Here is a 57,671-nt window from a genome sequence, read left to right as displayed (position 1 = left end):
AATAATGTTTCAAATTACATTTGAAATCATTATTCAACATAATAATTATATATTTCGTTTTAATTTTAAAACGAGTGCCTAAAATATGATTAATTATTTGTTTGTTTTAATTTTAACAAATTTAAAAATTTATTCTTGCTCTTCTTCTAAAATTTTATTGATGCATGCAACAATGTCTTTTTGTTGTTGATTATATTCACATTCAAAATCACTCATAGCACTTTTTGTATAATCAATAATTGTTTTAGCAATTATATTAGGATCATGTGTAAATGCAAATGGAAAATGATATGTAATATACATCATTAATAATTTATTTGCTAAATTTAGTAATGAAGGATTTTTAGCTAAATCATTATTTAAATAATTTTGAATTTGTACAACCATTAGATGATGCTCGCTAGGATTGGTAGGATTAATGCTTTTGGATTGCTTTAAGTATTTATTGTAAAAATCAAAATTTTGGTCAATATTATTGACTGCTAATAAATCTAAAATATCTAATTTTGTTGATCCATTAATGGTTTTATTTGATAATAAATTATTTAAAAATGCAATATCTAATTGATCGATTTCGTTAATAAAACGCATTAAAAAAGTTTCTAAATAAGCTAAGCTTACATAAGTTGTTTTTGGATCATGAATTTTATGATAAAACTCTGTTTTAGCTAATTTAGCTTCATTTTCATCAATAAAATCAAGTTCTGCACTTTTTTTAATTTCTAAAGCAAAATCTTCAAATTCTTGAAGAGTTTTTAAATCAATTAATGGATTATTAAATTCGTTTGAAATTAAATCATATGCATAACCATAATCACGTTTTTGTAAAACTTGTTTTGCTTGTTTTAAAATATCATCAAAATATTTTTTGATATGACCTTTATAATCATTATTCATTATCTTTACTACTTCCCTTTTTGTTTTTAAAATAATGTGAACTACTTTTTTTATTAAAATATTTTTTGGGATTATAATTGCGTTCATTAGTGTAATTATTAAAATTATTTTTAAAACCTTCTACTCGATCTAAAACATGAAGTTTAATTAATAATTGACGTGTTACAAGTTTGCGAAAATAACCCTCTTTAATATAGTTTTCAATTTTTGTTTCAACGCTTAAAATTTTTTGAATCAAAGTTTCTGAATAATGATATTTCTTAGCATTTTCAATAAATTCATTAATATCCACTTCTTTTCATTTATCATCAGATGAAATTTTAAAATCTAAATCAAAATCGTAGTATTTAATTGCTTGTTCTTCATAAATAAAAGGTGATGCTACATTAATATAAAATTTAATGCCATCGTTTTCAACAGTTGCAATAAGATTAAACCACTCGTTTTTAAAGAAAAATCAATAACTCATTTTATTTGTAAATGAAGGAAAATTACGAATCGATTTTTCTTCGCTTGTAATTACTAAGGTATTAGTCGAAGATAAAATTAATAATTGTTCATCGATATAGACAACTTTGGGATTATTTCAAGAACGATATAATCATCCATTAAGTTTATAAGCATGCACCATTAATTCATCGCCAATTTTTAATTGACTTAAATCTTGTAGGTTTTTATTTTTTTCTTGTGTTTTTTCATCCATAATTTGCTAATCTCCTTATTTAATTTGTTTAATAACTAAGTCAATTAAAATGTCAACATTTATATGATAATATTCTTGTAAAATTTGCATGCAATCAACAAGTGCTTTATTACGTAAACAAACAATGCTAAAATCACCAATTTCATAAGTTTTTGGAATTGTAATATTATGTCAGTAAAATATTAAAAATTTTAAATAAATTTGTTCTAATTGTTCATTTAATAAATGATTGCTAATGCTTAATTCTTGGATTAATTTTTTAATTTCTAAATATCAATAATCTAAATCAAATGTTTGTAAAGGGTTGTTTTTAGCATTTATTTCTAAAAAAATTTCATTAGCATAACTACTAAATTTTTTTCAATTATTTAATGATATTTCTCTAAAAATTGCCTTGGAACTAAAATAAATTGTTGCCATTAAAAATTCTCATTCATTTTTAAACATTGCTCAATTTTTAATAATGTTTTTGATTTCTTTTTCAATTAACTCATAACTAAAGCTAAATTCTTGTTTTATTTTTTTAATGTTCATTTGATGATCCTAAAATCTTTTCAACTTCAATTTTTAAAAAATCTAATAAAGCTTTGATTTTTGCATAATCCATTCTTGTTGGTCCTACAACTGTAATTTGACGATTAGTATTTGGTAAATTAATTTGAGCAGTAGCAATTGCTAAATGCTCATGACCAATTTCATTACCTAACATAATCTTTGCTAAGCCATCAGTTTTTTTATTTAAAGCAATTTGTTGTCAAATTGTACTATCTTCTAATAAATTTAGTAAATCATTTAGTTTTTGTTGATCTTCAAATTCAGAATGTTTAGTTAAATACTTAACACCATAAGTTTTAGAATTAACAGTAGGTTTGTGAGCATAGAAATCAAATACACGATGGACAATTTTACTAAAGTAATATTCTGCTTCTTCGATTTTAGCACGAACAATATCAACAATTAAGTCTAATTTAGAACTAATTAAACTTAATTTAGTATCAACTAAACGTTCATCTAAAACACTAAAGCAAGTTTGTAAATCATTAAAGTTGGTGTTTTTATCAAGTTTAATTGAATGGGTTAAAATGTTTTCACTTGAAGTTACAATTAATACTAATGCAGAATTATCATTTATTTTTACTAAATCAATGCGTTTTAGTAATTCTTCACTACTTGATTTTGTAACAACAGCTGGCAGTTGTGTAGTTTCATTAATAATGCTTACTGCAGCATTTAGAATTTCATCAATATTAGAATAACGTTTGCTTAAAATTTTGTGTAAACGCATTTTAAAATTATCAGAAACATCGTTATTTTTATTAATTAAATTTTTATTATAAAAATCATATCCTTTTAATGATGGAACACGTCCACCACTAATATGCTGTTTTTCAATAAAACCAAATTTTTCAAGTAACATCATTTCATTACGAATTGTCGCAGACGATTGGTCTTGAAATTCTTTTTGCACTAAAAGTTTTGATGAAACAGGTGTTGCTGTAATTGTGTATTCATCAATAATAGACTTTAATACTTTTTTTTGGCGATCACTTAGTTTTGGTTCTATTATTTGTTCTTGTAATATTTTATTGTTTTTCATGAACTAAAATCCACCTTTAATTAATAATTCTTCAAAGTCATTAATAATTGTTCCTAGTTTTGTTTCAATTTGAAAAGCAATTGATTCAACATTATTTTCAAAATAAAATTTAGAAAAACCTGCATTTCATTTTTGCAGTTCATAAATTTTTAAATCATAATTACCTTTTAAATCTCATTCTTTAGAACTAATTTTATTACTGTTATTATTTTTCATTAATTGCACTTGTGGCTGTGGTTGGAACGAGTAAATTAAACTATATTGAACATTACAATAATTAACATTAATAACTTGACTACTTTGTTTAAAATTTAAAAAACTCCCTGATAATAATCTAAATTCTTGGAAAAAAGTACTAATTTTTTTAATAAGTTGAGCAACATTAGCTTCATTAAAATGATGTTCAATATAATCATGCATTATTTTTTTATTTTGATTAGCAACAATGGAGTAAGGAATTAGTAAACATAAAAAAATAAAAATTCCTATAATAATGCAAACAATTGCTCCACTATTTAAATTTGCCCCATTACCTTTATTAACAAAAGCCCCACAAATTATAATTGCTACACCAATTACAAAACCAACAATTACACTAATTAATCCAACTAAACGATTTTTTAGTAATTTTTCTTTTAGTTGATCATCATTAAAATATTGTTGAACAAAATCTTGTGTTTTTAAACTGGAGCAATATTGAATAAATTCTTTTTTTAAATTAATTGTTTTCATTTTTATTTAATCTTTCTTTTTTGTTTAATGTTACTAACCATTTATACATAATTATAAAAAAATAAACGATTATAATAAATTATAATTTAAAGTTAATGAATATCAAAGCAAGGAGTTAGTATATGCCTTTTATTAAAACACCAAACAAAGATTTTGAGTTATTTGATAATCAAATTGTTTTATCTAATGATTATAAAAAACGTTATCAACGTTATTTTGCAAAGATTACAGGTAGTAGATTAGGCGCTATATTAAATGTTGGTGATTTTGCTAATCCAGTTAAAACTTGAGCAATGATGGTTAAAATTTATAATGAACCAATCGATCCAATTTATGCGCAAGCAGGTGTTATAATTGAACCAAAAATTAAAGATTATGTTGAATCTGTTTTAAAAATTAAATACAAACAATACGAACCTGCTCAAATTGGTTATGATGTGTTTAAAGATAATTTAATTTTTGGTGGAATTCCCGATGGTGAACCAGTTGATGAAAATGGCGAATTATTATATCCAAATCAACCAATGTTAGAAATTAAAACAACATCTATTGATAGTTTTGCATTTAAAACAATTGATTATGTTCTTGTATTGCAAAAAGATGAATTTAATCGACCAATTGTAAAAAAGAAAGGCGATAAACGTGCTAAATGATTTAATAGTGATGAAAGTCAAGTTATTATTTCAGAAGATTACAAATTACAATTAGGGCTATATTGTTATTTAAGAAAAATTACTAAAGGAATTTTTGCCATTGCTTTTTTAACAAGCGAAGATTATATTAATCCACAAAGTTTTGATATTAATAAAAACGAAATTATTTTAGTTAATTATGAAATTAATTTAAACGAATTTGAAAAAGTTATTTCAAAAGCAAAAACTTGGTATGAAGAATACATTATTAAAGGGATTAGCCCTAAATTAAGCAAAGATGATCTTGAATGATATAAGGTATGAGTTAATAAATATGAAACCAATAATTTATATTAAATATGGCGAATTAACACTAAAGGGTAAAAATCGTGCCCAATTTATTAAAGTTTTAGTACACAACATTAAACAAATGCTATTAGAATATCACGAATTAGTGTACCAAGTTGGTTATGATAATTTAAAAATTATTAACTTAGAAAAATATAACTTACAACAAGTTATTAATGATTTACAACAAGTTTATGGAATTGCTTTTATTTGCGTTGCTTATCAAGTCAATAAAGAAATTAATGAAATTCAATTAGCATGCAATAAACTTGTTAATAATACTGATCAAACTTTTAAAATTGAAGCTCGTCGAAATGATAAAAGTTTTATATATGATTCAATGCAAATCAAACAAATTTGTGCTACTTATTTATTACAAAACCAACCTACACTAAAAGTTGATGTTCATCATCCGCAATTGTTAATTAATATTGAAATTAAACATGATTGTGCTATTGTTTATGGTCATAAAATTCCCGGTGCTAAAGGTCTACCAGTTGGTATTAATGGTAAAGCCTTAGTACTATTATCAGGTGGTATTGACTCTCCTGTTGCTTCGCGATTAATTATGAAGCGAGGTATTAGTGTTGATTTTATTACTTTTATTACCCCACCACACACTTCACAAAAAGCTTTAGATAAAACAATTGCATTAGCAAAACAAATAACATTAAATAATCATTTAACTAAAGCGAATTTATATGTATGCAATTTCACTAAATTACAAGAAGAAATTGCTCATATTTCTAAAGAATCTTATCGAATTACGCTTATGCGTCGTTATTTTATGCGGATTGCTAAGCGTTTAGCAATAGATATTAAAGCAGGTGCTTTAGTAACGGGTGAAGCACTTGGGCAAGTAGCTTCACAAACTTTAAATAGTATGCAAACTATTAGTAGTGTTTTAAATGATTTTTTAGTTTTAAGACCTTTGATTACTTATGATAAACAAGAAATTATTAGCTTAGCTAAACAATTTAATACTTATGAATTATCAATTTTACCATATGATGATTCATGTAGTTTGTTTGCACCTAAAAATCCAACAACTAATCCAAATGTTCAAACAGCTATGAAACTAGAGCAAGAGTCGTTGGTTTTAGATGCGATTTATGAATTAGTTTTTACTAAAGAAATTACTAAAATTAATTTATCATCAAAATAGGAGAGTTATTATGCAAAAAGATTTGTTAAATAAGTTAATTGAACAAACATATGGTTTTAGTAAAATTAGTATTTTTGTTCATACAAATCCCGATTGTGATGCTTTAGGATCAGCTTTTGCATTAGCAAGAATTTTAAAATTAAATACTTTTGGCACAAGAGTTAAAATTGTTGGTATTAACACATTAAATCCAAATGATTTTAAAAATTTCTTTACGTTTGATAAAAATGAAGTTGAAGATGAATTTATTGAAGGTTCATTAGCTTTTATTGTTGATACAGCCAATCAAGAGCGAGTTTTATCACAAAAACATACACTAGCTAAAAAAACAATTTTAGTTGATCATCATGTAAAAACAGTATCTTACACTGATCTTACTTATATTAATGATCAATCAATTGCTACTTGTGAAATGCTAGCTTATTCACTAATGCACACTAATTTAAACTTTGATGTAAAAACATTAAATTATTTACTATTAGGTTTAACAACTGATTCAAATCGGCTAATGTATGATAAAGTAAGTGATATTACATATGAAATCATGGCTTGATTTTTTAAAAACAATGTGAAGCACTACCAAATTTATCAACAATTGTATGAACGTAATTTAGATGATATTTTATTTGATAATGAATTAATTAAAACCATTAAAACACATAAGCAAATTGCTTATTTAAATATTGATAAAAGCTGAAATCAAAAATATAATTTTACAAGATGAGGCGATAAAGTCTATTTATTAAGTAATATTAAAAACTATCCAATTTGATTTGTTGTTTATTTTGATGAAACTACGAACACTTATAAAGTCTCATTACGAAGTAATAAATACAAAGTGCGTTTAGTTGCTAATCAATTTAATGGAGGAGGTCATGATTTAGCTGCAGGTTGTAGTTTAGCTAATATTGATCAATTAAATGATTTATTAAAAGCTCTTGAGTTATTAATTAAAAATCAAGAGGTTGTTGATTAATCAAAAATAATATATTTACTAACTAATTTTATTTATAATATTAGATAGTAAACAAATGAAATTTTTATAAGGATGTGTAATAAATTATGAGTGATAAAAAAAGTGATTTTGAAAAGTTATTTGAACGTTCAAAAGTGCAAGAAACATCAATTTTTGATATTAATGATATTGATGAACAAAAACCTTATGAACAACATTCAATCGAAGAATTATCATACATTTTAGAGTATGAAAAAATTGATAAGAAAACACGTGAAAAAATTAAAAAGATTATTAAAGAAAAACAACGAAATTTATAATGTTTATTAATTTAAATGTGCACTCATATTATTCTTTACTTAATAGCGCTTTAAGTATTGATGATTTAATTCAACACGCATTAGATAATAATCAACCATATGTTTGTTTAACAGATTTAAATAACATGTATGGTTGTATTGAATTTTATGATAAAGCGAAAGCACATAATTTAATTCCCATCATTGGTTTAGAATTTGAATATCAAAACACAACTTTAGTAGCTTATGCTAAAAATTATAATGGCTATTTAAAATTAATTAAATGATCATCTTGAATTATGACAAATACAACATTTATAATTCAAGAAGATTTTGATGATTTAATTATTGTTTGTAAAAAAGGGGGTTTAGTTTTTGAAAACCCTAATTTTTATCAAGCCCAAAATCAAAACGCTTCTAATGCTATTGCATTACAAAGCGTTTTTTATGCACAAGAAAATGATAAAACAGTTTTTTTAGCCATGCTTGCTATTAAAAATGATTTAAAATTAGATGATTTTATAGATTGTCATGAATTTGATAAAAATTATTTTTTAAATGATCATGAAGCACAATCTTTATTTTCAACAATTGCTTTAGATAATTTAAATAAAGTTTTAAATGAATTACAAGTTGAAATTCATGATCTACCAATTAATATTCCTGTTTATGATAAAAACAATTTAACAGTTTCGAGTGAAATTTTAAAACAATTGTGTATTAGTGGATTAAAACAACGTTTAAACGCTCATGATGGGCAAGTTAAAAAAGCTTATGCTCAACGGTTAAAATATGAGTTAGATGTTATTAGTGAAAAACAATTTGATGATTATTTTTTAATTGTTTATGATTTTATAAATTATGCTAAAAGCAATGGAATTATTGTAGGACCTGGTCGAGGAAGTGCAGCTGGGTCATTAGTTGCGTATTGTTTGTATATTACTGATATTGATCCCATTAAACATAATTTAATCTTTGAACGATTTTTAAATCCAACAAGAAAAAGTATGCCAGATATTGATACTGACATTATGGATGAAAAACGTGATCAAGTCATTGAATATTTATTTGAAAAATATGGCAATGATCACGTTGCTTATATTGTAACTTTTCAACGATTAAAAGCAAAAATGGCCCTTCGTGATGTGGGGCGGATTTTGGGTATTGATTTAAAAGTCATTGATAAAATTTGCAAAAACATTAAAACTGATTATGATGAAGACATTGATTTAGCAATTAAAAAAAGTGCGACATTAAAAGAAATGTATGTTTTACATAAAGAATTATTTGAAATTTCTAAAAAATTAATTCATGCTCCACGTCAAATTGGAACACATGCTGCTGGAATAATTTTAAGCAATAGTTCAATTACAAATATTATTCCAATTCAATTAGGCATTAATGATCGTCCTTTATCACAATATTCAATGGAGTATTTAGAACGTTTTGGTTTAATTAAAATGGATTTATTAGGTTTAAAAAACCTAACAATTATTGATAATGTTTTAAAAATGATTTATAAAACACAAAATAAAAAAATCGATCTTTTTAATATTGATTACAATGATAAATTTGTTTTTCAAGATTTAGCAAAAGCTAAAACAAATGGTATTTTTCAATTAGAATCACCTGGAATGAAAAAGGTTTTATTAAAAGTTAAGCCACAAAATATTGAAGATATTTCCATTGTTTCAGCACTTTTTAGACCAGGTCCACAACAAAATATTAAAACATTTGTTGAACGACGATTCAAACGTGAAGAATTTAGTTATTGAAATGAACAAACAAAAAAAATTTTAGAACCAACATATGGAATAATTATTTATCAAGAACAAGTGATTGAATTAGTTAAAACAATTGCTAATTTTGATATTGCAACATCTGATAATTTCCGTCGAGCAATTTCAAAAAAAGATGAAAAAATTTTAATGCAACTAAAAGATGATTTTATTAATGGTGCTTTAGCTAATAATTATAAACAACCATTAGTAAACCAAATTTTTGAATATATTTTCTCATTTGCTCATTATGGATTTAACCATTCTCACTCACTAGCATATTCATACATTAGTTATTGATTAGCTTATTTAAAACATTATTATCCACTAGAATTTTTAAGTGTTTTACTATCACATACGAGTGCATCAAAAGAAAAACTATTATCTTATTTAGATGAAGCTAAAGATTTTAATATTAGTATTAAAGGACCTGATATTCAACATTTTAGTAATGATTTTGTCATTGATAATCACAAACAAATTATTCGTTTTGGTTTTAAAACAATTAAAGGTTTTGGTGATGAGTTACTTAAAAAAATTAAGTTAGCTTTAGAAAATGCAGAATTAAGTGATTATATTTCATATATTGATGCTTTAAAAAAAGGTAACATTAGTTTAAAAAATATTGAAATTTTAATTCGCATTGGAGCTTTTGATAGCTTTGAAATTAATCGTTTATTTTTATTAAATAATTTAGAAGAAATTTTTGAGAAAACAGGATTGAATGGTCATTTTTTTGATTTAAATTTAGTTGGTTTAGATTATGCAAATGATATGAGTATTAATGAACGTTTTCAAGAAGATGAAATTCAATATTTAGGAATTAATTTAAGTAGTTTAAATTACACAAATTATACTAATGAAATTGATTATAGCAATTTAAAATATGAAATTGAAAGTTTTAATGAAATCAATACAAATTATGAAGTAAATATTGTAGCTCAAGTTTTAAATATCGTGCAATCAAAAACTAAAAAAGGTAATGATATTTTTTATTTGGATGTACTAGTTGAAAACAAAAAAGAAAAATTAACAATTTTTCAAAATAGTAAGCATTTAGTTGATGAAATTGACATTAATGGAATTTATGTTTTTGGTGTTAAATTATTAAATCATTTTAATTTTATTGTAAGTGTTAAACAAAGGGTCTAGAATATGAAAAAAGCAATTGTAATCGATGGAAATTCATTAATTTATCGTGCTTTTCACGCAACTTATAAACAAGCTGAATGAGCTGTTGAAAACCAATTAATGCCCACTAATGCGATTAAATTAGTTGCTTCAATGATTTTTAAAATTTTAAATGAAGATCAATTTAGTTACGCTTTAATTGCACTAGATGCTTCTAAAAAAACTTTTCGTGCTCAAGAATATGCTGCTTATAAAGCAACACGCAAGCCAATGGATGAAAAATTAGTTGTTCAATTACCTTATATAAAAAAACTTTTTACTGCTATGGGCTTTCATATTATTTCACAACCTGGAATTGAAGCTGATGATTTTGTTGGTTCTTTTAGTAATTTAATGAGTAAATCAAATATTGATACCATCATTTATAGTACAGATCGTGATATGCTACAGTTAATTAATCCAAACACAAAACTTAAATTATTAAAAACAGGGACAAGTATTGTTCAAGAAATTAATTTAGCTAATTTTGCACTATTAAATAATGGTTTACTTCCAAAACAAATCATTGACTATAAAGGTTTAGTGGGTGATAGTAGTGATAATTTAGTTGGCGTTAAAGGAATTGGACCAAAAACTGCTATTAATTTAATTTTAAAATACACTAATCTTGAAAATATTTATGCTAATTTAGAAGAAATAACTCCTAGTGTTAAAAATAAGCTAATTGAACATGAAAAAATGGCTTTTTTATCAAAAAAAATAGCAACAATTCAAACTGATTTATTATTAGATGAAACATTAGAAAATTTTATTTTAAAGCCTTATAATATTCAAGAATTAGATACTTTATTTGAATCTTTAAAAATAAATAATATGCACAATTATTATAAATAGTGTATATTTAAAATGCTATTTAAGGAGGATTTTAAAATGCCAGAACTACCAGAAGTCCAAACCATTGTTGATTATTTAAATCTTAATGTTTTAAATTTATTAATTAAAAAAGTAATTGTCCATTTACCAAAAATTTTAAAAAATAAAACACCTGCTGAATTTGAGAATTTATTAGTTAATCATAAAATTACTAATATTAAACGCCTTGGCAAATACTTATTATTCTTTTTAGATAATAATTTAGTATTAAGTGTGCATTTGCGAATGGAAGGAAAATTTTATTACCAACCAAAAGATGAGTGATTTAATTTAGCGCATACTCATATTATTATTGAATTTGAGAATGGAATGCAACTACGTTATAATGACACACGTCAGTTTGGTACTTTTCATATTTATGAACAAGAATCTTTTTTAGATTCTAAAGAATTAAAAAAGATTGCTTTAGATCCTCTTGATGCTAATTTTACGCCCCAATACTTGTATGAAAAACTTAAAAAAAGTAATAAAGCTATTAAAACTGCTTTATTAGACCAATCTAATGTTTCTGGAATTGGTAATATTTATGCTGATGAAATTTTGTTTGCTACTAAGATTTTTCCCACTACTTTAGCTAAAGATCTTACAATAAAAGATTATGAAAATATTGCAAAAGAAGCTAAAAGAATTTTATTATTATCAATCCAAAATAAAGGAACAACAATTCATACTTATAAATTTGGCAATGATGAAACAGGGATGTTTCAAAAAATGTTATTAGTACACACTCACGCTAAAAAACCATGTCAAACTTGTGGCACAATTATTCAAAAAACAAAAGTTAATGGACGTGGAACTTATTATTGCTCAAATTGCCAAAATCAAAAATAATATTATTGTTAATTACTAATATTTTTAAACTCAAAATTGCTATAATAATTAGAGTTTAATTTGCTCAAGTGGCGAAATGGCAGACGCAGTTGACTCAAAATCAACCGAGAAATCATAAGGGTTCGAGTCCCTTCTTGAGCACCATTGTATTAGTTTAAAAAATGATATGAGAACATCAAATTCCATATCATTTTTTATTTACTATTTTTAATTAAATCTTCAACTTTATTTAGTTTTTCTCAACTCAAATCTAAATCATCACGACCAAAATGTCCATAAGTTGCTACAGGTAAATATTTTGTTGTTCATAGATTTAAATCATTAATGAAAGTTTTAATGTCAAAATTAAAACTTTTTTTAATTGCTTCAAAGATTTTAGTTTCATCAATTAAATTAGTATTAAATGTATTCACATACATGGCAACAGGTTGTGGTTGACCAATTGCAAATGCTAATTGAATTTCACATTGTTTAGCAAGTTTAGCTGCTACAACGTTTTTTGCAATTCAACGCGCAAAATAAGAAGCGCTTCGATCAACTTTAGTTGGATCTTTTCCACTAAAGGCCCCACCACCATGATGACCTACTCCACCATAAGTGTCAACAATAATTTTTCGTCCAGTTAAACCAGTATCGCCAATTGGACCACCAATTACAAATCTTCCTGAAGAGTTAATAATTTTTTTAAAGTTAGTGTTTAAATTATATTTTTTAGCAATTTGTTCCATAATAGCACTAACTTTTTTATTAAAATACTCAACATCATAATCTTCATCGTGTTGAATACTTACTAACATTGTTTCAATTAGTGGAGTTGAATTAGAATAGTCAATACTTACTTGTGATTTCATATCTGCTTGAATTTTAATAAATTCTTTACTACGACGTTGACGCTCAATTTCTTTTAATAATTCATGTGCTAACACTGATGTTAATGGCATGTATTGTGGTGTTTCATCACAAGCATAACCAAAAACGATTCCTTGATCCCCTGCTCCAATTAAATTCTTATTTGTTTTATCAACACTTTGAGCAATATCTACTGATTGTTTATTAACATTAGAAATAATCGTAAAATCATTCTCATCATAACCTAAAGGTTTGATGATTTCTCAAGCAGTTTTAACAACATCAACGTATGCATGTGTAGTAATTTCACCAGCAATAACAATTAAACGATTACATGCTAAAACTTCACATGCGACACGTGAGTTTTGATCTTGCGATAAACACTCATCTAAAATCGCATCACTAATTTGATCACATATTTTATCTGGATGACCAGCACCAACTGATTCACTCGTTATAATTTTTTTATATTGCATATTATTTTATTCTTCCTTACTTATTTTATTAATATTGATTTTTTATGATTTTTAATTAAAGCATAAGCATAAGCGCCAATCATAGCAGCATTGTCACCTGTATAAATCATTTGGGGGATATATGAAATAACGTTTAAATCACGAATTTTTTTACGTAACAAACTATTAGCTGACACGCCTCCACCAATCGCTAAACGTTTTAATTGATATAAATCTAAATAGTATTTAACTTTTTTAATTACTTCATTAATAGCAAATTTTTGAAAGCTTGAAGCAATCACAATCGGATCAAAATCTAGTTTTTTCTGCTTAGAGTTATGAACATAATTAATCACTGCTGTTTTTAGACCACTAAAACTAAAATTTTTTGCAGCAGGTTGGGATTTAATAAATTCTAAAGTTGCTAAATCTTCTTGATAGTTTTTATCAATAATTGGTCCACCAGGGTAGTTTCAACCAAGAATACGCGCTACTTTATCATAACATTCGCCAATTGCATCATCTTGTGTTTGATTTAAAATCTTAATTTGATCATAATCACTCACTAAATATAAACAACTCTCTCCACCTGAAACAACAAGACCTAAAAATGGAAAAACTAATTCTTGATCAATACTTGCACTAAATACATGTGCATGTAAATGATTTATAGGTACTAGTTCTGCATTAATTAATGAAGCTAATTGTTTTGCAAAAACTTTACCAACATGTAAACAACCTGGTAAACCCGGCATAGCAGTGTATGCAACATGAGTAATTGTTAAAGGATCAATTTTTGTTTCATTTAAAATATCTACAAATAAACGATTAATATTGTGTTCGTGATAACGACTTGCTAATTCTGGAACAACACCACCATGAAAAGCTTGTGCAGAGGCTGAACTACTAATTTTGTGGGCAATTAATTTATTGTTTTCAAATAATGCTAAACTTGTTTCATCACAACTTGATTCAATGCTTAAAATTAAATATTTTTCTTCCATATTTTATTTTATTTTATTTTATTAATCACTTTATAACAATTCATTGATAATTCATCATCATACATTTCATCATCTGCAAAATGATTTCAACAACGTAGGCATTTTTTAAAATTAGCATTAACAACACTTGTAGTATTTGTAAATTCAATTTTTGCAACACCAAACCATTTAGCTAGTAGTTTTGGATTATTTAATAAGTAATCATCTAAAATTAGATTTTTAGCAATTGTTACTAATGCTTCATTATTTTTCTTTAAAACATTATTTTTTCGTGCATTTTCAAGTTCGTTAAAAATTTCATCTTTAATACTAAAGAATGCTTTAACATGGGCAATACCTTTTTTAAATTGAAATTGTGATTGATCATAAAAGTCTTCTAAACGAATTGACTCTTTTTTATTAGCATCATTTAAAAATGAATAAGCTTCTTCTGTTGTGTGTGGAATAATTGGTGTTAAATCAATTAATGAGTTTTTTAAAATTCAATAAACTGTTGATTGGATTTGTTTCCGAATTGGATCATCAACCGCTAAACAATACATATCATCTTTAATATTTTCAAAATACCATGATGATAAATCTAAAATAAATTTATTAAATAATTTAACAATTGTTTGATAATCAAAACTTTCATATGCTTTAATAACTTTTAAATGTAATTCATTAAATTCGTTTAAAACAAACTGGTCTTCTTGACGAACATCAAAACTAAAATCAACGCTTGGTTCAAAATCATTTAGAATTGATAGTGAATATTTAAATAAAGTGTTTCTAATTCGACGATAAATTTCAGCATTTTGTTTTAGGATTTCTTCTGAAATTCTTGTATCATTTTGATAATCTGAATTAGCAATTCACAGTCTTAAAACATCTGCTCCATAAACTTTACATACATCTAAAGGATCAACAACATTTCCTTTTGATTTAGACATTTTATAACCTTCACCATCTAAAACCATTCCATGGGCTACTAAATATTTATAAGGCGCTTTATTATTTAAAATGGTTCCTGTAATTAATGAAGAATTAAATCAACCACGGTATTGATCATAACCTTCTAAATATACATCAGCTGGATAAGGTAAATTATAGTGTTGTAAAACATTGTATGAACTACCTGAATCAAATCATACATCCATAATGTCTTTTTCTTTATAGAAAGTTTTGTTTTTCATACTCAAATATTTAGGTGTTAAAAAAGCATTAACATCTAAATCAAATCATGCATTAACGCCTTTTTCATTTAAGACATTAATGATATTTTCAACTAAATCAGGATCCATAATTGCTTCATGATTTTCATCAAAAATCATGGGAATAGGAACACCTCATACACGTTGACGTGAAATGCATCATTCTTTACGATTAACAATCATTTCATGCATTCTTTCAATACCTCTAAAACTAGTTGATTTAACATCATTTTTTAGAGTTTGTAAGATATTAGGTAAGATTTTTTCAATTGAAACAAATCATTGTTTTGTTGCACGATACATTACTGGTTTTTTTGTTCTTCAATCATGTGCTACACTATGGGTAATTAATTCATGGTGAATTAATAGTTGATTACAAATTAAACGATCTAAGATAACTTGATTAGCATCTTCATAAAACATATTTTCTAATTCTGAATCATTAACTAATGCATTATATTTACCAAACTGATCAATAATAACTTCTGTTTCAATACCATATTTTTTACATGCATAATAATCTTCTAGACCAAATGCTGGCGCATTATGAACTAATCCAGTTCCATCATTAGCACTAACATACTCATCCATAATAATAAAAGCGTGTTTTTTAGTAATTGGTGAAATATATTTAATTTTTTCTAATGCACTAGCTTTAAAATCTTTAATTAATTTATAATCTTCAAAACCAACTTTTTTAGTAAAACTTTCAACGAGTGATTTAGCAATTACATAATTTTCGTTTTTATATTCGATTAAACTATAAGTTAATTCAGGATGAATTGCGATTGCTAAATTAGCTGGTAGTGTTCAAGGAGTTGTTGTTCAAATCACAAATGATGTTGGTTTATCATTAAATAATTCACTACTATCAACAACTTGCATTTTTACATAAATGGCTGGTGATTGACGATCGCCATATTCAATTTCTGATTCTGCTAATGCTGTTTGTGATGATCATGATCAAAAAACAGGTTTAAAATCTTGATAAATAAAACCTTTTTTTAACATATTAGCAAAAAGTTTTAGTTGATCAATCTCATAACTATGATCTAAAGTTAAATAACGTTGTTTAAAATCAGAAACCATTCCTAATCTTAAAAATTGTTGGATTTGATTATCAACTTGTTCTAAAGCATATTTCTTACATTGTTCACGACGTTCGTTAACACTTAAATTTGACAATTTAACTTTTTTAGATAAGGCTACTTCAATTGGCAAACCGTGTGTATCTCATCCTGGGATATAAGGCGAGTAGTAATTATTCATATTATGATATGAAACAACAAAATCTTTTAAGATTTTGTTTAAAGCATGCCCAATATGAATGTTCCCATTAGCATATGGTGGTCCATCATGTAAAACAAAAGGTTTTTTGTCTTTGTTTTTAGCTAATAATTTTTCATAAATTCCATGTTCAATTCAAAATTGTTGAATTTTTGGTTCTTTAATGTTTAAATTAGCACGCATTTCAAAAGCGGTGCTAGGCATATTAAGGGTGCTTTTATAATCTTTCATACTCTCTTTTTCCTTCTATATTTAGCTTATTCAATAAAACAACATTGCAAGAATCATAGCAATGTTGCAATATAATATATTAAAATTAAACATAAATTAATTCTAATTAATATCTAGAATTATACTAAAAAATAAGGGGAGCTTGTTATTTGTCAACGAATTATTTTTTAATTGCCATTACAATTTTGACTATTATTTGTATTGGTTTAGGTAATTTTTTTATTAAACCAGTTCAAACACAAAAAATTAATTGATGAACATGAAATCATTTTATCAACACAAAATGAATTATTAATATTTTAATTAGTATTAGTTTTTTAATTTATTTTTGTTGTTTACGATGAGCTCCAGGTGCTAAAGATTTTTTTAGTAATGAAATGGAAATAATTAAAACTTTAAATGACAAATATGCTAACTATATCAATTCATATGAAGCATCAATTACCTTTTCCCGTACATTTTTATTGGATTGATGTCCTTGTTTTTCAGTATTAATTTCTATTGTCGCTATTTTTGATAAAAAACAAATTATTGTTAATTATTTAGGTTTTTTATGTTTTTGCTTTGGATTATTAACAATTGTTGGTGGATTAGTTGGTGATGAAGCAATTGGGTGAGAGAATTTAATAAATTATGTTTTCATTGGTAAATCTCCTAATACCATTTATTTTGCTTTACACTTTTATTTGTGTGTTTTTGGTTTTTATTTATTTGTAAATACACGTAAAACAATTAAAATATATTGGATATACATCATTATCCATACTATTTTAATTGGCTATATTATTTACGTTAATGTCATGATTGTAATTTTTAATGTGAAAAATAACGCTAGTGGATTTAGTTTTGGTGATTGATATTCACCAGTGTACGCTCAATATAGTACAGTGGCACAAGTTTTGCAATTAGATTATCGTTTAAACGCTTTGGTTATGTGTTTGTTCATGTATGCTATTTTTGTGGTAGGGTATTTAATACGTTATTACTTGCAAAAAGTTTATATAAACAAATATAATATAAAGTATAGTCAAGAAGGGAGTTATTTCGCTTATGTCAAAAATCATCGATAATATTGATACTAAAGCATTAAGAATTGATCACTATGAAGAATGAGAGCAAAATCATATTATTAAGGTGATTAATGCTTATCGCCATCATGAATCAAAAAAAGAGAAATTTAAAATGATTCATGAATTAATCAAAAATCACCAAATGCATTTAACGAAATTAATTCCATTGTTTGATGTTTCAATTTCTGGATACTATAAATGATTAGAAGATTTAAAAATTGATCAAGTGTGTCCAATTAAAAAAAGAAATATGGATTTAATTGAAAAAATTTGTAAAAGCCATAAACACTATGTTGGATGTCGTAAAATTCAAAAAATTCTTGAAACTCAATATAATGTTAAGTTAAATTACAAAACAATTAATCTTTATATGAATAAAATGGATTTATGTAAACCTTGTCATCATGACTATGATGCACATCGCCATGAACATTGCGAAAATGAAGAATAGTTGATAACTATTCTTTTTTAATGTTGATTACAATTATTTTAGCAATCTCAATATCTGATTGCTAATTTTTAGCATTTTAGGTTATAATATATACTATTGTAAATATGAGATTTTAAAGGAAGTGGTTTAAATATGGCAAAACGTGATTACTATGAAGTTTTAGGTGTTAGTAAATCAGCAAGCCCTGAAGAAATTAAAACTGCGTTTCGTAAATTAGCAAAAGAGCACCATCCAGATCGAAACAAATCTGCTGATGATACTGTTTTTAAAGAAATTAATGAAGCTTATGAGGTGTTATCAGATCCTAAAAAACGTGCTCAATACGACCAATTTGGTCATGATGGACCGCAAGGGTTTGCTGGAGCTGGTGGCTTTTCTGGGTTTAGTGATGGATTTGGCGGTGTTGATTTTGACATCAACGACATTTTTGGAAGTTTTTTTAAAAATGGTGCTAGCTCACGTAGTTCATCAAGCCAATATGAAACGTATGACATTCATTTACGTTTACATTTAGAATTTATAGAAGCTATTAAGGGTGTTTCTAAAAATATTAGTTATGATCGTAAAATCACATGTAACAAGTGTCAAGGAACAGGAGCAAAAGATCCTAAAGATGTTAAAACTTGTACAAAATGTCATGGTCGTGGAACTACAATTGAAAACGTTCATTCATTATTTGGAACAATTCAACAAGAAGTTGAATGTCATGAATGTGAGGGAACTGGAAAAGTTGCTAATAGCAAATGCGAACAATGTTATGGCAAAAAAGTTATTAATGAACGCGTTAATTTAACAGTTGAAATTCCTGCTGGTACACAAGATAATGAAAAATTAGTAGTAAGTAAAAAAGGTAATATCATAAATAACCAAGAATTTGATCTTTATTTACATATTAGCGTTAAACCATCAAAATATTTTGCATTCGATGGTTTAGATATTTACTCAGAAACTTATGTTGATCCTATTAAAGCAATTGTTGGTGGTGTAATTGAAGTAGTAACAACAAGTGGAATTAAAACTATTGAAATTCCACCAAATACTCCAGAAGGTAAAAAATTTAGAATTAGTGGCGCTGGAATTGTTAATAAAAAACCAAATATTTTTAGCAAAAAAAATGGAGATTTTTACACAACAATTCGTTATGCAAAACCACTTGAATTAACTAAAGAAGAAATTGCTTATTTAAAAAATATTAGTGCTCGTACCAACCAAAGTGTTGAGTATTATAAAAATAAATTATTAAAAGAGGTTAATAAATAATGAGTAAAAATAATGAAAATATCAAACACCAAAATGAAGGCAAACTTCATGACCAAGTTGATAAAAAAGAAACTAAAAATCATGCTAAACAAGAATTTAAATACAAAGAATTGTATGAACATGAACTAAAAAAGAATAAGGAATTACAAAACGTTAATGAATTATTAATAAACAAAAATCAACAATTAGAAATACAAATTAATCAATTAAATCAAGATTTTGTTAAACAATTAGAAACTAAAACAAAACAAGCTCAAGAAATTTTAGAGCAAAAAGTTAATGAACTTGAAGCTCGTCATGAAACAAAAGTAAATGATGCTGTTTTTAAAATCTTTAAATTTAAAATGGAACCATTATTAGATGCAATTAATCATTTTACAAAGATTGTTAACCAAAACTATGATGATCCTAAAATTCAAGCTTTTATCGAAGGTTTTAAAATGTTCTCTCAAAACATGATTGATGGTTTAGAAAATTTAAAAATCACAAAAATATCACCCCAAATTAATGACATGTTAAATGATGATACAATGGAAGTTTTTGAAGTTGTTCAAAATACTAATAAACCTTCAATGCATGTTACTGAAGTCATAAGTGATGGTTTTAAATATAATGATAAAGTCATTAAATTCGCAGTTGTTAAAGTTGCTAAATAATTAAAAGTGATAAGTGGTTAACACCTATCACTTTTTTATTGCTTGTGTGTTAAAAAATTATTAATTGAAGATAATTAATTACATTTAATTAATTAAAATTTTGGCTTTCTTACGCTTGTTTATAAATTTTAAAATCATTCAATTAATAGTAAAAATTAGAATTTCATAACCAATGAGCGCAAATAACATTGTTGTAAAAATAGGATTACCATTAGCACTTGGTCAAATATTTGTAATTGCTCCATAAACAGTAACATTAGCTAAAAGTGGTAAAAACATTGCATATATCGCATAAATTACAACATAGAACATGAAACCTTTTCAAGCATAAAAATACTTTAAATGGATTACATATTTATTTTTAACAATGCAATAGTAAGCAAAAATTGTAAAAGTAACTGGTGTAACTAAATGGTTATAAAAACCAACCATATTATTAAATCAAACTCAAGTTGATCGTTGTGAAAACACAGGAAATAAAACAAATAATCAAATAGAACTAACAATTAGAATATAAGATAAAACAATTAATAGAACTCGATTGTTTTTAACAAAACGTGCTTTAGGATTAATAAAATACAAAAATGCCATTCCAATGCACATTCAATTACCTTGTGAAGTAAAATAGTGCATATTGTGGAATCAAATATTATTTGTGTAAATGATTTCAGTCCCCATACTATTTTTATCAAAAATAATTAAACGCCCTGGATTTTTAGGTACATAATCAATTGATGAAAAAACAATAAAAGGAATTGCGATAATCAAAAAAATTAAAGCAAAAATTGATCTTGAATCTTTAATATTAAATTCAATTTTATTATTTTCACTTAAAATGTGATACAAGCTACGTTGTCAATAATAAGTTCATGATGTTCAATTTTTAGCAATAATCACATAAGCGTAAGGATTAAATAAAATTGAAGCAACTGCAAAATTAAATGTTTCTAACTTATTTAACTTAACATACTCTAATATGTAACCAAAAAAGAAGAAATTAACCATGATATATCATGCTAAAGTATATAAAGTGATTGCAATTGATGTTTGTTGATATGTAAATATAAATTGTCGATACTGGTTTGAAATAACATCATTTCGATACAAAAAGCGTGGATCTGAAAAGAAAATACACAAACTAACAATCATAATTAACAAAAATAAATTGTTCAAAATAATTAAATTTAAAAATTTTGGTGCATAAGTTTTTAAATTATTTTGGATGCGTATTTGGTTAGCATTATCTAACGTTTTATTAACAAATTTCTTATTATTAATCAAGCCATCACGTCCTTTATTTTCATCATTTAACTATTATTATAGACAAAAAACCATTGCAAAATTGAATTTTATGCTTATATTAATTTTTATTTTTCCATTTTTAAAATTGAAGTTGTGTGCTATATTTAATATGGCAAATATGGAAAATTTATTTTTTAAACATTTGCTTTAAAACTATAATGTGAATTAATTAAAAAGAAAGGAGTTTTTATGGATCAAGTTTATAGTGTCGCCATGGCTTATATTCTGACATTAATCATTTCTCCTTTATATTCTTATTTAATAGGTAGTTTAAATGCAAGTATCATTTTATCACTACTTCTTAAAAAACAAGATATTCGTCATTTTGCTTCTAAAAACGCAGGTATGACTAACATGACACGAGTTTATGGTAAAAAGTTAGGTATATTAACACTCTTTTTAGATATTGTTAAACCAATCATTACCATTAGTTTAACATACATTATTTACAAATATGCTCTAAACGCACCATTTGTTTTAAGTAATGGTTTTAATCAAGCGATTTTAGTTTATTTTGGAGGTATATTTACTATTATTGGTCATTGTTACCCAATTTTCTTTAAATTTCAAGGAGGCAAAGGTGTTGCATCTTATGGTGGTTTTTTGATTACAATTGACCCAATTGTTGCAGTAATTGGAATTATAACGTTATTAATTATTTTATTAATCACTAAATATATGTCATTATCTGCTATGATTACAGCAACCATAACTTGTTTTTTAGTTTTAATTCCTGGAATCAATTACATTCCATACTACAATGAACATTTTGTCGAATATTTATTTGATTTAAATCATGTTATAAAAGGCACATGGTATGTTTGATTATTCTTGTTAATTAGTGCAAGCATATTAATATATCGCCACAAAACAAATATTTTGAGTATTGCTACAAAGCAAGAACGCAAAACATTTTTATTTCAACCAAAACCAAAAAATAATATTTAGCAACATTAACAAGTAATTCGCTAAACAATTTAATAATTAATTAATTAATTAATTTTAAACATTGTTATTTTGCAATGGAGTTTTTCATGGACAAAAAAAATATTTTTACAATTCTAGAAAAGTTAATTAAAAAATACGAATATTTATACAAACCTATCCTTGATGATTATATTAGTAACTTCACAAGAACTTTCTTAGAATATATTTTAACAATTGAAATGAAATATCATTTAAACTACGAACGATTTGAACGTTATTTAAGTAATAGTTCTCGAAATTATCGTAATGGTTTTTCTAAAAAACAATTACATATGAATGATTTAAAAATTTTAGTTAATATTCCACGTGATCGAAATGGTGCTTTTGAATCAAAAATCATTTCTAAATACCAAGTAGATATTTCACGCTTTGAATATCGTTTATTATCATTAGGTATTAATAATTTACAACTAAACGAATACGAAAAGATTCTAGAAGACTTTTATGATATTTATAACGATAAAACCATTGATAAATTACGCAATGAAATTGCTTTAAAAGTTTATGATTATTTAAAAAATAAAAAGCAAGAATTAAATAATATTGATGTTGATCAAATCTTTATTGATGGGTTTAGTTTATCAACTAATAAATATTTAACAATTGTAATTACCAAAAGCTTAGATAAACAGCTTACTATTTTAGGTTTTTGAGTTATTAATAATTTACAAAACAAATGATGGAATGACATTATTGCAAAAATTGCTATGCATCATCCCCAAGTGATTAGTTATAAAATCTTATTTAAAAATGATGATGAATTATTAATGTCGCTAAAAAATCATAGTTCAAACGATTTTGAACGTGCTCGTTTTATTTTTATTAACAAACGTATTTTGAAATAAAACAAGACTAGCACGTAACTAGTTTATTTGTTTATACTGTTATAAATTGATTCAAACATTAACAATTTCAATCATTTTATTTTTTATACAAGTACATTATATATATATATATATAGAAAGTCAAGTATAAAAATAAAAACAAGTCTAACATTTTTACAAAGAAACGTTAAGCCTTGTTTTTATTTTCTAGTTTTTTAATTATTTTTTACCATAAATGCTATAAATCGCAGCGTTTAAATCTCCGCCAAATTCAGGTTGTGCAGAATTATATACATTATTACCTGATGGATATGATTCTTTGCGTTCATTTTTTGATTGATCATATGTTTTAGAACTAGCATAAACTCGTGGACCTTTGCTAAGGTTATCTTGTGAATAAAATAAGACAATTCCAGGAGTTTTTGTTGCACTTAGTTCAACTAATTTTTCTTTTGATAAATAAGTTTTTAAGAAATTTAAAATTTCACGAAATTTAATAGCTTGAGCATCATTACGGAAATAAACTTCTTTGCCATTTTTATCTTTATATTTTTTGTTAACATCAAAAGAGTATTCAGCTGGAGCATTATTAGCTCAATTTTGATCCTCTTTAATAGTGCTTGATTTGTTTTGTTTAATTAAATTTTCATATTCTTGTTTTTGTTTAAAAACATCACTATTTATTAAATCAATAAAACTATAAAATTGTGGAACATGTTCATAAATATCTTTGTCAGCATAATTTTTAACATTATTGATTGTTTTTGATAATGATCCATTAAAATTAAGATTATCATTGTATTGTAAATCATTAACTGAATTAATATGATTTGCTTGATTGCTATAAACAAAATCTAAATTGTCAAGATTTGATTGTGTACCAATGTATAAAACATAATTTCCATTATTAATTTTTTTAGTACCTAAAAGCATTTCTTTAATTCCTACATTAGCATTTGACAAATTAGTGTAATTTAAACTTTGATTAACACTACTTGCTTGGATTGATTTTGCATAAACATCTGTTTTAGCTGATAATGATAAAAAAGTACTAGTTGCAACAATTGCACTAACTCCAACTAAAGATGCAATAGAAATTAAAATTGCTTTTTTCATTTAATATAACCCCTTAAATTAATGTTTTAATAAATAAATTCTTACTTCAAGAATTCACTATCTAAAAATTATATAATATTATAATAGTTAAAAAATGGTGATTTCTAAATATTATGGAAGTTAATACAAAAAAACGTGTTGTTATTGGTTTATCAGGGGGAGTAGATTCTTCTGTTAGTGCTTTATTACTAAAACAACAAGGATATGAAGTAATTGGGTTATTTATGGCAAATTGAGATACAGTTGCTAATTTTGAAAATAATCGTGAATCTGATAAAAAGCATCAAGGTTGTGAAAGTGAATTAGATTATCAAGATGCTCAAGCTGTTGCTCAAAAAATTGGTATTCCTTTATATCGTGTTGAATTTATTAAAGAATATTGAAATAATGTTTTTGAATACTTTTTAAGCGAATATCAAAAAAATCGTACGCCTAACCCTGATATTTTATGTAATCAATTTATTAAATTTGATTCTTTTTTAAATTATGCTAAAAACGAATTAAAAGCTGATTATATCGCAATGGGTCATTATGCAAAAGTAAAACATACTAATAATTTATCTTATTTACTAAAGGCAACAGATGTGAATAAAGACCAAACCTATTTTTTGTGTAATTTAAAACAAACACAATTACAAAATGCCTTATTTCCAATTGGTGATTTAACAAAACAACAAGTTCGCACCATTGCTAAAGAGTATGGATTAGTAACTGCTAATAAAAAAGATTCAACAGGTATTTGCTTTATTGGTGAACGTAATTTCAAATATTTTTTAGAAAATTATATTCCTAATCAACCAGGAGAGATTGTTAATATTGTTAATAATCAAATTGTTGGTCATCATATGGGAACAATGTATTATACAATTGGTCAACGAAAAGGATTGAATTTAGGTGGTATGAATGAACGAATGTTTGTTTGTGAAAAAGATATAAATAAAAAAATAATTTATGTTTCTCCTTTAAGTTTAGAAGACCAATATTTAATTTCAAATCAAGCTTTGGTTGAAAACATGAATTTTATTGAACCATACAATCCTCAAATTCCTATTAGCGTACGTTTTCGTCATCGTCAAAACTTAGTAGTAGTAAATAGTTTTTTGTGTATTGAAAATACTAATAATGTACTAATTAATTATGAACCGGCTAAAGCTATTACTCCCGGTCAATACGCTGTTTTTTATCAAAATGATCATTGTATTGGTGGAGGAGTTATTGCTCAAACTAATGCAAATCATAAAAAAATTAATTTTTAGGTATATAAAAACATAACATATTGATTTTTGATATTACAATTACTTTTGTGTGTTTTGTATAAAAAATAGAACACCCATTTTTTAGTAAATTTTAATAAAAATCTTTATGAGGTTAATAAAATATGTTTAAGAAAAAATTAAACAAAAAGTCGTTGATCGCTTTATTTATGGGCGTTTCAACAATTTTCGTTTCAACAATTGCAGTTGCTACAGCATGTAGTAAAACAAATAATGATAATAATGATATTAAAAAAGAGGGCAAAACAACAATTAATAAACTAATTACAAAAAGCACTCAAAAGCAAAGCGCTATTGAAGTTAGTGAAAAATATGAATTAAGTGAAAGTAATGAAAATAGCCAATTCTTTAATACGCTAACAGATCCATATAAAGCATTTGAAATGTTTGCAAAATCATTAGATGAAGCAGGTTATGAAATTACATCACACGAACCTTTAAAAAATAGTGGAAAATCAAGCTTTTTAGAATATGCAAAAGATATTAACGCTAAAGTTCGTGAATATGTTAGAAAAGTTGCTAATTTACCAACTATTAAAAAATTAAGAGATAATAACACAACTGTTTTATGAGCAGAATCAACTCAAGAATTTGATAGTTCAGATAAGTCTAAATTAGATTTATACTATTTCCAACAACAAGATTTATTCCCTTTATTATATTCTCAACCAGATGATGCTAATGTTCCAGGATTAGGTTTACGTTTCCCAAAACCAAAAAATCATAAAGCTGATAAATACTTTGATAACTGACATGGAATTGGTGCAGCTCAAAATAATGCATCAAAAAATGATTTTGATTGAATGTTGTCAATGCAAGAAGCTTTTTATAGAACAGCTGATTATGTTTTCTACAACTATGATTCAAATAAACTTGCTGGTGAAACTACAAAGTCACAATTTGAAAGCTTCTTTAAATCAACAGTTAATAATGACAAAATTATTCCAGTTGATTTCCAAATTGAATATAGTTCAATTTGAGGGCCAATTGGAACAGTGCGTTTAATACAATCATTTGCCAAAAAATTAGGAGTAAGTGATAGCGAATTAGCAACTGTTAAACTTGATTGAACTCTACCAACAAAACAAACACTAAAACACATTCGTCCAAAAAATAATAAAGATGAAAAATATCAAAATTTCGGTATTTTCTTCTATAACTTATGAGATCATTGTGTTGCTTTAGGAATTCAACCAGATTATTCTTCATTTACAAACAAACAAGGTAAAACATATCCTAAAGTACCTGGTTTTTTAGTTGATTTAGTTGATGATACAAAAACAAAATTCGAAGAATTTAGTGGCAAAACTCAAAATCTTGCTGGCATGAAATTATATGCTCTAGCAGGTAATAATTCACATATCAATAGAAGCTTTAAAGAAAGTATAGGTGAGGGCAAAGAAATCTTAAAACGTGTAGAAACAGAACGTGGTGATACAAATCGTTCTCGTTCACAAACTGATTTTAAATTTTATGATCGTGAAACAAATAAATTACATTCAGTTAATGGTAAACAAGTTTTAAATTGAGTTGATCCAACAACTAAAAAATAAACAAAATAAATATTCATGTTTAAAAACAAATCTTTAAGTTTTAAAACTAAACTAGATTGAAAAACATGTTTAAGAAAAGTCGCAATAGCATTATTAACTATTCTAAGTATTTGTGTATTAATATGCTATTGCCTTTTTGATGGACGTGAATTAATGGATTTTAAAACTATTGGCGAAGAAATAAGTGAAGGAAGCAGTTCATATACTCGTAAATTTATTGGAACACCAATTGCTATTTTTTTATCTGCTTTAGCACTATCATTTAGTGGATATAGTATGCAAGTCGTTTCACGAAATCCACTGGCTTCACCAACAACACTAGGTTATTTACCAGCAGCTATTTTGGGATTAGCAATTAGTAAACTTGCAATTAATCATGTGTTATATTTGCCTTTTATTATTGGAATCGTTTTTGCATCATGTTTAATTGTTATTAATTTCTTTTTAGTTAAAGGAAATGCATTAGAAGCAAGTTTTAAACCAATTTTAGTTGGTTTTGCGATTGGTGGAATTATTACTGGTATCAATGTTTTATTAGAAGATTTTGCTAAAGATATTCATATTAAAATTACTGGTTTTGTTGAACCACCAATTAATTTTCAATGACAACATTTATATGTTGGGGGTCCATTAATTATTATTTCTGGTTTAGCTAATTTATTTATGGCTCCGTATTATACAATTATTTCCAAAGATTACTTATTAGCAAAATCATTAGGCATTAAAGTTGATTTAGTATTTTGATTAACTGCTTTCTTTGCAATTGTTTCAACAGTGTCAAGCATTATTTTAGTTGGTGTTTTAACATTATTGGGGATGATTGCGCCCCATGTAGCTCGTATTTTGAACCCTAAAGGTAACAGTTTTCAACAATTGTTATTATCATTTATGATTTCTTTATTATTACTAACATCATCACGATGATTAATTAGTGTTTATAATCAATTTGATATTAACTTCTTTTCAGCGATTGCTGCTTTACCAGTTTTTGCATACATTTTTGTTTCAAAACAATATCGTAAGAATGTTGAATAAAAATAAATTATGAAAACAAAATTTAATTTCTTTAAAAATAAACAAAATGTTATTGGACAAAAACAACTTTTAGAACTAAATAAGAAAAGTTTTGTTCCCTATCGTTTTAAACCTTTGTTAACAACAATGATTTTATTAATTACTTTATTAATAATTATCATTCTCATCTTTTCAGTTACATTAGCTAATGATTTAAACTTTAGTGAATTAGCAAAAATTATATGACAAGAAGTTGTGCAAATGATTATTACTGGGGCAGCATTGGGTGTGAGTAGTTATGTACTACAGCGTATCACACGAAATCGATTTGCTGATGTGTCCATAATGGGAATTGGAACAATTAATTTAATTCTTTTATGTGCATTAAGTATTCCAATTGATTTTACAAGTGCAAATGAATTAAATATTTTACAAAAAAAAGAACCATGAATTTTTATGTCCATGAGTTGTTGCTTGATGATTGTTTATTTTATAGTATCACGTCAAAAAGAAAATTTTAATTATAAAAAACTAATTTTAATTGGTGTAATTTTAACTTTCTTTTTAGTAGCTATTGCACAAAGTATTCGTGGTTGATTAAATTATCATGCTAATGATTATGTTATTGGTCACATCGTTGGAAGCGTGCAAAAAGCACCTTTAAATACATTAATTATTGCATCAAGTTTTGTAATTTTAGGTTTATTGTGATTATTATTTAATTCGTATAAATTAAATATTATTTCAACAAACCAACAAGTTGCTAAACAATTAGGGATAAAAATTAATTTTCAAATTTTTGTAGCTTTAGTTTTTGTAGGTATAATGGTTGGGGCAAGCTATTCAGTATCTGGTGATTTTGTTTATGTTGGTTTATTGGCTGGAAATGCAGCCATGCGAAAACGTAATAATAGTTTTTCATATGGAATATTAAATTCAGGTTTATATGGAATGCTATCAACATTAATTACGTACTGAATTGGAATTTCATTGATTGGAATGGATGTTCATCACATTGGGGCAATATTACCTTTATTAATCGGACCATATTTCATTTATAAAGTTTTAAGATCATAATTAAACTTCTCTGTAATGGAGAAGTTTTTATTTTTGTGAATAAAAAACTTTTGATAAAAAGTATCAAAAGTTAATTATCTAAATTTAATTATATAAAATTATGATGGACGACGTTTTAGAGTATGAAGATGGTTAATTTGTTGGTTTAATTTAGTTTTTGTTGGTATGGCATTTTCTAAAACATCATTAATTACTTTTTCAAAATCATTTAAGAATTCATCATAAACAGCAACAAATTGTTTTAAATGAAAAATTAATAAAGCAATTGATGAGTTTTTAATATATGAATAACTAAGGTTTTGATCAAAACTAAAGTGTGATTCGATTAGCAATAATTTATCAAAAAAATCTTTTTGTAAAATATCAAGTTTGTTATGAGCTAAAAAAATAATCATGTTTTTAGCCATATAAATTAAAAAAATAGCTTCATCAATAACACAAGCTTCAATTAAGTTGTTGCATTTTGTTTCATAAGCACTTAAATCAGTATTATCATCATTACCTAATTTATCACTAATTTCAACGTATAAATTAGTCATTTTTTTAGCATTCTTTTTAGCAATATTAGGATCTTCAGCAATTTCTTTTAAAAAGAAAATAAAATCAGTTGTATCATTAAATGATAAATTAATTTCACGCTTTGCTTCATCGACGTGTAAAAAACGTAAAATTGATTTTTTGCTATCAAATCTTTTAAATTTCATAATCAAACTCCTAGTATTGAACTAATTTAGATTAATTATAAACAATATCAATACTTTTAAATTTATAATTTGTTATAAAATATTAAAAGAAAGTCTTTTTCTTTATGACAATTGTTTCAATTAAATTAACATCAAATCAAGTTGATCAACTCTTAGAATTATGAAAAACATATTTAGTACCTAATCATCACTATTATGCTAAATACACTTTTAATATTCAAAATACGCAAATTATTATTTATACTACTAATACTTGCACTATTAACACACATGATTTAGAACTTTTTTTAAATACCTTTTTAAAAAAAGAAGATTTAAATTTATTTAACTATATAAAACAACAATTAAATACTACAAAAAATAGTAAACAAAAAGTTTTAAGCGAAAGAGAAATTTATCAAAATAACCAAATTATTATTGGTTCTGATGAAGTGGGAGTTGGAGATTTGTTTGGGGGAATAGTTGTATGTGCTGTAAGCTTAAAACAAAGTGATTTAAAATTCTTAGCACATCTAAACATTGTTGATTCTAAAAAACTAAGTGATCACCAAATGCAAGAGATATATGAGAAAATTAAAAACCAAATTTCATACACAGTTTTATCTTATAATCCCAAAGAATACAACGAATTAATTAATCAATACAATAATGCTCATGTTCTTAAAACTATTTTGCACTACAAAGCTGTGCAAAGTGAAATTGTCAAACACCAAAATTATTCAATTTTTAGTGTTGTTGATGCGTTTAGTTCATTAAAAAATTGAAATCAATATTTACAAAAAGCACATCTAAAACCTTATGAACCTAACTTATTAATTCCCAAAGCTGAATCATCTTATACTAGTGTAGCATTAGCTTCAATAATTGCACGTGTTATGTTTTTAAAAATGATTGCAATTATTGAACAAGAATTAAAAATAAAAATTCCTTTAGGAAGTTCAAATCTTTTAGTTAATACAACTGCCATGAGCATTTTTAAAAAATTTGGTATAAAAATTTTAAAGCAAATTGCTAAAGAACATTTCGCTAATTTTCAAGAAATTATTAAAAATAATTAAAAAATTATCTTTTTTTAACTAATTCTTTTAGTATAAGAAAGGAAGTTTGTATTATGCAAAAAATGTCTAATAATTTTAAACAAGAATACTATGGCGGTTTTGCAGCCTCCAATTCGTTTAACTATATGTGAAATAATGCTTTAATTTCATCGATGTTAGGTCAAACAGTCGTGGGATTTTTTGGGATGATTTCCCAATTAGTTTATGCTTTTAATCCACAACCAAGATTTCATGCTCATCAAATGGTTGATAATTCTGCAGCTCGCACTTATGCAAGAATTGCTCAAAAACCAATGAATTCAACTATTAGTTTAGGATCACCATTTTTTTAATATGCAAGTAATAGTTAATAAAAGCGCTATTTATGGTGGATTTATGCCGCTTATCACTGGAGCATTAGGAATTTGGAATAAAGTGTTATTTGGTACAATTATTGCTAACACAGCAATTTCTGTAATTGGAGGAATAACAAATATTGCAATGGCCGCATCCACACGACCAAAACAAGAATCAGAAACAATTGAAACAATTGACGTTGATATGACTACAATGGTAGGCGCTAAAACACCTTATGCTAATATTTATTATTTAGGTTCTTAGGTTATAATTAAATATTATTAATGAAAAAATAAATGAGTAAAAATATGATTAATATTAATAAAATTAATGAATATAAAAATAAAAAATTTATTGCTAATAAAGTGGGTTATGATCCAGAAAGTGTTGATGTTTTTTTAGATGAATTAATTAATGAATTAGAAACATTTGTAGATGAGCACAAAAACTTATTAACAAAAATACAAGAACTTAGTGAATATAAAATAAAATTTGAAAAAGAACAAGAATATACAACATCATTAAATAATTTTATTGACCTTTTAGAAAAAGTTGTTGATAAAAAAAGTACTTTTGATGTTTGAGAAAAACGACCAGTAAGGAAATAAAAAATGAAATTAGTTCATGGAATTGATATTATTGAATGAAATCGTGAAGAATTAAATAATCCATCATTTGCAAAACGAATTTTAGTTGATGATGAACTAAAATATTATCTTCAACTTAATTCATTAAAAGAAAAAAACCGCTATCTTGCTAGCATATTTGCTAGTAAAGAAGCAGTTATGAAAGCTTTTAAATTAAAGTATGGTTATAACGATATTTTAATTTTAAAAACAAAAAACGAACGCCAAGTTTATCTTAATAAAATTTTAATTAAAGAGTTAGTACTATCAATTTCATACACTGAAAATTATGTTGTTGCTTCTGTAGTCGGTTTAATAAATACTGTAGAATCTAACTCATAATTTTTAATTATTTATAATCACGTTTTAAATAAACTAAAGCCAAACAAATAATTAAAATCATGCTAAAAATTATTCAAATCAATCAATAATAATTTTTATTAACAATTTGTTTACTACGCTTAATAGAATAAACTTCTTGTGCTGTTTGAAAAACATAATTATTACTTTTTTGTAGTTGATAACGATATAAAGTTTTGTTATTAACTACTTTTTTCATTAATTCATAGCTTGCAATTCCTCCAATATTATAAGCATAATTGTTTACATTAATTCTTATAGGTGATGGACGATAAAAATTAATAACTTTATTATTTTTTAATAATTTTTCTAAAAGATGTCAATAGTTTTTATTAAAGTATAAATAATACATTAAAGCAACAATAAAATAAATTTTCTTTTCAACAAGATTTTTAACATAATGATTATCTATTTTTTTAGCAAATAAGATACTACTTTCATCAATGATTGTTGAAAAATTAATTAATGATTGTTCATTGATGACATCATTATAAGCAGTAATGATTTGGGGTTTCTCAATATCTTGATCAAAATTATCATAAAACTTTTTAGCAAAGTTATTAAATACTTTTGATTCTAATGTATTTTTAATAACTTCTCATTTTAGTTCTCCAATGAAATTATTAGTTGATGAAAATAAATTATCATCTTCAAGAAAATTAACATCAAAACGATCAACATTTTCTCTTGCATAAATTAAATTACGATTTTCAAGCGTACTAAACTGACTAACATTTTTTAAAGCACCAGGTACAAAATATTGTTTTTGATTTTCATTAATATTAAATTGTGGTAAATTAGGATTTTTATTAAGTTCATAATCACATAATTTTGATTCTAAACCATGGTAGTTAAAATATTGATTCAAATGATTTTGTTGATGATTATTAATATTAAATGGATCAAGATCATTTTTATAAAAACTATTATTTAATTGATAAGGAATAGATAATCAAGATAATATTTGAAAAGGTTTTGATGCATTTTTTGCTTGATTAAATGCTGTTTTTAAAAACTCATTTTGACGTTGACTAAATCGTGGATTATTTAAATTTTTAGTAATTAAATAAACCTCATCACTTTTATTATTTAAATAAAATTTTTCGACATCTAAAATAGTATTACTATCGTATTTATCATAATTAATATTCATATATTTAGCAACTTGATTAATTTTTGATGTTGAATATAAATTAGCAACACCACCTGCAACCAAAAAAGGAAGAAAGCAACTAATAGGAACAATCATAGCAATTTTATTTGATCAACGACTAACAATCAAAGCAGCAATACTACCAAAAATTAACGCACAAAAATAATAATTAAAAAAAGCATATAAATAAAACAAATTAATATCATTATTATTTTTTGTGTTTACAACATAAAAAATAATATTAAAAATATAAGTTATTAAACTTCAAAGAACGCAATTTAATACTAAAAAACCAATCTTAGTAAAAATAATATTTTTACGTGAAATACTTTTTGAAAATACTAAAATTTCAATTCCATCATCTTTTAAATCTTTAAATAAATTAATAGCTTTAATAGTACTAAAAATAATTGTTAAAACTAAATTAATACTAATAAAAACATAAAATAAAATTAAATAATTTTGTTTATCATTAGCAATATTTAAAGCATTTATAATTATAAAAATCAAATTAATAAATAAGCTAATTCCAACTAAGAAGTAAGTACTTTTTTTAAAAAGTACTAAACGCGATAAAAAAGTTGTATATAATCAACTTGAATGAAAATGGTTTTTTAACATTACGAATCCATTCTTTCTAAAAATTTAGTAATAATTATAAGAATAATAATTGCTAATAACGACGATGATTTTTTTGCTTTATATTTAAAAATTAACTTTTAATTAAATATTTGGAATAAAAAACCACCATTTTGTTTTTGGTGGTTTTTGCATTATTTAATTAAAACTTGATCTGCTTCACGATCATAATTTATTTCATAGTTTCTATTTTTTGTGATACGATTCTCAATTATTAATTTTGCAATTTCATTTTCTAAATGTTTTGTAATCCAACGTTTTAATGGTCTTGCACCATAATTTGAGCTATAAGCTTCATCAACCATAATCTTAGCAATATTATCATTAAATTTAATTGAATAATCTTGTTTAGCTAATAAGTCGCTCAATTCTTTAAGTAAGTTTTCACTAATTTTAAAGATAACTTCTTTTGATAATTTATTAAAGAAAATAATTTCTGAAATCCGATTTAAAATTTCTGGTTTAAAAGTTTTTTGTAATTCCATTAAAGCATTTGTTTTATTATTTTCTAACAATGCTTCAGCTCCAACGTTTGATGTCATAATAATGATTGTATTTTTAAAATTAATTTCATTATTTTTAGCATCTTTAACACTACCTTCATCCAAGATTTGCAATAAAATGTTTAAAACATCAGGATGAGCCTTTTCAATTTCATCAAATAATAAAATACTATAAGATTTACGTTTAACTGATTCGGTTAGCAAACCAGCATTTTCATAACCAACATAACCTGGTGGTGCACCAACTAATTTTGATACACTATGTTTTTCCATGTACTCACTCATATCAAATCTAATTAGTGCTTTTTGTGAATCAAATAGTTCTTTAGCTAATGTTTTTGCTAATTCAGTTTTACCAACCCCTGTTGGCCCTAAAAATAAGAATGACCCAATTGGTTGATTAGGATTGTTAATACCTGCACGTCCACGAATTACTGCATCACTTATTAATTTAACTGCTTCATCTTGACCAATCACATGTGCTGCAATGCGTTTATTTAATGATAGTAGTTTTGTTTTTTCATCAGCTAATAAATGATTTAGTGGAATCCCTGTGGCTCGTGCAATAACATCTGCAATTTCATTTTCTGTTAATGAATCAACAATCATTTTTTGACTACTATTTTCATTAATTTTATTTTCTAATTCTCCACGTTGTTTTTCGAGTGCTGGCAAATCTGAATAAAGAAGTCTTGATGCTTTTTCATATTTACCCTCAGATTGATAAAATTCAATATCATGTTGAATTCGTTCAATTTTTTGACGTAGATTTTTTAAATCATCAATTTGTTTCTTTTCTTTTAAATAAATATCATTTAGATTATTAAATTCATCTTGTTTTAATTTAATTTTTTCTAAAATATCATTTAAACGTTTAATAGATTTTTCATCTTTTTCAGATTCTAAAGCCGCTTTTTCTGTTTGTAAGTGTTGTAAATCTCGTTTTATTTCATCTAAGTATATTGGTTGTGAATTAATTTGAGTTTTAATTTTTGCAGCTGCTTCATCAATTAAATCAATAGCTTTATCTGGTAAATTACGATCATTTATATAACGTTCAGATAAATTAACAGCAGCAATTAGTGCATTATCATGAATTTTAATTCCATGAAAAGCTTCTCAACGTGGTTTTAAACCACGCATAATAGTTAATGTTTCTTGAATTGTTGGTTTATTTACTAAAACTTTTGTGAAACGACGTTCTAATGCTTGATCTTTTTCAATGTATAAACGATATTCATCTAGCGTTGTTGCGCCAATTAATTTAATTTCACCTCTTGCCATCATTGGCTTTAGGATGTTAGCAACATCCATATTTGAGCCCTGGTTTCTACCCATACCAACAATTTGGTGAATTTCATCAATAAACAAAATAATATTGCCATTTGATTTTTTAACTTCTTTTAAAATGGCATTAATTCGTTCTTCAAATTGTCCTTGATAACTTGCTCCAGCAATTAATGATGATAATGATAATTCAATAATTGTTTTATCTAATAAATTTGAAGGAACATCTTTATGAACAATTCGATACGCTAATCCTTCAACAATCGCTGTTTTCCCTACACCTGGTTCACCAATTAAAACAGGATTATTTTTTGTTTTACGACTTAAAATTTCAATCGTTCTTCTAATCTCTTCATCTCGACCAATAATAGGATCAATTTTATTATCTAAAATTTCTTGGTTTAAATTACGTCCAAATTCTTCTAGTGGATTACTTGTATTTTTTTGTTTAAATTCCATAATTAATCACCCTCCTAAATTACATTAATAATATTTTAGCACTTAAAAGTAAAGAGTGCTAAAAAATAATTATTAATGTTTGCTATAGAATAAAAAACAGGTTCATTTTGAACCTGTTATAACTATACTCTTTTAAATAATGCAATCAAACGAATTACATACAATAATATACGATTAAATGAAGCAAAAAGCAAATAACTATTTCAAGTTGTGAAATCACGCATAATTTTATGATTTTCTAAATTGTGGTGTTCTGCCATTATTCTCATACTATAAATTGTTGAAGCAAATCCAATACTTAAAGAAATTAATCAAATAATACTTAATACAATATCAGCAATAATAATTCCTTGATTAAAACCATGATTATATCTTGTAGTAAAAAAGACAATTAATAAAATGATTGATCCAATTGTTGCAATCGTAAATAAAACAATGTTAGCAATACTTAATTTAAAAGCGATTTTATGGTTCATAATAAAACCTAAAATTCCCATTGCCACAATAATTGATAAACTAATTCCAATAGCAATTAGTGTTAAATCTAGTCCAACAATGGCTGATACATAACTAATCATAAAGCACATTGTAATACCATCTAGTATATATAATGTAATTGATCAACCAATTTTGGGGGCAAAAAAATTATATCTCCGTCTAAAATAAAGAATTAAATGCACAATAAAATAGATAATCGATAAAACAATCACAATCCCTGTAATTATTTGAAAAACAAATTTTGAATTAATTGTTAAACTAACTGCACTAGAATATTCAAATAAATATTTGCGCATTAAAAAACCAAAAATAACAATTAATATACACATGATCGTACATGAAATTGAAGCTTTAATTAAACTAACATTAATTGCTTTTTTCTCTTTATCTCAAACAGTTTCATTGCCTTTTAAAAACTCAAATGATCTTAAATTCAAATCATACCTCCTAAATATAGTATGTAATTTATAATTGTATCAATTTAATAATATTATTTTTAACTTGATGATAATTTAAACAAATTTCATAATCATTAATAATAATTGTTTTATAACCACGATCCATTAAAAAATTAAATTGATCATAAATTTCTAAAAGATTATAAGATTTTCACTCATTAAATTCTTCTAAACACACAAGTAAATCAATTTTTTGATTATCTAAATTATATAAAGCAAAAGCAATATTAAAATTACCAATTTTTAATTTATGTAAAATTTGTTGGTTAGCTTTTTTGTGATCTTTTAAAATTGTTAAGATAATTTTTTCAAAACTTGTTAAAAATTCTTCATTAAAAGATAGATAATTTTGAAATTTATTTTGGTTAGCTAATTGTGTAATTTCATCACAATAAGCAATAAAATTTTTAAAAGTCCGAATGTTATCATTATTAATATTAACCATCATATCAACTGCTTTAATTGATTTAACAACTATCATTTTATCTGCTGCTCTTGTGATCGCTACGTTTAAACGATTAGCGCCACCCTTTTTCATTAATGGTCCATAATTGTTACGTAAAATTCCTTCTTTGTTTTTTGCGTAAGTAATTGATAGGATTACTAAATCAGCTTCATTACCTTGAACATTTTCTAAATTGGTAACAATGATTTCATCATTTTCAAAACGTTGATAAATCACATCATTAAAACTAAAAGTTTGTAATATTAAATTTTCAATTAATTCACTTTGTTTAATATTAAAAGTAATCACAATAATTTTTTTATAATTAGCAGCTTGTTCTTTTAGAATTTCTACAATTTTTTGTGCTTCAATGCTATTATCATTCTCAAATGTACCATTAACATTAATAACTTCAATTCCTGGTTCAAATAATCCATTTTTAGATGCAAAATGTAATTCATTGTTATAAATATTTTCATTACTAAAACTAATTAAATCATCACGATTAGAACGATAATGATTTTTTAGTAAATACTCTGATCATAAAGCGGTTTTAGCACGATCTAACAAACTTTCTGCAACATCTACATCAGCTAATTCAAATTCATCACTTTCGCTATCTTGACGATTAATGAAAAAATTAGTAGGACATAATTGTTTATCATCCCCTGCCACAATATTAATATTGCAACGATAAATTGATGGATATGAACGTTCTAAAAACATCTGTGAAGCTTCATCAAAAATTCCATAATCAAAGCTTTTGTTTATTAATGGCAACATTTCACTAACAAGTTCTGGTTTACTAATCCAAATTGGAAAAAGGAAGCGCAAAACTTCATAATACTTTAAAATAAATTTAACAATATTAGGTTTTTTTGTTAAACGACAAATTTGCGCAATTTCTTTAATTTTGGTTTGCATTTGTTTTGGTGCAGTGATTAATTTGATTTGTAAATAATCTAAATAATTATTGTAAATAATTTCATCAGCATTTTTAGAAAATTGGATATTAGCATCTCTTAGTTTTTTACATAAGTTAAAAAAATCAGTATTTTTAATAAATTCGTAATTAATTAAAACTTCATTTTGGTATTGAATTAAATCATTGATAATGTCATATTGTTCACTATTTAAATTTAAATCTTTAAGTTGCAAAATTAATTCATACGATAAATTTTTATCAAAAACATTTTCATACAAATCTTTAGCATAAGGTTTAGTTAACAACTGTTTATTATTCAAATAAACAATATTTTCAATATTAAAAATTTCAATTGGTTGGTTCATTAAATCTTCTAAAAATAAAAAATTGAATTTTGATAAAATTGGATTATTAAAATATGCTTTAAGCACTTCTAATTGTTTTAATAAAGTTTTTTCATCACCCTTAATTTTTTTGAACATACCCTTTTTTGCTAAAGGATTATTAGTTAATAAATATTGTTCAAAAACATAAGGTCAATCAGTATTTTTTAAATTATTTAAATTATTTAAAAATGTTGAATGTGTTTTTGTATTCTCTTCAAGAAATTTTTTGAAATCATCTTTTAAAAGATAGTTAAATTTTACATAAAATTCATTGGTTTCAACATAAGCATTACTTAATAGATTTGCATCTTCATATATAAAACTGGTTAAAATCATGTTATTTTTAACTAAAAAACTTTCTAATAAATTAATTCGTGCTAAAAAAGTTTGGCTTTGATATAAAGATTTCGTAATTAAATTAAAATCAATTTGTAACTGGTTTAATTGGTTATTTTCTTCTTTGAATTTTAATAAATTATTTTTAGAAAATTCGTAATTATACTTTTTAAAAAAGTAATAACTATTTTTAGCGTGTGCAATAATTTCATCAAAAGTGTATGAATAAGTTTTAATTAAGTTTTTGATTTGATTAATTAAATTTTCATCATTAATAAATTTAATTTCAGATTCATTAAATCGTGATAGTCAATATAAATAATTAGCAAAATTATTATTGTTAGTATCTTTTTCATTATGTAAATTTTTAATTAGTGATGAAATATTAATAATTTCTTTTTTTAATTCATGAATCTTTTTATAAAAAATATTTGAAATAATATTGTTTTTGTATTTAAAATCATGAACTTGGTTTGAGTTTTGACTATCAATAAATCTTAATCCACCGATTTTTTCAATTAAATTAAAAATATTATTATAGAATTGATCATCATTGTTTGTATCATAAATAAAAAGTGCAAAAAAACTAATTTTAGTTAATCTTTCATGTAATACATCTAATGCAGCTTTTTTTTCTGAAATAATTAAAGTTGTTTTTAAATCATTAATCACATTAGCAATAATACTTGCAATAACCTCTGATTTACCTGTTCCAGGCGGTCCATATATTAAAGTATTTTTAACTAATGCTGAATGAATAGCATATTTTTGAAAAATATTTAATGGTCGGTTAATTTGGATTAATGGAAGTTTATTTTCTTCAGCTAAATGATGATAATTTTTATTATAAATTTGTTGGTTAGTATTATTAATTTCTTCATCAAATGGATCAATATTACTATTAATAATAGTTTCTAAATCATTTTTAATAGCTCCACCAAGTGGTTCAAAAATACCTAAAACATAAGCGTCATATAAAAATAAATTATTAAATTGTTCTTTAATTTCATTTTGTTTTAAATTTAAAAAACCATTATTATCAACAATTGATTCTAAATGCTCTTTTAAAGTGATTTTTTTAATTAAATTTTGGATATCTAAATAATTAAAATTTTTAATTTCATTTAATGAAACAATATTATTTTTAAAATCATTTTTTAAAAAAGATAATAGTTTTTCATTAACAATAAAATTAGTATTTTTACGTTTTAAAAAAATTTCATCATTATGCTTTTTGATTTCAACATCAATAAAAATTAATGGAGCATTCAAACTTGAGGGTTTAGGGGTTGGACCAATTAAAAAATTTTTAGCAATAAATAAAGGTCAAACTCCTGTTTGAGCATAAATACTACGTGCTTCACGGCTTAAATGATCAAATTTTTTAGGTTCGCTTTCAATTGCTTTGATCATATCAGCAATTCGTTCATTTTTATATAATAAAAAATCTTGATTTCATTCATTAATTTTACGCATGGATAAAAGATCTTTTAGTTTTAAGTTAAAATCTTGTAAATAATCAATTACATCATCCATTGATTCTGCTTTTTTAAGATTATTTTCAAACATGTTTGTATTAATAAATGATTTAATTTTAAGAACGTTAATTTTACCTTCGATAAAATCTTGTAATTCATGCTTATTAAAAGTGTTTGTAATATCTAAATGATATTTTGTTAAACGTGTTCTTATACAACTATCACGTGTATCAGTTGATAGTAAATTTAAAACTTTTTGTTTAATTGCTTTATTATTCAATTGTTCATCTTGCATAATAATTAACCTTCAATTCCCAATAAATTATTGATGTGATGCAAAACTGCTCCTTTAAATTTGGCCTTTTTAATTGCTTGCATAATTTTGTCGCGCAAATTACCATTTAAAACATGAAATTTATCATTTGTAAAAGCTGTTAAAAAATCAACAACATCTAAAAAACCTACAACTTTTTTAACACTTTTTAACCTTAATACTTTCGCAAATGCACTCGCATTATCATTAAAACTATTTGTAATTACCATATCATTATGTGAAATACTATTTCGAAAATGTTTAACAATATGAAGAATATCAATAAATTCTAATGGCGTAATATGATTTAGTTCAAAATGTTCTAAAACACTAATTTGTACATTAGCATCAACTGCTCGATAAAAACCAATTGTAGTGTTTAATGTTCATGATAGTGCTAAATTAATTAAAGGAATTTGTTGCACACTAATATTGAATTGGCTTAATAAATTTGAAGAATTAGCATATGTATAAATATTTTCAGATAAGATTTCATAATGTCTTGGTGAATCAAATTTTAAAAAAGGATCTGCACGCATATCTATAACATACTTTGAAGTTAGATTATTGATTTTTAAAAAATTTTGTACAACCACAGCGTTTAATTGTTGTTCAAACAACATAATGCAATCACCCATTAAATTAGCAATCTTGCGATCTAATAAAACAAAGTTGATTAAATCTTTACTTTTTAACCCTTCAACATATTGATTATCTTTTTTTAAAAAAAATGAATAACCATCAATTACTCTTATAACTCCATAATTAAATAAAAAACTAATAAATTTCTCTTTATTTTTAATAATTAATCCTTTGTTTTTTAAATTTTTAATCAAACCAATACTATGTTTACTTAACGCCATATAAACATTACACCCATTATTTTTATATATGTATATATATAAAATTATATATTATAAAGATAAAAAAACCCAAAGCAATGGGTTTATTTAGTACTTATATATTTTATTATATATTTAATTAAATAAAAAATACCCTTTTAAAAAAGGGTACATATTTACTTAAAAATTTTTTACGTTTACCGTCTGGTGATACATCTTTGCTAGAATATTTTCATTGCTAAAGTTATCAAAATTCTTAACGTTATGCATATTATAAAAATCCTGCTTAGCTAGGGCCTGACTAGTACTATATTCATAACAATTTGATGAAACAAATGATTTATTTTGAAAAACTTCAACTTTAATTTCTTTAAAATATGAACTAAAAAAACGATGAAATATTTGATTCAAATTATTAAAAGGAGTATTAATAAAAAGGAAGGCTAAATTCTTTGGGTTAAAATCTAGTAAAGGATGATCGAATTGTAAAAGTAGACTTTTTTCAAAATGCTCTTGGAAAATTTTTAAAAAAACATTTTCAAGATCTTGTCCACAAATAGAATTATAAGTAAACAAAAGTTTAGGATCTACATTAATTTCAATAATTTTTTGATTATTGTAATTAATATCTCTAAAATATGATTCAATTTTTTTAGAATTAATATTTAGTGATTGTGCTGTTTGTGTGATGACATTAGCCAAACAAAAGTGGTTTTTTGCTTCGCTAATTACATTACTAATTAAATTAGTTTGATTATAAGTTTTAAAAATTGTTTTATAATCTTCTATTTCTAATAATAGTGAAGCTTTACTGTCATGATCATTAAATTCAAAGCCATTTAAATGTGCTTGTGAAACTATAAATTGTTTGATCTTTAAGTTTAATGATTGACACAAATCAATTATTAATTGATAATCGTATTTTAAAATGTAGTATGAAATCAATTTATAGCTATTTTCTTTAGAATAGTGGCTTATTCCAAAATCAACTGCTACATAACTTTTTTGATCTGAACTTAATAGTTCAGTATGATCATTGTTGCAAAAATTACTTTCTAATTTCATAAAGTCATTATAATTATAAAAAGTAGTGTTTGTAGTTTGAAAGCTACTAAAACCATAACTGATAATAATTTCATCAATAAAATTAATGTGTAATTCTTTTTTTAAACAACTAATTAATGAATTAAGTTGCATTTTTAGATCAGTTTGCAAAAAGTTTGATGACTCATAATTATTTTGATTATTGTTTGGAAGTGATTTTATAAATACTAAATCATTAGCTTTAGTTACATCATTGTAAATAAATGCTATTAATGTAAAATAGTAATTATCTAAACGAAGCAAACACACTGGTTTGTTCATAATAAAATCCTCCATATTTAATAATTTTTAACTAATCCTCTTAAAATTGATGATCGTGAACGATTGTTATCGTTTAATTCTTGGGTACTTGGCATAATTTTTTGATTCAGTAAACTATATTGATTTACATAATTGTTTAATGGAATTTCTTTAGGTAATTTATTTTTTGCATAATTATTAAAAACTTTTTTAACAATTTTATCTTCAAGACTATGAAAACTAATAATTGCAACAACGCCTAAAGGATTTAACATTGAAATAGCATCATTAAATGCTTTTTCGAGAATATTTAATTCATCATTAACTTCTATTCGAATTGCTTGAAAAAACAAGCGTGCAGGATGTTTTTTCTCAAATAATATTTTTTTAGGAGAATAATTTTTAATGATTTCAACTAATTCTAGTGTTGTATTAATCGCTTTAGTGCTACGTTCTTTAACAATCCCATTAGCAATCGTTTTAGCGTATTTTATTTCACCATATTTTGTAAAGATATTCACTAATTTTGCAAAAGAATAATGATTAACAATATAGTGAGCATTTAATTTCTGTTCTTGATCCATTCGCATATCTAATAAAGCATCTTTATGATAACTAAAACCACGTTCTGGATCATCAAGTTGCGGACTTGATAAACCTAAATCAAATACAAAACCATCAACATGAAAGATTTGATGATCATATAAAACTGATTTTAAATTTTTAAAATTAGTTTTAATAACAATTACATTTGGATTGTCTTTGAATAAATTGTTTGCAAAATCAATTGCCTGTTGGTCTTGATCTATACAAATTAATTTACCTTTTTTTGAAAGTTTTTTTAAGATAAGTTGTGAATGTCCTCCACGACCAAATGTGCAATCTACATAGATACCATCAGGTTTTACGTGTAATAATTCAATTGTTTCGTTTAATAAAACAGTAGTGTGTTGATTAAATTCCATTAATTAATAATTTTTCAGCTAAATCACTTAGCGTATCTTCTTGATTTAAACTAAAGTCATCATAGACTTCTTTTGCTCAAATTTCATAGCGATCATTTGTTCCAATAATGTAAATATCTTTTTTGATCTTGGCTTTATCAATAAGATTTTGTGGTATTAAAATTCTTGATGCACTATCAATTTCTACCTTATAAGTTTGACTTAAAAGTAATCTTGTAAGGTTTCGAGCTTCTCTTGAACCAATTGGTAAATTATTAATGTTGTCAACAAATTGATTAAATTCACTTTCTAATCTCATATCTATATTCTCATCAAAACCAAGTGATAAATAAACAAAAGTGACTTCGTTTAACGTTGCTTTAACTTTTGATGGGATTAGCATACGATTTTTAGAATCGATGGAATGATTATAAGTACCAATAAACATTTTTATACATTTTTCCCCACTTTTTTACACTTGGCAACTATATTATATATCATGACTTTGAAAAATAGCACATTTCTTATACTTTTTTTAATATTTTTTTGTAATAAATTCAAAGCGAGATTGTTAACCAAATACTTGTATAAAAAATCGTAATGATTTCTGAATAGTTTTTAATGTAAATGTTTGCATCAATTTCATTAATAAAATAAATTGCTTTTACTAATATATTAGTAACTCCATCTAAAACAACTTCAAAATGAGGGATGAACATGAATCAAAAAAGAACTTGATAAACAAAAAGAATTGGCAGATTCATTACATAACCAAAAATAATACTTAAAAAATTTATTTTTTCATTTAAATTGATCGATATAATGAAAGTAATCGATAAAATATATAAATTTATATAAATATTTTTTAAAATTGAATTGTCTTTTATAAAAAGATTAAGAAGATAAATACAAAACAAAGCTAAATATGCAAAAATAAAACTAAGCATTGATAAGTTATAAATACTTAAAGAAGCAATAATTAGACCACTAATTGCTAATTTATCCATTTTAGAAATTTTTTGAAAAAATTTAATGGATAAAATATGCATAATAAAAACACGAATAAAACCAATTGAAAATTCAAGTAAATATCCATAAAAAATTAAAAAACATATTCCTATTACAAAACTTATTTTTGGTCATTTTTTAAAAAAGATTTTATTAATAATTAAAAGAAAAATGTTCAAGTGTAATCCGGAAACAATAAATAAATGAGCAATATTAAGATCGTATAAAATTTGTTTAAAATTACCACTAACTTTTTCATTAAAAATCATTAACTTAATTAACATTAAAGTATTTTTGTTTAAATATTTTTTACTCAAATACACTATGATTTGTTTTCTTAATGATCAATCGCATTCTTTTTCAAGATTTGTTATTAAATAATGGGTGTTAAAATTTTTGTGAATTAATAAGCATAAAGCAAAACATAAAATACTAAAAACGATTATTAAAATAATTAATTTATAATTAAATTTAATTTGGTATAGTCAATAAAATTGACAAACATTAACTATTAAAATTCAAAAATTATTATAATAAAAACAGCAAGCAATACTAGTTGCTAAAATTAAAAAACTAATGTAATAATTTTTAGTTTTAAATGTATTATTAATCACAAAATCACCCTTTATTTAAATGTTGGTAAAATAAGGGTAGTTTATATTAAAAATATAAATATAAATTGCTTAATCAAGCATTATTAAATGGTTTTTATTATAATTACATATAATGTTTGTAACTAAAAAGGAAGAATTTATGAGAACTATTGCTATTGTTGGAAAGCCAAATGTTGGTAAATCATCACTATTTAATCGTATTTTAATGCGACGAAAATCGATTGTGGATGATCAACCTGGAGTAACAAGAGATCGAATTTATGATGTTGGAAATTGACTAACAAGAGACTTTATGTTAATTGACACTGGTGGAATAATTAGTTCTGAAGATACTTATCAAGATAACATTAACGAACAAGTTTTATTTGCCATTAATGAAGCAAATACAATTATTTTTTTAGTTTCAGCAAAAGATGGCATTAATAATGATGATAAAAAAATCGCTAAAATGTTAAAAGAAAAAGCAAAAGATAAAAAAGTTATTTTGGTCGTAAATAAGGTTGAATCTGAAAAATATTATTTTAATGAGGGCGAATTATATTCATTTGGATTTGGTAAATTTTTTAAAATTTCAGCTGAACATGGAATTGGAATGGGTGATCTTTTAGATGAATTAGTAAAAGATATGCCAATTCAAAATGCTTTAGAGCAACAAGAACGTTTTAAATTTTGCATTATTGGAAGGCCTAATGTTGGTAAAAGTTCATTAACTAATACTATTTTAGGTGAACAAAGAATGATTGTTAACGCTGAAGCTGGTTCAACACGTGATTCAATTGATAATGACTTTAGTTATCATAATAAAAAATATACAATCATTGATACAGCAGGAGTACGACGAAAAGGCAAAATTGTTGAAGCAGTAGAAAAATATGCTGTTTTACGAACACAAAAAGCGATTGAAAGATCACAATTAATTTTATTAGTACTTGATGGATCAGAGCCATTTAAAGAACAAGATGAAGTTGTAGGTGGTTTAGCATATGATGCTAATATTCCTACCATTATTGTTGTGAATAAGTGAGATAATATCGCTAATAAAAATAGTCATACAATGGAAATGGTCAAAAAACAAATTCGTTCACAATTTAAATACTTATCATGAGCACCAATTGTTTTTATTAGTGCTTTAGATAATAAAAGAATTCACACTATTTTTGAAACTATTGAACTTGTGCGTGAGCAAGCAATGCGCAAGGTTGCTACTTCTTTATTAAATGATGTAGTTATTAAAGCGAACGCCTTTCAAGAACCGCCTCCTTTTAAAGGTGGAAGAATTAGTATTTCATACGTTGTTCAAGTCCAATCACAAATTCCTACTTTTGTTTTAAAATGTAATAATCCAAAATTTTTACATTTTAGTTATGCTCGTTACATTGAAAATGAAATTCGTAAAGCGTTTGGATTTGATAGTGTACCAATAACATTGTATTGACAAGATAAAAACAAAAAATTACGAGGGGAGTAGTTATTAATTATGAGTAAAATTTTAATTATTGGAAGTGGTGCTTTTGGAAGTGCTTTAACACAAGTTTTAGTTTCAAACCATCACACAGTTGATGTTTATGGAATTAATCAAAACGAACTAAATGATTTACAACAAAACCAAAAAAATACAACTTATTTTCAAGATCAAAAATTAAGCCAACCAATTAATAATACTTATTTAGATATTCATTTAGCACTTAAAAATCACTATGATTTTATTGTGATTGTTATTCCTTCATTTGCTATTAAAAACTTTGTTGATAGTATTAAAACACTTGATTTATCACAAGCTATAGTTGTTAATGCTGCTAAAGGATTAAATCTTGAAACAAAATCTTCATGATGTGATTATATTCAACAAAATTTAAAAATCAAAGCCTTAATTGGATTAGTTGGTCCTTCATTTGCTATTGATGTTTTCTTAAAAAAACCAACAGTTGTTAATTTAGTAGGAACTGATTTAGATGCACTTATAAAAACAAAGCAAGCATTTGAAAATGATTGATTTAAATGCGTTTTATCAAAACAATTTGAAGTTGCTAATTATATTTCTTGTTTTAAAAATGCTTTAGCAATTGGTTGTGGCATTATTTATGGATTAGAAAAATCACACAATTCATTAGTAGCTTTTTTAACTAAAGGAATTAATGAAATGCAATTAATTTTAGAAACAATTTATCAAAAAAAAGTTAATCCTTTAGAATACTTTTTTATTGGTGATACCATTTTAACTTGCACTGATCAAAAATCACGTAATTTTAGTTTTGGCTTATTAGTTGCACAACAAGGAGTGCAAACAGCTTTAGAAAATAAACAAAAAACAGTTGAAGGTTTAAATAATATTAAAGTGATTTATGAAATTATTAAAACAAAGCAAATTGATGCTCCACTTTTTGAAAGTTTATACGAAGTTATTAATGAAAATCTAACACCAAAGTCTTTGTTTAATAAAAGTTTTTGTTAATGAATGATTTATTAAAAACTAAATTAAAATTAATTCCTCACAAACCTGGTTGTTATTTGTGAAAAGATGAATTTGATCAAATTATTTATATTGGTAAAGCCAAAGATTTATATAATAGAACACATTCATATTTTAATGGTCCAAAAGATAATAAAACTAGTAAATTAGTAAGTAATATTAAAGATCTTGAATACATTGTGGTTAATAATGTTAATGAAGCTTTAATTTTAGAAAATAATTTAATTAAAACACATCGCCCAAAATATAATATCTTACTAAAAGATGGTTCTAACTATCCTTATATCATGATTACAAACGAACAATATCCACGATTAAAATATGTTCGTACTTATGATAAAAATAAAGGAATTTATTTTGGTCCATTAGCTGATAGTACAAATAAATATCAATTATTTAACTTATTAAATAGTATATTTCCATTTAATAAATGTAATCACCAACCCCATCAAAAATGCATTTACTATGATCTTCATCAATGCATAAATCAAGTACAACCGCAGACATATGAAAAAGCAATTGCTGAAGTTAAAGAAATTTTTAAAGGTAATTTAGATCATATTTTAGCTATTTTAGAAAATAAAGAACAACATGCAGTTGCTAAATTAGATTTTGAAAATGCTCAAAAATATGCTGAGCAACAAAAAGCACTTACTTATATTATTAACTCAGGTTTAGTACAATTAGATAATAATGAAAGTTTTGATGTTGTAGGTTTTTATGAAAAAAACAATTATTTAGTAATTATTATTTTTAATTATGTTAAGGGTAAATTATTAAATAAAAGTGCTGATACATTTGCTATTTATGATCATGAAATTAATGAATTAATAACTTCATTTTTAATGCAATACTATTCACAAAATAAAATTAGTACAAAAATTATTGTGAGTTTAGATGATGATAATTTATTAGCTTTATCACAAAGATTTAAGACAAAATTTATTAATGCGCAAACGAAATTTCACAAACAAATTCTTAAATTAGCTTTTGATAATGCGATTTTATATTTTGATTCTAATATTAAGAGTGTAATTAATAAACAAAACGAATTAGATGAGGCTTTAAATCAATTAAAGCAAATTTTAAAGTTGTCAGATTTAAGTATGATTGAGTGTTTTGATAACTCTAATATTAATTTAAGTTTACCAATTGCTGGAATGATTGTTTACCAAAATGGTAAATTAAATAATAAATTAAATCGTAAATATAATTTAATGACAACTAAAAATGCTTCTGATTATCATTTTATGATCGAAGTTATCACAAGACGTTATCAACGATTAGTTTCACAACATCAAAAATTACCCAATCTAATCGTAGTAGATGGAGGAAAACTACAAGTTAATGCAGCTTTGTATGCTTTAGAACAATTACAAATAAGTATTCCATTAATAGGATTAAAAAAAGATCAAAAACACAAAACTAATGCTATTGTTTTAGCTAATGGTGATGAAATTATTTTAGATCGTAAAAGTGTTTTATATAAGTTTTTAGCAAATATGCAAAATGATGTTCACAATTATGCCATTTCATTTTTAAGAAACAAACACACAAAATCTATTTTTAATTCTTTATTAAATGATGTTCAAGGTCTAGGTAAAAAGCGTTTAAATGAACTTTTAAATTATTATGATAGTATTAACGATTTAAAAAGTGCATCTGATCAAGAATTATTACAATTTTTACCTAAAAATGTCTTAGTTAATCTACGTGAAAAACTAAATAAAATATAATTATTTTTTATAAAATCAATTTTATAATGTAATGTTTTTTATCTATAATTTTTCAAAATTAATCAAAATTTTATAAAATGTTAATTTCAATTTTTATTAAATTATGTTTTAATTTAATAAATAAATTTAAGGAGTTAAATAACATGAAAAAAACATTAGTTTTATACGCACGTGTTTGTCCAACTAAATCGTTTCATACACAACAAATTTTTGAAGCTTTTCAAAAACAAACAAATTTTGTTTGTGTTAATCTTGATGCAAATCAACCTTTTGATGTTTTAAAAGAGCAAGAATTTATCTTAGGATTTGATCGAATTATTTTATTGTTTACGCTAAATTGATATAACATTCCTTGATCATTATCACGTTATTTTATAGAAGTTTGAAGAACTTTTCCTTTTAGTTTAGAAAATAAAGAAGTTTATAAAATCATCACAACTGGGGCTAATCAAGATTTTTATGAAAAAAAAGATCCTAATATTAATAACATTTCAGTTGAAGAATATTTGAATAATGTAAATGGAATGCTAAAAAAATTACGAGCAAGTATTCAAAAAAGTTTTTATTATTATGGTGCAATTAATCAAGATCAAGCGCGTTTAAATCAATTTGTTAATGAATTAATAAAATATTTTAAAAATCAAAATTAATGAAAAATTGAGCAAAATCATTATTAATTAATTTTATCAATATTGATTTTCACAATTTTAAATCGATTCAAATTGTTTTAGATGCTTGAACTAATCAGGTATTTGAAGTTGTAGACATAATTAATTTAAGTTGATATATTAGAATTAAAATCAAAAAGGGAAATACTTTAGAACATTATTTGTTTACTAAATTTTTTAAAGGTTATTTTTATTATGATCAACAATCTCATCATCTAATTAGTCAAAAAATAAATGTCAAAAAACCTTATGTAATTAATGAATGATTTATGGCTAACGTGATTCATAATATCAAAGAATTACAAACGTTAACCATTAACAAAAAAATTAAAATTAAAGATTTTGATTACTTATCTTATCTGCCTTTGGTAAAAAATGATCCATTAGCTGCATATTTTAAATCTATTTATGAGCAAGAAGTAAAAAAAACTAAACTTGTTTTAGCCCACAACGATTTTTCAATTAATAATATTTTAGCAAATGAATGCGAAAATCTTTTTATATTAATTGATTTTGAATATAGTAGCAGAAATTTAAAAGATTGAGATTTATTTAATTTTTTAAGGGATCTAAATGATACACAATTGAATTTTGGAATTTCTTTTATAAAAGAAAAATTAGGATATGACGAACATTTGATTTATAAATACTTATTTTTAACATCATATTATGGGTTTTTATGAGCTACAAACGCTTTTTTAAAAACTAATGAATTAAAAATTAAGATATATGGGGAAAATGCTTATCAAAAAGCTGATTTTTATTTGCAAAAATTAAATAAATAATAAAAAACCATCTTTATTATAAACATAATAAGATGGATTTTTTATTGTATTATAATCTTTATCTTTACTTAAAAATTAATGTAAGTCTTTTGTTTTTAAGTAATCTTCTCAATCAACAAGAGCTGCATTTTGAGAGTATTGATCACGATCTTGAGGAGCAACTACTTTTCTTGTTTCATCACTAAATCGACGGTTAGTAATTGCAAAATTAGCAATTTCTTTATGTTCATTCATTAATGCACCAAACATTTTTGTTGCAGCTTCCCCATGAATTCCAGCTAGAATCAAGTTAACATTTAAATCTTTAATTTTAGTTAATGATGTTGTTTCTCAACGAATTCCATCACTTGGAGTGATTGTTCTACAATCTTTTAGTGGTCCATTAATATATTCTGATAAATATAAAGCTAATTGTCTTTCTTCATGTCCACTTGTTGATAATTCACCATTTACTAATAAATCAGGTTTTAGTCCTAAAGTAATAGCAATATCTAAAACTTGTGAGTTTGTTGCCCAAACTTTTCAATCAATTTTATGATTTGGATCACGGTGCGATTTAAAAGGATCACATTCATCTTTAATTGTTTTTTTATCTTCTTTTAAATCTGTATCTTGGTTAACTAATGTAAATAATTGAGTTGGTACTTTAAATTCTTCTTTAGCTTTTAAAGCATCTAATTCAGATTTTGGCATACCAAATGCTTCTGATAGAGCATGTAATGAATAATTAACCCCTAAAATACCATAACTTGCATATCATAAACTACTCATTGGCATAACAATTAAATCATCCTTATTATTTGGATTTTTTAACATGCGTTTTGCAATAAAATCATTAGCATTTTGACTCTTCATTCAATCTTCAAATTGTTTAATTTTTTCAGGTTGGCGTTGATTGTTTTTAAAGGCTTCTGGTAAACCTGAATCGTAGTATAAATAAATTACTTTATCAGCTGTGTTTTCAAATGATTCAGTTAATTGACCAGGTAGATTTGCTTTTTGAGTTTCAGAACCATCTTCAACAATAATATCCCCAAATGAGAAACCATCATCTAATAATTTTTCAGGAGCTACTTTTGATTTAGGCGTTGGAAAACGTGCACCTAATCCAGGAATACCATCATAATCAGGTTTTGAATAAATAATTGGAAAATCAGCAGGTAAATCAATTGATGTTACATTCATAGCTGCTAAATCTTCACGAGGGGCGTTATTATTTACTAATGTAATAACAGTCTTTTTTTCATCACGTCATTTTTTTCAAAATGGTGATTCTGCATACATTTTAATATCATGTTTAACTTTAGCAATAATATCTTCAATTTGTGCACTAAATGTAGATTTGTATTTCCCTTCAGCAATTAATTTTTTAAAATTTGAAGATTTTGTTAAATCAACTGCTTTATCCATTTCCATCGCTAGTTTTCGTGCTTGTTCAAAAGAACTATTTCATCAATTAACTCACATCTTATCACGATCTGGTTTTTTAGATTTAGCATTCAAAATTTCAGAAATAATTTCATTTCTTAACACTTTTTCTTGCGTTAATGATTTACTTGTTGTTCCTGTACTACTTCCAGGTTGAATAGTACCTGTATTTATTGTTTTTTTAGTTTTCTTATCATCACTACATGCAGTTGCAACTGCAACAGTTCCAATAGCTACAGTTCCAAATAGCAATGAAGAAAACAAAATCTTTTTATTTATTTTTTTCATATTTGTATCTACTTTCTTACTTATCCTTAGTGAAAATAATTTCGTTTAAAAAATAAACTCACTTAAATTTATACTACTAAAAAAATAAATAAAGGGTTTTTATATATCAAAAATTAAAATAATGTTAATTGTTCAGTCTCACTTAAATGATCTAATACACCTAATTCACGTAAATTTTTTAAATCAGTTCGTGAAATTTTTGTTCGATTTTTTAAATCTTCAATTGTTGAAAAAGCTTTTTGATTACGTGCTTCAATAATGGAATTAGCCACTGTTTCACCCAAGCCTTGAATAGCCACAAATGGTGGAATAATGGCATTATTTTGTTTATCAATTACATAACTAGTTGCCTGTGATTGTTCAATACTAATATTTGAAATTTTAAAACCCCGAGCTAATAATTCAATCACAATTTCATAAATTGGTTGTAAAGCAAGTTCACGTGAACTCACTTTTTTTTGTGGATCTCGTGATTTTGAGCGTTGTTCAATATCATTGTAAGTTTTTTCAATAAACTCTTTTCCTTGATTAATTACAAACAAATCAAAATTATCAGCACGAACACTAAAAAATGCTGCATAGTATTCTAGTGGATGATAAATCTTATATCACGCAAACTTTCATGCGTGCATAACATAAGCTGTCGCATGGGCTTTAGGGAACATGTATTTAATTTTATTAGCTGATTCAATATATCATTCAGGAATCTTTAATTCTTTTAAAATACTTTGATGTTCAGGTTTAATTTTTTTACCTTTTCTTACATCTTCCATAATTAAAAAAGCAGTTTTTGGTTCAACATTTTGACGAATCAAATAAGTCATAATATCATCACGACAAGCAATAACATCTTTTAGTAGTTTTCCAGATTTAATTAATGATTGAGCATTACCTAATCAAACACTTTCTCCATGAGATAAACCAGAAATTCGAATTAAGTCAGCAAATGATTTGGGTTTAGTATCAACTAGCATTCCCCGAACAAAACGAGTTCCAAATTCAGGAATTGAAATAGCTCCTGTTGTTTCATTTAAAACATCTGATGGTTTAATGTTTAGTGCACTAATATCACTAAATAATTTCATAACCAATGGATCATACATTGGCACATCACGATCATCAATTCCAGTATAGTCTTTTAAAAGTTTTAAAATCGTTGGATTATCGTGTCCTAAAATATCAAATTTAAGCAAACTATCATGTAAATATTCAAACGCAAAGTGCGTTGTTTTTCAAGTTTCATTAATATCATTAGCTGGAAAATTATAAGGTGAAAAATCCCAAATACTATATTCTTTAGGAACAATAATAATTCCTCCAGGGTGTTGTCCAGTAGTTCTTTTTGAATCAATACATTTTTGAACATATAAACTAACTGTTGAATCACGAACAATTTGGTTTTCACTAAAACGATTTTCAAAATATTTTTTAACCGCATTTTCAGCACTTTTTTCAGCCATTGTACCAATTGTACCAGCACGATATGAATGTGTTTCACCAAAAATACTTTTAATAAAATTATGGGCAACTGCTTGATAAACACCAGAGAAATTTAAATCAATATCAGGCACTTTATCCCCATCAAATCCTAAAAATGTTTCAAAAGGAATATTATGACCATCAGTTAACATTTGAATTTGACATTGTTCACAATCTTTAGGAACTAAATCAAATCCATCATCAGCATTAGTTATAAATTCACATTTTTTACATTTTGGACATAAATAATGAGGAGCTAATGGATTAACATCAGTAATATTTAAAAATGTTGCTACAAGTGACGATCCAACAGAACCACGACTTCCAACTCCATAACCATCTTGCATTGATTTTTCTACTAATAAATGTGAAATTCAATAAACAACACTAAATCCATGCTTAATAATCGAATCTAATTCTTTTTTAATACGTTGTTCGATAATTGTCGGTAGATTATCGCCATAGATTTTTTTAGCTGTATGATAAACATAATCAATTGTTTTTTGATCTACTCCCTCCATTTTTGGAGCATACAATCCCTCTTTTAAAGGTTGGATTTTATCATCAAATCATGAATTAATGATTTGTGGATTTTCATTAATAATTAAATTAATTAAATTTTCATCTTCTAAATAAGCAAGTTCATCAATCGCACTTTTTTGATCAACATACTCTAAATCTGGCACATATTCTTCATTAGCGAAACGATGTGATTTACCTTCAAGTCCTTTAGTGTTAACATAAACATCATAAAATTTCTTATCATCTTTTAAAAAATAATAAGGCGAACTTGAATAAATAATAATTTTGTTTAATTCTAAAGCTAAACTTACTAATTTTTTAAAAGCTTTTTGTACATTCTCAAGTGTGATTTTTTTAGCATATACTAAATGTTTTTGTGAACCAATTGATGGTAGAGTAATGAAATCATAACGTTGCATTATTGATTTGATTTCATCATCACTTTTTGAATATAAAGCATTAATTAAATCAGATTCATGAACCGAATTTGAAATGATTAATTTATCTTTTTTATTTGCTAAAAAACTTGTGGTAATCGTTGGTCTTGTATAGTACATATCAGTGTGTGATATAGACACTAATTCGTACATATCTTTAACATTTGCTTGAGTTTTAATATATAAATTAACTCAATTTCCAAAACTTCGATTTTTTAACATTAAACTTTGTAATTTAGTGTTAATTTGATTTAAATTAATGATTTCAAAGTCATTAACTAAACTATTTTTCATAATTTTAAAAACATCAGCTAATACCATTGCATCATAATCTGCACGATGAGCTACTTCATCATTATAGTCAACTTCATATTTTTTACAAATTGCCCCTAAACGATGACTTTTAAAAGGATTAATAGCACGTGAAATCATTAATGTATCAATACTTGGATTTTTAAGTGGTTTTAAGCCTCATTTTAATAACCTTTGATTAATAAAGTTAATATCAAAACTAATCCCATTATGAGCAACCAAAATATGGTTATCAAAAATTTCTTTAATTTTTAATAATGCTGTTTTTTCATCAATTGCATCATTTACCATTTCTTGATTAATGTTAGTTAAATTAGTAATGTTTTCATTAATTTCTTGAATAGGTTTAACAAAGAATTGAATTTTATCGCCAATTTGTTTATTATTTTGCATAATAATGGCTCCAAATTCAATAATTTCATCAAAATTAGGAAACAACCCTGTTGTTTCAATATCAAAAATTACATATGTTGCATCATCTAAATTTTGATCACGAACATTTAAAGCTAAAGGAATTTGCTCTTCTAATTCTTCTGTTTCTAATCCATAAATAATCTTTAAATCTTGTTTTTTAGAAAATTTAGCAATTTCAGGATATGATTGGACAACATTTCGATCAGTAACACCAATTGTTTTTAATTGATTTTTAACTGCAAAATCAATTAATTCTTGTGCTGAAATAATCGCATCAAGCGAAGACATTTTAGTATGAAAATTTAATTCTAAACGAGGTGTAATTGTCTTTTTTATATGATTATCTTGAATAGTGTAAATTTTTTTAATTTTACCAATTGGAACTTGGCCACTTTTACTCATATTATCTAAAACAATATCAATCTCAGCTTCAATTAATTGGTCAATTTTTAATTCATCTAAAAACTTTTTTAATGGATGTTCGCTATTTGATAAATAAGTCATAATCGTTAATGTTTCGCTATCATCAATAACATTTAATTTATAAGCGATTGCTCCGCTTTTTAAAACATCAACTTTTTTTGCAAAAACATAAGCTTGAATTTTAGCATTATTCATTAAAGGATTAATATCAATTAATTTTGTAATGGTTTTATTAGATGTATTTTTGTAATAGTTAAAATTTGATTTTTGATTGTTTTGATAATCTTGTTGTTGATTAATTTGTTGTTCTAATTGTTTTTGTTGTTGTATATGATGGTTAATAATTTCATTAACTGCTTGTTCGTGATTTTCATTTAATATTAAACTAA

The 57,671-nt window shown here is 24.9% G+C and carries 49 protein-coding genes and 1 tRNA gene (1 of these 50 only partly in view); 28 read left to right on the top strand and 22 right to left on the bottom strand.

Features of this window, described 5'->3' with window-relative positions:
• Positions 1–129: 129 nt before the first annotated feature.
• The 5 genes from UUR8_RS02340 to UUR8_RS02320 are packed head-to-tail and all read right to left on the bottom strand — an operon-like array spanning position 130 to position 3,929.
• A complete protein-coding gene (locus UUR8_RS02340) occupies positions 130–897 on the bottom strand; it encodes a DUF3196 family protein (protein WP_004025840.1) in 768 nt (255 codons plus the stop codon).
• The gene (locus tag UUR8_RS02335; RefSeq protein WP_004025953.1) at positions 890–1,600 is read right to left on the bottom strand and encodes a DUF402 domain-containing protein; all 711 of its coding nucleotides are present in this window, start codon (positions 1,598–1,600) and stop codon (positions 890–892) included. The genes UUR8_RS02340 and UUR8_RS02335 overlap by 8 nt, the downstream gene beginning before the upstream one ends.
• Positions 1,601–1,615: 15 nt before the next feature.
• Complete coding sequence (locus UUR8_RS02330) at positions 1,616–2,134, bottom strand: hypothetical protein (RefSeq protein WP_004026033.1); 519 nt, start codon at positions 2,132–2,134, stop codon at positions 1,616–1,618.
• Positions 2,124–3,197 (bottom strand): heat-inducible transcriptional repressor HrcA, encoded by a 1,074-nt coding sequence (gene hrcA / locus UUR8_RS02325; protein WP_004026120.1) that lies wholly within the window; start codon positions 3,195–3,197, stop codon positions 2,124–2,126. Before hrcA ends, UUR8_RS02330 begins: the two co-directional genes overlap by 11 nt.
• A gap of 3 nt (positions 3,198–3,200) precedes the next feature.
• Positions 3,201–3,929: a hypothetical protein gene (locus tag UUR8_RS02320; RefSeq protein WP_004026091.1), complete on the bottom strand. Its 729-nt coding sequence runs from the start codon at positions 3,927–3,929 to the stop codon at positions 3,201–3,203.
• 122 nt (positions 3,930–4,051) lie between these two features.
• Between UUR8_RS02320 and UUR8_RS02315 the strand changes: the two genes are divergently transcribed.
• The 8 genes from UUR8_RS02315 (at position 4,052) to UUR8_RS02280 (ending at position 12,145) form a co-directional block, all read left to right on the top strand.
• Positions 4,052–4,918: an MPN551 family DNA-binding protein gene (locus UUR8_RS02315; protein WP_004026182.1), complete on the top strand. Its 867-nt coding sequence runs from the start codon at positions 4,052–4,054 to the stop codon at positions 4,916–4,918.
• Complete coding sequence (gene thiI / locus UUR8_RS02310; protein ID WP_004025624.1) at positions 4,896–6,074, top strand: tRNA uracil 4-sulfurtransferase ThiI; 1,179 nt, start codon at positions 4,896–4,898, stop codon at positions 6,072–6,074. Before UUR8_RS02315 ends, thiI begins: the two co-directional genes overlap by 23 nt.
• A gap of 10 nt (positions 6,075–6,084) precedes the next feature.
• On the top strand, positions 6,085–7,050 hold the full coding sequence (locus UUR8_RS02305; protein WP_004025738.1) for a DHH family phosphoesterase: 966 nt from the start codon (positions 6,085–6,087) through the stop codon (positions 7,048–7,050).
• A gap of 86 nt (positions 7,051–7,136) precedes the next feature.
• Complete coding sequence (locus UUR8_RS02300) at positions 7,137–7,349, top strand: hypothetical protein (protein ID WP_004026005.1); 213 nt, start codon at positions 7,137–7,139, stop codon at positions 7,347–7,349.
• Positions 7,349–10,258, top strand: a complete 2,910-nt coding sequence (locus UUR8_RS02295; protein WP_004025710.1) for a DNA polymerase III subunit alpha — start codon at positions 7,349–7,351, stop codon at positions 10,256–10,258. The genes UUR8_RS02300 and UUR8_RS02295 overlap by 1 nt, the downstream gene beginning before the upstream one ends.
• A 3-nt stretch (positions 10,259–10,261) precedes the next feature.
• Positions 10,262–11,131, top strand: a complete 870-nt coding sequence (locus UUR8_RS02290) for a 5'-3' exonuclease (protein ID WP_004025688.1) — start codon at positions 10,262–10,264, stop codon at positions 11,129–11,131.
• Between the two features lie 36 nt (positions 11,132–11,167).
• Positions 11,168–12,001, top strand: coding sequence for a DNA-formamidopyrimidine glycosylase (mutM, locus tag UUR8_RS02285; RefSeq protein ID WP_004025792.1), 834 nt, complete (start codon positions 11,168–11,170; stop codon positions 11,999–12,001).
• Between the two features lie 62 nt (positions 12,002–12,063).
• A tRNA-Leu gene (locus UUR8_RS02280) sits at positions 12,064–12,145 on the top strand.
• Between the two features lie 50 nt (positions 12,146–12,195).
• Here the strand turns inward: UUR8_RS02280 and metK are convergent.
• From metK to ileS, 3 genes are read right to left on the bottom strand one after another with little or no spacing between them, the layout of a single operon-like run.
• On the bottom strand, positions 12,196–13,326 hold the full coding sequence (gene metK / locus UUR8_RS02275; RefSeq protein ID WP_004025944.1) for a methionine adenosyltransferase: 1,131 nt from the start codon (positions 13,324–13,326) through the stop codon (positions 12,196–12,198).
• 20 nt (positions 13,327–13,346) lie between these two features.
• Positions 13,347–14,309: a tRNA (adenosine(37)-N6)-threonylcarbamoyltransferase complex transferase subunit TsaD gene (gene tsaD / locus UUR8_RS02270; protein ID WP_004026205.1), complete on the bottom strand. Its 963-nt coding sequence runs from the start codon at positions 14,307–14,309 to the stop codon at positions 13,347–13,349.
• Positions 14,310–14,317: 8 nt separating this feature from the next.
• Positions 14,318–17,020 (bottom strand): isoleucine--tRNA ligase, encoded by a 2,703-nt coding sequence (gene ileS / locus UUR8_RS02265; protein ID WP_004026100.1) that lies wholly within the window; start codon positions 17,018–17,020, stop codon positions 14,318–14,320.
• A 149-nt stretch (positions 17,021–17,169) separates the two neighbouring features.
• Here ileS and UUR8_RS02260 point away from each other — a divergent pair, with 149 nt between their 5' ends.
• From UUR8_RS02260 to grpE, 4 genes are all read left to right on the top strand, one after another.
• Positions 17,170–18,090 (top strand): DUF5378 family protein, encoded by a 921-nt coding sequence (locus tag UUR8_RS02260; protein WP_004025587.1) that lies wholly within the window; start codon positions 17,170–17,172, stop codon positions 18,088–18,090.
• The gene (locus UUR8_RS02255) at positions 18,071–18,541 is read left to right on the top strand and encodes an IS3 family transposase (protein ID WP_004025562.1); all 471 of its coding nucleotides are present in this window, start codon (positions 18,071–18,073) and stop codon (positions 18,539–18,541) included. Before UUR8_RS02260 ends, UUR8_RS02255 begins: the two co-directional genes overlap by 20 nt.
• Before the next feature lie 132 nt (positions 18,542–18,673).
• A complete protein-coding gene (dnaJ, locus tag UUR8_RS02250; RefSeq protein WP_004025862.1) occupies positions 18,674–19,801 on the top strand; it encodes a molecular chaperone DnaJ in 1,128 nt (375 codons plus the stop codon).
• Positions 19,801–20,457: a nucleotide exchange factor GrpE gene (grpE, locus tag UUR8_RS02245; RefSeq protein ID WP_004025911.1), complete on the top strand. Its 657-nt coding sequence runs from the start codon at positions 19,801–19,803 to the stop codon at positions 20,455–20,457. The genes dnaJ and grpE overlap by 1 nt, the downstream gene beginning before the upstream one ends.
• An 84-nt stretch (positions 20,458–20,541) precedes the next feature.
• On the opposite strand, the gene UUR8_RS02240 is transcribed toward grpE, so the two are convergent.
• A complete protein-coding gene (locus UUR8_RS02240) occupies positions 20,542–21,738 on the bottom strand; it encodes a DUF1600 domain-containing protein (protein WP_004025807.1) in 1,197 nt (398 codons plus the stop codon).
• 210 nt (positions 21,739–21,948) lie between these two features.
• Here UUR8_RS02240 and plsY point away from each other — a divergent pair, with 210 nt between their 5' ends.
• A complete protein-coding gene (gene plsY / locus UUR8_RS02235) occupies positions 21,949–22,707 on the top strand; it encodes a glycerol-3-phosphate 1-O-acyltransferase PlsY (protein WP_004026031.1) in 759 nt (252 codons plus the stop codon).
• An 86-nt stretch (positions 22,708–22,793) separates the two neighbouring features.
• Positions 22,794–23,591, top strand: coding sequence for a transposase (locus UUR8_RS02230; RefSeq protein WP_004026163.1), 798 nt, complete (start codon positions 22,794–22,796; stop codon positions 23,589–23,591).
• 198 nt (positions 23,592–23,789) lie between these two features.
• Here UUR8_RS02230 and UUR8_RS02225 read toward each other — a convergent pair whose 3' ends face one another.
• Entirely contained in the window at positions 23,790–24,686 is an 897-nt protein-coding gene (locus UUR8_RS02225; RefSeq protein WP_004025509.1) for a DUF6856 family protein, read from the bottom strand.
• Positions 24,687–24,799: 113 nt separating this feature from the next.
• Between UUR8_RS02225 and mnmA the strand changes: the two genes are divergently transcribed.
• From mnmA to UUR8_RS02205, 4 genes are all read left to right on the top strand, one after another.
• On the top strand, positions 24,800–25,942 hold the full coding sequence (gene mnmA / locus UUR8_RS02220; RefSeq protein WP_004026155.1) for a tRNA 2-thiouridine(34) synthase MnmA: 1,143 nt from the start codon (positions 24,800–24,802) through the stop codon (positions 25,940–25,942).
• Positions 25,943–26,064: 122 nt separating this feature from the next.
• Complete coding sequence (locus UUR8_RS02215; RefSeq protein ID WP_004025734.1) at positions 26,065–27,513, top strand: hypothetical protein; 1,449 nt, start codon at positions 26,065–26,067, stop codon at positions 27,511–27,513.
• A 15-nt stretch (positions 27,514–27,528) separates the two neighbouring features.
• Entirely contained in the window at positions 27,529–28,548 is a 1,020-nt protein-coding gene (locus tag UUR8_RS02210) for an iron ABC transporter permease (protein WP_004025642.1), read from the top strand.
• Positions 28,549–28,557: 9 nt separating this feature from the next.
• Positions 28,558–29,604 carry an iron ABC transporter permease gene (locus UUR8_RS02205; protein ID WP_004025982.1) on the top strand — a complete coding sequence of 349 codons (1,047 nt, stop codon included), beginning with the start codon at positions 28,558–28,560 and terminating at the stop codon, positions 29,602–29,604.
• 98 nt (positions 29,605–29,702) lie between these two features.
• Here the strand turns inward: UUR8_RS02205 and UUR8_RS02200 are convergent, their stop codons facing one another.
• Positions 29,703–30,308, bottom strand: a complete 606-nt coding sequence (locus UUR8_RS02200) for a hypothetical protein (RefSeq protein WP_004025876.1) — start codon at positions 30,306–30,308, stop codon at positions 29,703–29,705.
• 104 nt (positions 30,309–30,412) lie between these two features.
• On the opposite strand from UUR8_RS02200, the gene UUR8_RS02195 reads away from it, so the two are divergent.
• Genes UUR8_RS02195 through UUR8_RS02175 form a run of 5 tightly spaced genes read left to right on the top strand, consistent with a single transcriptional unit; the run spans position 30,413 to position 32,670 of the window.
• Positions 30,413–31,366, top strand: a complete 954-nt coding sequence (locus tag UUR8_RS02195; RefSeq protein ID WP_004026007.1) for a ribonuclease HIII — start codon at positions 30,413–30,415, stop codon at positions 31,364–31,366.
• A 53-nt stretch (positions 31,367–31,419) separates the two neighbouring features.
• A complete protein-coding gene (locus tag UUR8_RS02190) occupies positions 31,420–31,698 on the top strand; it encodes a hypothetical protein (RefSeq protein ID WP_004026054.1) in 279 nt (92 codons plus the stop codon).
• Between the two features lie 43 nt (positions 31,699–31,741).
• Complete coding sequence (locus UUR8_RS02185; RefSeq protein WP_004025637.1) at positions 31,742–31,966, top strand: hypothetical protein; 225 nt, start codon at positions 31,742–31,744, stop codon at positions 31,964–31,966.
• A 44-nt stretch (positions 31,967–32,010) separates the two neighbouring features.
• Complete coding sequence (locus tag UUR8_RS02180) at positions 32,011–32,310, top strand: DivIVA domain-containing protein (RefSeq protein WP_004026186.1); 300 nt, start codon at positions 32,011–32,013, stop codon at positions 32,308–32,310.
• Between the two features lie 3 nt (positions 32,311–32,313).
• Entirely contained in the window at positions 32,314–32,670 is a 357-nt protein-coding gene (locus tag UUR8_RS02175) for a holo-ACP synthase (protein ID WP_004026208.1), read from the top strand.
• Between the two features lie 7 nt (positions 32,671–32,677).
• Here the strand turns inward: UUR8_RS02175 and UUR8_RS02170 are convergent, their stop codons facing one another.
• From UUR8_RS02170 to UUR8_RS02130, 9 genes are all read right to left on the bottom strand, one after another.
• On the bottom strand, positions 32,678–34,462 hold the full coding sequence (locus tag UUR8_RS02170) for an ABC transporter permease (RefSeq protein WP_004026094.1): 1,785 nt from the start codon (positions 34,460–34,462) through the stop codon (positions 32,678–32,680).
• A gap of 152 nt (positions 34,463–34,614) precedes the next feature.
• Complete coding sequence (locus UUR8_RS02165) at positions 34,615–36,729, bottom strand: ATP-dependent Clp protease ATP-binding subunit (RefSeq protein ID WP_004025626.1); 2,115 nt, start codon at positions 36,727–36,729, stop codon at positions 34,615–34,617.
• Positions 36,730–36,851: 122 nt separating this feature from the next.
• Complete coding sequence (locus tag UUR8_RS02160) at positions 36,852–37,664, bottom strand: hypothetical protein (RefSeq protein WP_004025748.1); 813 nt, start codon at positions 37,662–37,664, stop codon at positions 36,852–36,854.
• A gap of 28 nt (positions 37,665–37,692) precedes the next feature.
• Entirely contained in the window at positions 37,693–41,550 is a 3,858-nt protein-coding gene (locus UUR8_RS02155; protein WP_004025831.1) for a DUF4011 domain-containing protein, read from the bottom strand.
• Between the two features lie 5 nt (positions 41,551–41,555).
• Positions 41,556–42,431: an Abi family protein gene (locus UUR8_RS02150; RefSeq protein WP_004025945.1), complete on the bottom strand. Its 876-nt coding sequence runs from the start codon at positions 42,429–42,431 to the stop codon at positions 41,556–41,558.
• Between the two features lie 159 nt (positions 42,432–42,590).
• Positions 42,591–43,775 (bottom strand): hypothetical protein, encoded by a 1,185-nt coding sequence (locus tag UUR8_RS02145; protein WP_004025687.1) that lies wholly within the window; start codon positions 43,773–43,775, stop codon positions 42,591–42,593.
• Between the two features lie 17 nt (positions 43,776–43,792).
• Complete coding sequence (gene rsmH / locus UUR8_RS02140) at positions 43,793–44,719, bottom strand: 16S rRNA (cytosine(1402)-N(4))-methyltransferase RsmH (RefSeq protein WP_004026107.1); 927 nt, start codon at positions 44,717–44,719, stop codon at positions 43,793–43,795.
• The gene (gene mraZ / locus UUR8_RS02135) at positions 44,709–45,146 is read right to left on the bottom strand and encodes a division/cell wall cluster transcriptional repressor MraZ (RefSeq protein WP_004026192.1); all 438 of its coding nucleotides are present in this window, start codon (positions 45,144–45,146) and stop codon (positions 44,709–44,711) included. The genes rsmH and mraZ overlap by 11 nt, the downstream gene beginning before the upstream one ends.
• 76 nt (positions 45,147–45,222) lie before the next feature.
• Positions 45,223–46,320, bottom strand: coding sequence for a ComEC/Rec2 family competence protein (locus tag UUR8_RS02130; RefSeq protein ID WP_004025798.1), 1,098 nt, complete (start codon positions 46,318–46,320; stop codon positions 45,223–45,225).
• 139 nt (positions 46,321–46,459) lie between these two features.
• Here UUR8_RS02130 and der point away from each other — a divergent pair, with 139 nt between their 5' ends.
• The 5 genes from der (at position 46,460) to UUR8_RS02105 (ending at position 51,979) form a co-directional block, all read left to right on the top strand.
• Positions 46,460–47,788, top strand: coding sequence for a ribosome biogenesis GTPase Der (gene der / locus UUR8_RS02125; RefSeq protein ID WP_004025701.1), 1,329 nt, complete (start codon positions 46,460–46,462; stop codon positions 47,786–47,788).
• Positions 47,789–47,797: 9 nt separating this feature from the next.
• Positions 47,798–48,772 carry an NAD(P)H-dependent glycerol-3-phosphate dehydrogenase gene (locus tag UUR8_RS02120; protein WP_004025655.1) on the top strand — a complete coding sequence of 325 codons (975 nt, stop codon included), beginning with the start codon at positions 47,798–47,800 and terminating at the stop codon, positions 48,770–48,772.
• Positions 48,772–50,526: an excinuclease ABC subunit UvrC gene (uvrC, locus tag UUR8_RS02115; RefSeq protein ID WP_004025574.1), complete on the top strand. Its 1,755-nt coding sequence runs from the start codon at positions 48,772–48,774 to the stop codon at positions 50,524–50,526. Before UUR8_RS02120 ends, uvrC begins: the two co-directional genes overlap by 1 nt.
• 143 nt (positions 50,527–50,669) lie before the next feature.
• A complete protein-coding gene (locus UUR8_RS02110) occupies positions 50,670–51,176 on the top strand; it encodes an NAD(P)H-dependent oxidoreductase (RefSeq protein WP_004025881.1) in 507 nt (168 codons plus the stop codon).
• Positions 51,176–51,979 carry a hypothetical protein gene (locus UUR8_RS02105; protein ID WP_004026181.1) on the top strand — a complete coding sequence of 268 codons (804 nt, stop codon included), beginning with the start codon at positions 51,176–51,178 and terminating at the stop codon, positions 51,977–51,979. The genes UUR8_RS02110 and UUR8_RS02105 overlap by 1 nt, the downstream gene beginning before the upstream one ends.
• 75 nt (positions 51,980–52,054) lie before the next feature.
• Here UUR8_RS02105 and UUR8_RS02100 read toward each other — a convergent pair whose 3' ends face one another.
• Both UUR8_RS02100 and polC read right to left on the bottom strand, forming a co-directional pair.
• The gene (locus UUR8_RS02100; protein ID WP_004025776.1) at positions 52,055–53,695 is read right to left on the bottom strand and encodes a Vmc-like lipoprotein signal peptide domain-containing protein; all 1,641 of its coding nucleotides are present in this window, start codon (positions 53,693–53,695) and stop codon (positions 52,055–52,057) included.
• A gap of 113 nt (positions 53,696–53,808) precedes the next feature.
• A protein-coding gene (gene polC, locus UUR8_RS02095; protein WP_004025551.1) for a DNA polymerase III subunit alpha crosses the window boundary here: on the bottom strand, positions 53,809–57,671 show its 3' portion. Its footprint extends 466 nt past the window's final position; the window shows 3,863 of its 4,329 coding nt (coding positions 467–4,329); its start codon lies off the right edge, out of view; the stop codon is at positions 53,809–53,811.

Origin of the sequence: Ureaplasma urealyticum serovar 8 str. ATCC 27618, assembly GCF_000169535.1 — a bacterium.
Classification (GTDB): domain Bacteria; phylum Bacillota_I; class Bacilli_A; order Mycoplasmatales; family Mycoplasmoidaceae; genus Ureaplasma; species Ureaplasma urealyticum.
The sequence above is the reverse complement of the archived record's forward strand: the minus strand, read 5'-3'. Positions and strand labels throughout refer to the sequence as shown.